The sequence below is a fragment of the Pannonibacter anstelovis genome (assembly GCF_036881715.1).
GTDB lineage: Bacteria > Pseudomonadota > Alphaproteobacteria > Rhizobiales > Stappiaceae > Pannonibacter > Pannonibacter anstelovis.
Genome location: NZ_JBAKBF010000003.1, coordinates 343,489 through 400,048, shown reverse-complemented (window position 1 = coordinate 400,048; position 56,560 = coordinate 343,489). Strand labels below are relative to the sequence as shown.

At 61.6% G+C, this 56,560-nt stretch carries 54 protein-coding genes (2 of these 54 running past the window's edge); 27 read left to right on the top strand and 27 right to left on the bottom strand.

The genetic code is table 11. The features are described 5' to 3' along the window. Positions 1–590 carry the 3' portion of an urease accessory protein UreF gene (locus tag V6L75_RS07125; RefSeq protein ID WP_334250813.1) on the top strand. It extends 124 nt beyond the left edge of the window, so only the last 590 of its 714 coding nucleotides appear in the window; the start codon falls outside the window, past its left edge; the stop codon is at positions 588–590. After that, positions 587–1,207, top strand: a complete 621-nt coding sequence (gene ureG / locus V6L75_RS07120) for an urease accessory protein UreG (RefSeq protein WP_334250812.1) — start codon at positions 587–589, stop codon at positions 1,205–1,207. The genes V6L75_RS07125 and ureG overlap by 4 nt, the downstream gene beginning before the upstream one ends. Before the next feature lie 21 nt (positions 1,208–1,228). On the opposite strand, the gene V6L75_RS07115 is transcribed toward ureG, so the two are convergent. Both V6L75_RS07115 and V6L75_RS07110 read right to left on the bottom strand, forming a co-directional pair. Further along, the gene (locus tag V6L75_RS07115) at positions 1,229–2,671 is read right to left on the bottom strand and encodes a TrkH family potassium uptake protein (protein WP_334250811.1); all 1,443 of its coding nucleotides are present in this window, start codon (positions 2,669–2,671) and stop codon (positions 1,229–1,231) included. Between the two features lie 186 nt (positions 2,672–2,857). Next, positions 2,858–3,241, bottom strand: coding sequence for a VOC family protein (locus V6L75_RS07110; RefSeq protein WP_334250810.1), 384 nt, complete (start codon positions 3,239–3,241; stop codon positions 2,858–2,860). Between the two features lie 366 nt (positions 3,242–3,607). On the opposite strand from V6L75_RS07110, the gene ffh reads away from it, so the two are divergent. The 4 genes from ffh to rimM are packed head-to-tail and all read left to right on the top strand — an operon-like array spanning position 3,608 to position 6,541. Then, complete coding sequence (gene ffh / locus V6L75_RS07105) at positions 3,608–5,200, top strand: signal recognition particle protein (protein WP_334250809.1); 1,593 nt, start codon at positions 3,608–3,610, stop codon at positions 5,198–5,200. A 50-nt stretch (positions 5,201–5,250) separates the two neighbouring features. Beyond that, positions 5,251–5,535: a chorismate mutase gene (locus V6L75_RS07100; protein WP_094462857.1), complete on the top strand. Its 285-nt coding sequence runs from the start codon at positions 5,251–5,253 to the stop codon at positions 5,533–5,535. An 18-nt stretch (positions 5,536–5,553) separates the two neighbouring features. Then, the gene (rpsP, locus tag V6L75_RS07095) at positions 5,554–5,925 is read left to right on the top strand and encodes a 30S ribosomal protein S16 (RefSeq protein WP_334250808.1); all 372 of its coding nucleotides are present in this window, start codon (positions 5,554–5,556) and stop codon (positions 5,923–5,925) included. Positions 5,926–5,983: 58 nt separating this feature from the next. Then, positions 5,984–6,541 (top strand): ribosome maturation factor RimM, encoded by a 558-nt coding sequence (rimM, locus tag V6L75_RS07090; protein ID WP_050474046.1) that lies wholly within the window; start codon positions 5,984–5,986, stop codon positions 6,539–6,541. Here the strand turns inward: rimM and V6L75_RS07085 are convergent. After that, positions 6,487–6,981 carry a VanZ family protein gene (locus V6L75_RS07085; RefSeq protein ID WP_334250807.1) on the bottom strand — a complete coding sequence of 165 codons (495 nt, stop codon included), beginning with the start codon at positions 6,979–6,981 and terminating at the stop codon, positions 6,487–6,489. The two genes, rimM and V6L75_RS07085, sit on opposite strands and share 55 nt — an antisense overlap. Before the next feature lie 243 nt (positions 6,982–7,224). Between V6L75_RS07085 and trmD the strand changes: the two genes are divergently transcribed. From trmD to V6L75_RS07060, 5 genes are all read left to right on the top strand, one after another. Continuing rightward, positions 7,225–7,923, top strand: a complete 699-nt coding sequence (gene trmD / locus V6L75_RS07080; RefSeq protein WP_334250806.1) for a tRNA (guanosine(37)-N1)-methyltransferase TrmD — start codon at positions 7,225–7,227, stop codon at positions 7,921–7,923. Positions 7,924–8,148: 225 nt separating this feature from the next. Continuing rightward, positions 8,149–8,631, top strand: coding sequence for a 50S ribosomal protein L19 (rplS, locus tag V6L75_RS07075; protein ID WP_334250805.1), 483 nt, complete (start codon positions 8,149–8,151; stop codon positions 8,629–8,631). A gap of 261 nt (positions 8,632–8,892) precedes the next feature. After that, complete coding sequence (gene leuC / locus V6L75_RS07070; RefSeq protein ID WP_334250804.1) at positions 8,893–10,305, top strand: 3-isopropylmalate dehydratase large subunit; 1,413 nt, start codon at positions 8,893–8,895, stop codon at positions 10,303–10,305. Between the two features lie 284 nt (positions 10,306–10,589). Next, on the top strand, positions 10,590–11,147 hold the full coding sequence (locus tag V6L75_RS07065) for an HNH endonuclease (protein ID WP_050474041.1): 558 nt from the start codon (positions 10,590–10,592) through the stop codon (positions 11,145–11,147). Between the two features lie 177 nt (positions 11,148–11,324). Beyond that, positions 11,325–12,731 carry a TadE/TadG family type IV pilus assembly protein gene (locus V6L75_RS07060; protein ID WP_334250803.1) on the top strand — a complete coding sequence of 469 codons (1,407 nt, stop codon included), beginning with the start codon at positions 11,325–11,327 and terminating at the stop codon, positions 12,729–12,731. Positions 12,732–12,827: 96 nt separating this feature from the next. Here V6L75_RS07060 and acs read toward each other — a convergent pair whose 3' ends face one another. Both acs and V6L75_RS07050 read right to left on the bottom strand, forming a co-directional pair. After that, positions 12,828–14,765 (bottom strand): acetate--CoA ligase, encoded by a 1,938-nt coding sequence (acs, locus tag V6L75_RS07055; protein WP_334250802.1) that lies wholly within the window; start codon positions 14,763–14,765, stop codon positions 12,828–12,830. 181 nt (positions 14,766–14,946) lie between these two features. After that, a complete protein-coding gene (locus V6L75_RS07050) occupies positions 14,947–15,615 on the bottom strand; it encodes a YggS family pyridoxal phosphate-dependent enzyme (RefSeq protein ID WP_334250801.1) in 669 nt (222 codons plus the stop codon). 300 nt (positions 15,616–15,915) lie between these two features. Between V6L75_RS07050 and leuS the strand changes: the two genes are divergently transcribed. Genes leuS through holA form a run of 3 tightly spaced genes read left to right on the top strand, consistent with a single transcriptional unit; the run spans position 15,916 to position 20,128 of the window. Beyond that, positions 15,916–18,522, top strand: a complete 2,607-nt coding sequence (gene leuS / locus V6L75_RS07045) for a leucine--tRNA ligase (protein ID WP_334250800.1) — start codon at positions 15,916–15,918, stop codon at positions 18,520–18,522. Then, positions 18,509–19,072, top strand: a complete 564-nt coding sequence (gene lptE, locus V6L75_RS07040; protein WP_334250799.1) for an LPS assembly lipoprotein LptE — start codon at positions 18,509–18,511, stop codon at positions 19,070–19,072. Before leuS ends, lptE begins: the two co-directional genes overlap by 14 nt. A gap of 12 nt (positions 19,073–19,084) precedes the next feature. Beyond that, positions 19,085–20,128: a DNA polymerase III subunit delta gene (gene holA / locus V6L75_RS07035; protein ID WP_334250798.1), complete on the top strand. Its 1,044-nt coding sequence runs from the start codon at positions 19,085–19,087 to the stop codon at positions 20,126–20,128. A gap of 70 nt (positions 20,129–20,198) precedes the next feature. On the opposite strand, the gene V6L75_RS07030 is transcribed toward holA, so the two are convergent. The 9 genes from V6L75_RS07030 to hemE form a co-directional block, all read right to left on the bottom strand. Next, positions 20,199–21,122, bottom strand: a complete 924-nt coding sequence (locus V6L75_RS07030) for a ParB/RepB/Spo0J family partition protein (RefSeq protein ID WP_334250797.1) — start codon at positions 21,120–21,122, stop codon at positions 20,199–20,201. A 110-nt stretch (positions 21,123–21,232) separates the two neighbouring features. Then, positions 21,233–22,057 (bottom strand): ParA family protein, encoded by an 825-nt coding sequence (locus tag V6L75_RS07025; protein ID WP_334250796.1) that lies wholly within the window; start codon positions 22,055–22,057, stop codon positions 21,233–21,235. After that, positions 22,054–22,740 carry a 16S rRNA (guanine(527)-N(7))-methyltransferase RsmG gene (gene rsmG / locus V6L75_RS07020; RefSeq protein WP_334250795.1) on the bottom strand — a complete coding sequence of 229 codons (687 nt, stop codon included), beginning with the start codon at positions 22,738–22,740 and terminating at the stop codon, positions 22,054–22,056. The genes V6L75_RS07025 and rsmG overlap by 4 nt, the downstream gene beginning before the upstream one ends. A gap of 13 nt (positions 22,741–22,753) precedes the next feature. Next, a complete protein-coding gene (mnmG, locus tag V6L75_RS07015; RefSeq protein WP_334250794.1) occupies positions 22,754–24,634 on the bottom strand; it encodes a tRNA uridine-5-carboxymethylaminomethyl(34) synthesis enzyme MnmG in 1,881 nt (626 codons plus the stop codon). A gap of 343 nt (positions 24,635–24,977) precedes the next feature. Further along, a complete protein-coding gene (gene mnmE / locus V6L75_RS07010) occupies positions 24,978–26,330 on the bottom strand; it encodes a tRNA uridine-5-carboxymethylaminomethyl(34) synthesis GTPase MnmE (protein ID WP_334250793.1) in 1,353 nt (450 codons plus the stop codon). Between the two features lie 332 nt (positions 26,331–26,662). Continuing rightward, positions 26,663–27,238, bottom strand: a complete 576-nt coding sequence (locus V6L75_RS07005) for a GNAT family N-acetyltransferase (protein ID WP_334250792.1) — start codon at positions 27,236–27,238, stop codon at positions 26,663–26,665. A 109-nt stretch (positions 27,239–27,347) separates the two neighbouring features. Next, the gene (gene rho, locus V6L75_RS07000) at positions 27,348–28,613 is read right to left on the bottom strand and encodes a transcription termination factor Rho (protein WP_026355666.1); all 1,266 of its coding nucleotides are present in this window, start codon (positions 28,611–28,613) and stop codon (positions 27,348–27,350) included. A gap of 280 nt (positions 28,614–28,893) precedes the next feature. Next, positions 28,894–29,322, bottom strand: coding sequence for a protoporphyrinogen oxidase HemJ (hemJ, locus tag V6L75_RS06995; protein ID WP_334250791.1), 429 nt, complete (start codon positions 29,320–29,322; stop codon positions 28,894–28,896). A 10-nt stretch (positions 29,323–29,332) separates the two neighbouring features. Then, positions 29,333–30,361, bottom strand: coding sequence for a uroporphyrinogen decarboxylase (gene hemE / locus V6L75_RS06990; RefSeq protein WP_334250790.1), 1,029 nt, complete (start codon positions 30,359–30,361; stop codon positions 29,333–29,335). A gap of 433 nt (positions 30,362–30,794) precedes the next feature. On the opposite strand from hemE, the gene V6L75_RS06985 reads away from it, so the two are divergent. The 5 genes from V6L75_RS06985 to dnaQ all read left to right on the top strand — a co-directional run bounded on the left by V6L75_RS06985 (position 30,795) and on the right by dnaQ (position 34,533). Further along, the gene (locus V6L75_RS06985) at positions 30,795–31,643 is read left to right on the top strand and encodes a pyruvate, water dikinase regulatory protein (RefSeq protein ID WP_334250789.1); all 849 of its coding nucleotides are present in this window, start codon (positions 30,795–30,797) and stop codon (positions 31,641–31,643) included. A gap of 33 nt (positions 31,644–31,676) precedes the next feature. Next, positions 31,677–32,270, top strand: a complete 594-nt coding sequence (locus V6L75_RS06980; protein ID WP_334250788.1) for a Maf family protein — start codon at positions 31,677–31,679, stop codon at positions 32,268–32,270. Further along, positions 32,267–33,109: a shikimate dehydrogenase gene (locus V6L75_RS06975; protein WP_334250787.1), complete on the top strand. Its 843-nt coding sequence runs from the start codon at positions 32,267–32,269 to the stop codon at positions 33,107–33,109. The genes V6L75_RS06980 and V6L75_RS06975 overlap by 4 nt, the downstream gene beginning before the upstream one ends. Continuing rightward, the gene (gene coaE / locus V6L75_RS06970) at positions 33,106–33,693 is read left to right on the top strand and encodes a dephospho-CoA kinase (protein WP_334250786.1); all 588 of its coding nucleotides are present in this window, start codon (positions 33,106–33,108) and stop codon (positions 33,691–33,693) included. The genes V6L75_RS06975 and coaE overlap by 4 nt, the downstream gene beginning before the upstream one ends. 117 nt (positions 33,694–33,810) lie before the next feature. After that, positions 33,811–34,533, top strand: a complete 723-nt coding sequence (gene dnaQ, locus V6L75_RS06965) for a DNA polymerase III subunit epsilon (RefSeq protein WP_334250785.1) — start codon at positions 33,811–33,813, stop codon at positions 34,531–34,533. Between the two features lie 125 nt (positions 34,534–34,658). Here the strand turns inward: dnaQ and V6L75_RS06960 are convergent, their stop codons facing one another. Continuing rightward, the gene (locus V6L75_RS06960; protein WP_050474026.1) at positions 34,659–35,645 is read right to left on the bottom strand and encodes a 2-hydroxyacid dehydrogenase; all 987 of its coding nucleotides are present in this window, start codon (positions 35,643–35,645) and stop codon (positions 34,659–34,661) included. Between the two features lie 268 nt (positions 35,646–35,913). Between V6L75_RS06960 and V6L75_RS06955 the strand changes: the two genes are divergently transcribed. Then, a complete protein-coding gene (locus V6L75_RS06955; protein WP_334250784.1) occupies positions 35,914–36,468 on the top strand; it encodes an SH3 domain-containing protein in 555 nt (184 codons plus the stop codon). 99 nt (positions 36,469–36,567) lie between these two features. On the opposite strand, the gene fabI is transcribed toward V6L75_RS06955, so the two are convergent. The 3 genes from fabI to fabA form a co-directional block, all read right to left on the bottom strand. Next, complete coding sequence (gene fabI / locus V6L75_RS06950; protein ID WP_334250783.1) at positions 36,568–37,380, bottom strand: enoyl-ACP reductase FabI; 813 nt, start codon at positions 37,378–37,380, stop codon at positions 36,568–36,570. A 77-nt stretch (positions 37,381–37,457) separates the two neighbouring features. Next, positions 37,458–38,672 carry a beta-ketoacyl-ACP synthase I gene (fabB, locus tag V6L75_RS06945; RefSeq protein WP_334250782.1) on the bottom strand — a complete coding sequence of 405 codons (1,215 nt, stop codon included), beginning with the start codon at positions 38,670–38,672 and terminating at the stop codon, positions 37,458–37,460. A 110-nt stretch (positions 38,673–38,782) separates the two neighbouring features. Beyond that, positions 38,783–39,289, bottom strand: a complete 507-nt coding sequence (fabA, locus tag V6L75_RS06940; RefSeq protein ID WP_026355663.1) for a 3-hydroxyacyl-[acyl-carrier-protein] dehydratase FabA — start codon at positions 39,287–39,289, stop codon at positions 38,783–38,785. Between the two features lie 498 nt (positions 39,290–39,787). Between fabA and irrA the strand changes: the two genes are divergently transcribed. Continuing rightward, complete coding sequence (gene irrA, locus V6L75_RS06935; protein WP_050474023.1) at positions 39,788–40,228, top strand: iron response transcriptional regulator IrrA; 441 nt, start codon at positions 39,788–39,790, stop codon at positions 40,226–40,228. Between the two features lie 4 nt (positions 40,229–40,232). Here the strand turns inward: irrA and V6L75_RS06930 are convergent, their stop codons facing one another. After that, positions 40,233–40,769, bottom strand: a complete 537-nt coding sequence (locus V6L75_RS06930) for a GNAT family N-acetyltransferase (protein WP_334250781.1) — start codon at positions 40,767–40,769, stop codon at positions 40,233–40,235. Beyond that, on the bottom strand, positions 40,766–41,578 hold the full coding sequence (nth, locus tag V6L75_RS06925) for an endonuclease III (RefSeq protein WP_334250780.1): 813 nt from the start codon (positions 41,576–41,578) through the stop codon (positions 40,766–40,768). The genes V6L75_RS06930 and nth overlap by 4 nt, the downstream gene beginning before the upstream one ends. A gap of 22 nt (positions 41,579–41,600) precedes the next feature. Between nth and V6L75_RS06920 the strand changes: the two genes are divergently transcribed. Next, positions 41,601–42,140: a DUF2244 domain-containing protein gene (locus V6L75_RS06920; RefSeq protein WP_334250779.1), complete on the top strand. Its 540-nt coding sequence runs from the start codon at positions 41,601–41,603 to the stop codon at positions 42,138–42,140. A gap of 90 nt (positions 42,141–42,230) precedes the next feature. Beyond that, complete coding sequence (locus V6L75_RS06915; protein ID WP_334250778.1) at positions 42,231–42,875, top strand: DUF2799 domain-containing protein; 645 nt, start codon at positions 42,231–42,233, stop codon at positions 42,873–42,875. A 15-nt stretch (positions 42,876–42,890) separates the two neighbouring features. Here V6L75_RS06915 and V6L75_RS06910 read toward each other — a convergent pair whose 3' ends face one another. The 6 genes from V6L75_RS06910 to V6L75_RS06885 form a co-directional block, all read right to left on the bottom strand. Then, entirely contained in the window at positions 42,891–44,063 is a 1,173-nt protein-coding gene (locus V6L75_RS06910; protein ID WP_334250777.1) for an MFS transporter, read from the bottom strand. Between the two features lie 309 nt (positions 44,064–44,372). After that, the gene (locus V6L75_RS06905) at positions 44,373–45,656 is read right to left on the bottom strand and encodes a TRAP transporter large permease (protein ID WP_334250776.1); all 1,284 of its coding nucleotides are present in this window, start codon (positions 45,654–45,656) and stop codon (positions 44,373–44,375) included. After that, positions 45,653–46,183, bottom strand: coding sequence for a TRAP transporter small permease (locus V6L75_RS06900; protein ID WP_334250775.1), 531 nt, complete (start codon positions 46,181–46,183; stop codon positions 45,653–45,655). Before V6L75_RS06900 ends, V6L75_RS06905 begins: the two co-directional genes overlap by 4 nt. A gap of 5 nt (positions 46,184–46,188) precedes the next feature. Next, entirely contained in the window at positions 46,189–47,175 is a 987-nt protein-coding gene (gene dctP, locus V6L75_RS06895) for a TRAP transporter substrate-binding protein DctP (RefSeq protein WP_334250774.1), read from the bottom strand. Between the two features lie 39 nt (positions 47,176–47,214). After that, positions 47,215–48,177: a hydroxymethylglutaryl-CoA lyase gene (locus V6L75_RS06890; protein WP_334250773.1), complete on the bottom strand. Its 963-nt coding sequence runs from the start codon at positions 48,175–48,177 to the stop codon at positions 47,215–47,217. Beyond that, a complete protein-coding gene (locus tag V6L75_RS06885) occupies positions 48,174–49,361 on the bottom strand; it encodes a CaiB/BaiF CoA transferase family protein (protein WP_334250772.1) in 1,188 nt (395 codons plus the stop codon). Before V6L75_RS06885 ends, V6L75_RS06890 begins: the two co-directional genes overlap by 4 nt. A 107-nt stretch (positions 49,362–49,468) precedes the next feature. On the opposite strand from V6L75_RS06885, the gene V6L75_RS06880 reads away from it, so the two are divergent. Next, the gene (locus tag V6L75_RS06880; RefSeq protein ID WP_334250771.1) at positions 49,469–50,401 is read left to right on the top strand and encodes a LysR family transcriptional regulator; all 933 of its coding nucleotides are present in this window, start codon (positions 49,469–49,471) and stop codon (positions 50,399–50,401) included. A 12-nt stretch (positions 50,402–50,413) separates the two neighbouring features. On the opposite strand, the gene mutS is transcribed toward V6L75_RS06880, so the two are convergent. Beyond that, a complete protein-coding gene (gene mutS / locus V6L75_RS06875) occupies positions 50,414–53,152 on the bottom strand; it encodes a DNA mismatch repair protein MutS (RefSeq protein WP_425498698.1) in 2,739 nt (912 codons plus the stop codon). A 144-nt stretch (positions 53,153–53,296) separates the two neighbouring features. Here mutS and V6L75_RS06870 point away from each other — a divergent pair, with 144 nt between their 5' ends. From V6L75_RS06870 to trpB, 3 genes are all read left to right on the top strand, one after another. Beyond that, positions 53,297–55,579, top strand: a complete 2,283-nt coding sequence (locus tag V6L75_RS06870; protein ID WP_334250770.1) for an NADP-dependent malic enzyme — start codon at positions 53,297–53,299, stop codon at positions 55,577–55,579. An 87-nt stretch (positions 55,580–55,666) separates the two neighbouring features. Next, positions 55,667–56,326 carry a phosphoribosylanthranilate isomerase gene (locus tag V6L75_RS06865; protein WP_334250769.1) on the top strand — a complete coding sequence of 220 codons (660 nt, stop codon included), beginning with the start codon at positions 55,667–55,669 and terminating at the stop codon, positions 56,324–56,326. A gap of 15 nt (positions 56,327–56,341) precedes the next feature. Beyond that, on the top strand, positions 56,342–56,560 hold the beginning of the coding sequence (trpB, locus tag V6L75_RS06860) for a tryptophan synthase subunit beta (protein WP_334250768.1). Its footprint extends 987 nt past the window's final position; 219 of the gene's 1,206 nt are visible here — the first part of the coding sequence; its start codon is at positions 56,342–56,344; its stop codon lies off the right edge, out of view.

Sequence of the window (56,560 nt, the reverse complement as noted above, 5' to 3'; positions counted from 1 at the left end):
CAACGCTGCGCCTCTGGGTTCAGGATATCCTGCGCCACGGCTCGGGACGGACGGATGGCATCCTGCTGGCAGAAAGCTGGCGGGCAGCGATGGCCGGAGATACACAGGCCGTGAAGGAACTGGCCGGGCTTGGCCTTGCCCTGTGCCCTTCGCGCGAACGGCATACGGAAACCGGGGGCCAGGGAACCGCCTTCCTGTCAACCATCCGCAACGCATGGGGAACCGGCGCGGAAGCGTCTGCCGCTGCGCGTGCCTTCCATGAACTGGCGGATGACGCTGATGCGGTAGAGACATGGCCTTATCCGGTTGCGGCGGGGCTTTGCCTTGCAGCCTCCGGCATCGGGCTAGATGCGAGCCTTTCCGCCTATCTCCATGCTTTTGCCGCCAACCTCATTTCGGCAGCGGTACGCGCCGTGCCCATTGGCCAGACGGATGGCCAGCGGGTGCTGGCCTCGCTGATGCCGCAAGTGATGGAAACGGCGCAGACTGCCGCCGCCAGCGGCCTTGACGGTCTCGGCAGCTGCACCTTCCTCGCGGACATCGCGTCCATGCGTCACGAAACCCAATACACAAGGCTGTTCCGCACATGACCTCTCCCAACGGACCCTTGCGCGTCGGCATCGGCGGCCCGGTTGGTGCCGGCAAGACGACGATCACCGGCCAGCTCTGCAAGGCCCTGCGCGACCGCTATTCCATCGCCGTCATCACCAACGACATCTATACCAGCGAGGATGCCGAGGCCTTGATGCGGGCGCAGGCGCTACCGAGTGAGCGTATCCGGGGCGTTGAAACCGGCGGATGCCCGCACACCGCCATCCGGGAAGATGCCTCCATCAACCTTGCCGCCGTGCAGGATCTCACCCGCGCCTTTCCGGATCTCGACCTGATCCTGATCGAGTCCGGCGGCGACAATCTGGCTGCGACTTTTTCGCCCGAACTGGCCGACCTGACGCTCTACGTGATCGATGTGGCTGCCGGTGAGGACATTCCCCGCAAGGGCGGACCAGGCATCACCCGCTCGGACCTGCTTATCATCAACAAGACCGAGCTTGCGCCTCATGTGGAGGTGAGCCTTGAAGTGCTGGAGCGGGATGCCGCCCGCATGCGCAAGACCCGGCCCTTCGTTTTTGCCAATGCCAAGACCGGCAAGGGCATAGCGGAGGTGGCGGAATTCATCATCCGCGCCGGCGGCTTGCCGCAGGACTGAAGTTCCTCTGCTGGCGCGGGATCAGGTCTCGCGCCAGAAATCCGGGCTGAACACCAGCAGCCCGCCGATGAGTTCCAGCCGGCCCAGGATCATCTGGAAACCGAGCAGCCATTTGGCGCTGTCGGGCAGCTGGCTGAAGGTTCCTGCCGGGCCGATCAGCGGCCCGATGCCGGGCCCCACATTCGCCTGTGCCGTAATCGACGCGCTGATGGCGGTTTCGAGGTCGAGGCCGATCATGGCGTAGATGACCGCAAACACTCCAAATGTTCCAGCATAGAGAATGGAAAAGACGAAAACGCCTTCCATGACGCTGGGAGTGACCGGAGCGCCGGAAAACCGGGGCTCGATGATGCGGTGGGGATGGACCGCGCGCTTCAGAAGTGCACGGATCGAGCTGAGCAGAATCTGGATCCGGAAGATCTTGAAGCCGCCTGCTGTGGAGCCCGAACAGCCGCCGACAAATGTCAGCAGGAAGAACAGCACGATGGCGAAATTGCCCCACAGAAGATAGTCGGTGCTGGCATAGCCTGTGGTGGTGACCACCGAGACAACATTGAACATCGCATGGGTGAAGAGCGTGAAGGGCTCGGTATCGACCCGGTCCCGAACGCCGACAAAGACCACGAAGCTGACCACCAGGATCAGCAGAAGAAAGAAACGCACCTGCTGCGGATGGGGTGACTCGCGCCGCTCCGCGAGCTTGATGAGATAGAGAAACGGCAGGCTCGACAAGGTCATGAAGACAATGGCGATCCAGAGAATGGCCATGCTGTTGAACTGGGCAATCGAGCTGTCGGAGGTCGAAAAACCACCGGTAGACACCGTTGTCAGCGCATGTGTCAGCGCGTTGAAGGCAGACATGCCTGCAAGATAATAGAGCAGCCCGCAAAAGACGGTCAGCAGCAGATAAAGCGACAGAAGCCGGAGAATGAAGGGCTCGATCCGGCCATAAGGCTTGCTGGTTTTTTCTGATGATTCGATGGCGAAAAGCTGCGATCCACCAACCCTGAGGCCCGGCAGCAGCCAGATGCCGATCACGACGATGCCGATGCCGCCGATCCATTGCAGCAGGCTGCGCCAGAGCAGGATCCCCGGCGGCATGTTGTCGAGACCGGTGATGACCGTGGAACCGGTTGTCGTCAGGCCCGAAGCCGCTTCAAAGAAAGCCTCTGCCATGGTCAGGCCAATACCGCTTGCATAAAGCGGAATGGCTCCGGCGGCGCTGAAGGCAAGCCAGGCCGCATTGACGAAAATGAAGGTTTCGCGCGGCCGGAACTTGAATTCCTGCCGGTCCAGCGCCGCCGAGATCAATGCGCCGACGCACACCAGAATGGTGGCGGAGGTCGCAAAAACGATCCAGTCCGGATTGCCTTCGATCAGATCGGCAATCGCAGGCGGGATCATGAACAGGGCGACAATGATCAGCAGTCGGCCAATCGGCAGGATTACAGCGCGAAAATCCATCGTGTCTCTTTCGCCGGGAGTCATCACGGGCGATGACAGGCCCTGATGACTGGCCGGACAGGCCAGCGGACTGGCAGGGGAAGCCATGACCTTCCCCATGCCTGACGCGCATGTTCCCTGTTCCGGCCGCGATTTCAAGCCTTGCCAGCTTCAAGACCTGTGCGGAGACTGGCGGACCCTGTTGCCTCAGCCGTTGAAGACCGCCGCAATCTTGTTGCCGGAAGGATCGCGCAGATAGGCAGCATACCAATCCGGTCCATAATGCGGGCGCGGCCCCGCAGCCCCCTCATCCGTGCCGCCATGCGCCATGGCAGCAGCATGAAAGGCGTCGACTTCCTGCGGCGAGGCGGCGGGGAAAGCAGCCATTGTGCCATTGCCGGCAGAAGCCGGTTCACCGTTGAAAGGCTCGCAGATCCAGACGGTGACACCTTCGCCCTTGCCATCCTTCGAATATCCCTGCCAGCCGGGAAACTGCGCATGGGAAGCCCAGCCAACCGTTGCCAGAACCGCATCATAAAAGGCGATGGATGCCGCCAGATCACGTGTGCCGAGGGTGATGTAGAAATTCATGAGTGCCTCCCGTTGGAACCGTCCCGACTTTACCCTCTAGAATGGAACAAATAAAGAACATCATATCCAGAGCGCGCGGAAATTTGCGCCGGTGCCCGGCATTCCTTGACTCCTTTGCCGTTTCCGCTGTATGTCCGGCGCACTTCACGAAAGTGACGCCAGACATGATCAGCCGACCGGGACCCGCAAAGGTATAAAGAGCGCCCGGAGGTCAACACCCGGCAGCGCGATGCGCCCCCGGGTGTCAAACTGCTTTGCGCAAGGTTTCCTTGGCTCAAGGCTGGAGATCAGAACAGCGGCACCTTAGATGGAGGGGCACCGGCACGAGCGCCGGGGGCCGGACCGCAACACGAAAGGACGAGCGCCATGTTTGAAAGTCTGTCGGAGCGCCTCAGTGGCATTCTCGACAAGCTCACCGGCCGTGGTGCGCTGTCGGAAGCCGATGTCAACGAGGCCATGCGTGAGGTCCGCCGCGCGCTGATCGAGGCCGACGTTGCCCTTCCCGTGGTCCGCTCCTTCACCGACAAGGTGCGCAGCCGCGCCGTTGGCGCCGATGTGGTCAAGTCGATCACGCCGGGCCAGATGGTCATCAAGATCGTCCACGACCAGCTCGTGGAGATGCTTGGCTCCGACGCAGATCCGATCGACATCAACGCCCCTGCCCCTGTCGCCATCATGATGGTCGGCCTGCAGGGCTCGGGCAAGACGACCACGACTGCCAAGATTGCCCGCCGTCTGACCATGCGCGACAAGCGCAAGGTGCTGATGGCCTCGCTCGACACCCGCCGCCCGGCAGCGCAGGAGCAGCTGAAGGTTCTTGGCGAGCAGAACAGCGTCGACACGCTGCCGATCGTTGCAGGCCAGGGCCCGGTCGAGATTGCCCGCCGCGCCATTCAGGCCGCGCGCCTCGGCGGCTACGATGTGGTCATGCTCGACACCGCCGGCCGCATTCACATCGATGAATCGCTGATGCTGGAGATGGCCGAGGTCAAGGCCGCCACCAATCCTCACGAGATCCTGCTGGTCGCAGACTCCCTCACCGGCCAGGACGCCGTGAACCTTGCCACCAGCTTTGACGAGCGCGTCGGCATCACCGGCATCGTGCTGACCCGTATGGATGGTGACGGCCGCGGCGGTGCGGCCCTGTCCATGCGCGCTGTCACCGGCAAGCCGGTCAAGCTGATCGGTACGGGCGAAAAGTCCGATGCGCTGGAGGATTTCCATCCCCGCCGCATTGCCGACCGCATTCTCGGCATGGGCGACATTGTCTCGCTGGTGGAGAAGGCTGCCGAAGCCATCGACGCGGAAAAGGCCGCGAAGATGGCGGCCAAGCTCCAGAAGGGCAATTTCGATCTGGAAGATCTGGCCGACCAGCTGAAGCAGATGGAAAAGCTTGGCGGCATGTCGGGCATGATGAGCATGCTGCCTGGCATTTCCAAGTTCAAGAAACAGATGGATGCGGCGAATATCGACGAGCGCATGTTCAAGCGCCAGATCGCCATCATCCAGTCCATGACCCCGGTGGAACGGCGCAAGCCCGACATCCTCAAGGCCAGCCGCAAGAAGCGCATCGCGTCCGGGTCCGGCGTGGATGTGGCCGAGGTCAACAAACTGCTGAAAATGCACCGCCAGATGGCCGACGTCATGAAAATGATGGGAAAGAATAAGGGCATGCTCGGCAAGATGATGGGCGCCCTCGGTGGCAGTATGGCCGGCGGCATGCCCAATATCGATCCCAAGCAGCTGGAAGAACTGGCCAAAAGGGGCAAGATCCCCGGTGCCGGCGACCTGCTGAAGGGCCTGCCTGATGGCGGCGCAGGCGGCATGCCGGGCGGTGTTCCTGGCGGCCTGCCTCCGGGTCTTGGCGGCATGGGCGGCCTCGGCGGTCTGCCGAAGCTTCCCGGCCTTGGTGGCATGGGCGGTTTCCCCGGCCTTGGAGGAAAGGGCAAGAAGCGATGAACGATCTGCACAAGACCGCCGCCGGCGCCCTGCTCGGCGAAAGCCCCGCCATGACCGAGCTGCGTGCCCTGCGCGCCTCGATCGACAACATCGACGCCGCGCTGATCCACATGCTGGCAGAGCGCTTCAAGTGCACCCAGAAGGTAGGCCACCTCAAGGCCACTCATGCGCTGCCGGCAGCTGACCCGGCGCGCGAACAGATTCAGATCGAGCGGCTGCGGCGCCTTGCTGCAGATGCCAATCTCGATCCTGACTTTGCCGAAAAATTCCTGGCGTTCATCGTCAAGGAAGTCATCCGGCATCACGAAGCCATTGCCGCCTCGAACGGCAACTGAACAACTGGAGAAACTCAAATGGCTACGAAAATCCGTCTCGCCCGTGGTGGCGCCAAGAAGCGTCCTTACTACCGCATCGTCGTTGCTGACGTCCGCGCTCCGCGTGACGGCCGCTTCATCGAGAAGGTCGGCTCCTACAACCCGATGGTTGCCAAGGATTCCGCAGAGCGCGTCGTTCTCGACATCGACCGCGTCAAGCACTGGCTCGCCAACGGCGCAACGCCGACCGACCGCGTTGCCCGCTTCCTGGACGAAGCCGGCCTCATGAAGCGTGAAGCCCGCAACAACCCGAAGAAGGCCGAGATGGGCAAGAAGGCTGCCGAGAAGGTTGCCGCTGCCAAGAAGAAGGCCGAAGAAGCTGCTGCTGCCGCAGCTGAAGCTTCCGAGTAATGCAAACTGCGGGCAGCGCCATGCGTGACATCAGCCTTGGGACACAGGAAGCCCGGCAATGACGAAAGCTCCTGAAAACAAGGTCCTGATGGCCGTCATTGGCGCCGCCCACGGCATTCGCGGGGAAGTGCGGGTCAAGCCCTTTGGCGATGACCCGCTCTCCTTCACGGATTATGGCGTTCTGGAAACCGCCGACGGCTCACGCCGCTTCACCGTTTCCAAAGCCCGCGTGCAGAAGACCGTCGTCGTCACCAAATTCAAGGAGATTGGCGACCGCAACGCGGCCGAAGCCCTCAACGGGCTGGAACTCTACATCCCGCGCGACCGTCTGCCCGAGACGGAAGAAGACGAGTTCTACCATTCGGATCTGATCGGCATGGATGCCGTGGATGCGGACGGAAACCCCGTCGGCAAGGTGGTGATGGTGCAGAATTTCGGCGCCGGTGACCTTCTGGAGCTGCGTCCTGCCAGAGGCCGTTCCTTCTACATTCCCTTTACACGGGATTTCGTGCCCGAAGTCAGCATGGCCGACCGCCGTGTCGTCACCGCCATTCCGGACGGTTACCTGTCCGAAACACCGCGCGACGACGGGGATGATGACAACCGGATGGGCTGAAGCTCTCCGAAGTCTGCCGTTTCATCCACTTGCGTGTCAGCGTCGATCTTTCGCGTCTCCATGCGCCACAGGGCAATGGCGGCCACGACAATGACAACCCCGATGCCATTGGCAACCCCGTCCATGAGCGACGCTTCGCGGCCGGGAATGAACATCTGCACCCCCTCACCGGCAAAGCCCAGCGCCACGGCTGCCACAGCCGAAATACGCAGACGGCAGCAGAAGAACGCATGGATCGAAAGCGTCAGTAGACCGTAGAAACCAAGGTGAAGTGCCTTGTCGTAGGGATGTTGCAGGCCATGATTGAAAATCACCCCGGTCAGCAGCCCGAACAGGCACAAAGCGGCCAGCGGCATGATGCGGCTGAGCGAAATGTCGATGTAATCCCGGTCCACATAGTAGGCAATGATATGCGGCAGGGCAAAACGGATGCGGGGCAAGGATCAACTCCGGTCTTGAGGTCCTCAATCTCAGGCGGCAGGTGTTAAGAGGGGCTTGCCCGCTCAGACAAAGCTGCAGGCATGGTTGATGCTTCCTTCCCTGGTTCAGACAATTTGATATTTTTTCAGCTCGCCATGTTCGGCCCCCTGCAGAAGAACTCCAATGACCGTCTGCATTGCAAAGCCCGGCATTTCATCGCATAGCAGCCGCAGGAATTACGCCCCGCAGAACAGGAAACCGCGATGAGCTTTGCTGCGACCGTGCTGACCCTTTACCCGGAGATGTTTCCCGGCCCGCTCGGCATCAGCCTGTCGGGACGGGCGCTGAAGGAAGGCACCTGGTCGCTGGAGGCGAGGCAAATCCGTGATCACGCCACCGACAAGCATCGCTCGGTCGATGACACGCCGGCCGGCGGTGGGGCCGGCATGGTGCTGCGGGCAGACATTCTGGCCGCAGCCATCGATGCTGCCACCCTGCCCGGCGACACGCGCCCGCGCCTGCTGATGAGCCCGCGCGGCAAACCGCTGACGCAGGCGCGGGTGCGCGAGCTGGCAAGCGGCCCCGGCGCCATCATCATCTGCGGGCGCTTCGAGGGCATCGACCAGCGGGTCATCGATGCGCGCCAGCTCGAAGAGGTCTCCATCGGCGACTACATCCTCTCCGGCGGCGAGATTGCCGCCATGACCATGCTGGATGCCATCGTGCGGCTTTTGCCGGGCGTGATGGGCAATCAGGAGAGCGGTGAAACCGAAAGCTTCGAGACCGGCCTGCTGGAACACCCCCACTACACAAGGCCGGCCGAATTCGAAGGCATGACCATTCCGGAAGTTCTGACCTCCGGCAACCACCGCAAGATCAACGAGTGGCGCAAGGCAGAAGCCGAGCGGCTGACGCAGGAGCGGCGGCCGGATCTCTGGGCAGCCTATCAGGCCAAGGACTGACGCACCTTTTAGGCCGGTTTTTCCAGATTCCGCATGACAAGGCGGCGGTCTTCCTGTAAGGAGCCAGCCGTTGTGGCCGGTTCTGTGCGCCGCGCATTGCTTTTGCGCGATCCTGCGGACAGCCGGGTATCTCCAACATGGCCCGAAGACGGTGAACCCGTCCTTTCCACTTAACGTGGGCTGGACGCTCTGGCTGTCTTTGAAAACTGACAAGGGAAATATGCCATGAACCTGATCGAACAGCTGAACGCGGAAGAAAAGGCAAAGATCGAAGCCGTCCGCAAGCTCCCCGAATTTTCGCCGGGCGACACCATCAAGGTCAACGTCAAGGTGACCGAGGGCAACCGCACCCGTACCCAGGCTTACGAAGGTGTCTGCATCGCCCGTTCCGGCGGCGGCATCAACGAGAGCTTCACCGTGCGCAAGATCTCCTACGGTGAAGGCGTGGAGCGCGTGTTCCCGGCCTGCTCGCCGATGATCGAAGGCGTTGAAGTTGTCCGCCGCGGCAAGGTCCGCCGCGCCAAGCTCTACTACCTGCGCGACCGCCGCGGCAAGTCGGCCCGTATCGTCGAGGCCACCAACGTCCGCGCCAAGCGCCTCAACGAAGAAGCCCGCGCTGAAGTCGTTGCTGCCAAGGCTGCTGCTGCTGCCGAGAAGGCCGCTGCTGCTGAGGCTGCTGCGGCAGCCGCTGCTGCTTCCGCCGAATAAGAACGGCGCTGCATCGCAGATTTCTGAAAGGCGGTCTTCGGGCCGCCTTTCTTTTTGCCAGATTTCAAGCTCCCAGCACGGCGCCACTTGAACAAAGCTCAAGAGTGGCGGACTGCGAAGCATATTGACCCCCATGATGCTTCGGGGCATTGAAGAGGCAAGACCGGAACAGGCTGGAAACGGCCAATCCGTGCAAGGGACAAGGGGCAGAACCGCCACGGCGGATGATCAAGGCCCCGCCCGGTTTCAGGAGACACCCCGATGACCAAGCCGAGAACGCTCTACGACAAGATCTGGGATGACCATGTGGTCGACACCCAGGAAGACGGCACCTGCCTGCTCTACATCGACCGCCACCTCGTCCACGAAGTGACGAGCCCGCAGGCGTTCGAAGGCCTGCGCATGACGGGCCGCAAGGTGCGCCGTCCGGAGAAGACGCTAGCCGTCGTCGACCACAACGTGCCGACCACCGACCGCAGCCAGGGCATCGATGATCCGGAATCCGCGCTTCAGGTACAGACCCTGGCCGACAACGCCGCTGAATTCGGCATCGAATATTACAGTGAGCTGGATCACCGGCAGGGCGTGGTGCACATCGTCGGCCCGGAGCAGGGTTTCACCCTGCCCGGCATGACCATCGTCTGCGGTGACAGCCACACCTCCACCCACGGCGCCTTTGGTGCGCTGGCGCATGGCATCGGCACTTCCGAAGTGGAACACGTTCTGGCCACCCAGACGCTGATCCAGAAGAAGGCCAAGAACATGCTCGTCCAGGTGGACGGCAAGCTGCCGGAAGGCGTCACCGCCAAGGACATCATTCTGGCCATCATCGGCGAGATCGGTACCGCCGGCGGCACCGGCTACGTCATGGAATATGCGGGCGAAGCCATCCGCTCGCTGTCCATGGAAGGCCGCATGACCATCTGCAACATGTCGATCGAAGGCGGCGCCCGCGCCGGCCTCATCGCGCCGGATGAAACCACCTTCGCCTATATCCAGGGCCGCCAGAAGGCTCCCAAGGGCGAAGCGCTGGAGCGTGCGATTTCCTACTGGAAGACGCTGCATACCGACGAAGGCGCGCATTTCGACAAGGTGGTGAAGCTGGATGCAGCCAACCTGCCGCCCATCGTCACCTGGGGCTCCTCCCCCGAAGACGTGATCTCCGTAACAGGCGTCGTGCCGAACCCGGATGACATCGCCGACGAGAACACCCGCAAGTCCAAGTGGCGTGCGCTGGAATACATGGGCCTGACGCCGGGCACGAAGATGACCGACATTCCGGTCGATGTCGTCTTCATCGGCTCATGCACCAACGGCCGCATCGAGGATCTGCGCGCTGCCGCTGCCATGATCGGCAACGGCAAGGTGAAGGACGGCGTCAAGGCCATGGTGGTTCCGGGCTCCGGCCTTGTGAAGGAACAGGCAGAGGCTGAAGGCCTGGACAAGGTGTTCAAGGCAGCTGGCTTCGAATGGCGCGAGCCGGGCTGCTCCATGTGCCTTGCCATGAACGCCGACAAGCTGCAGCCGGGCGAGCGCTGCGCATCGACCTCGAACCGCAACTTCGAAGGCCGGCAGGGCTTCAAGGGCCGCACCCATCTGGTCTCCCCGGCCATGGCAGCAGCGGCAGCCATTGCGGGCCATTTCGTCGACATCCGCGAGTGGCAGAAGCCCTGATTCGCTTCACCTTGAAACATGTGGACGGGCGCCCCCTGCGGCGCCCGTTTCTTTTTGGGCAAAATTCTTATCCGGCTTTACCCTTGAAGCTCGAAGCCTTTTTGATTTCAGAGAGTTGATGCCCAGATAGAGTCCAGTAGGACAGCTTCTCCATCTTCGGCACTGCGGCGCTTTTACAGGCTTCACAAGAGTGTCACACCGGCACTACTATATGTCTCGCATGTAGAGGTAGAACCCGGCATCGGGTCTGCGGTGCCGGCACCTTGAGAGACAAGGAGCCGAAGGTGACGATAGCCGTACCATCGGGCGCCCATCCGGCCTTGGTGCTGAATGCGGACTACAGGCCCTTAAGTTATTATCCCCTGTCACTGTGGTCGTGGCAGGACACCATCAAGGCTGTGTTCCTCGACCGGGTGAACATCGTGTCGGAATACGAGACCACGGTTCGAAGTCCGAGTTTCGAGTTCCGATTACCCAGCGTGGTCTCCCTCAAGACCTTCGTCAAACCGTCGCGCCACCCGGCCTTCACCCGCTTCAACGTTTTCCTGCGCGACAGATTCCAGTGTCAGTATTGCGGCTCCCGCGAGGATCTGACCTTCGATCACCTGATCCCACGCTGCCGCGGCGGCCAGACCACCTGGGAAAACGTGATCACCGCCTGCTCCCCCTGCAATCTGCGCAAGTCGAACAAGTCCTGCGAGCAGCTGGACATGTGGCCGATGCACATGCCATTCCGGCCCTCCATCCAGGATCTGCATAACAACGGCCGGGGCTTCCCGCCAAACTATCTGCACGAAAGCTGGCTCGACTTCCTGTACTGGGATACGGAACTGGAACCGTAAACAAACGATAACCACCCCTGCGCAAACTGCTTAAACGCTCGTAAACCAAGGTTCGATTTTCGATCTGAATTGACTATAATTTTAGTGTTGCGCAACAGTTTCTGATGAATATGAGCTCCAGAAAAGCTTTGGAGTTCACTCATGTGCAGATCCAGGATACGTCAGCTTCTGCGGAAGATGCGCGAGTTTGGCCGGAAGAAGGACGGCTCCATCCTGCCTCTGGCGGCCTTTCTGATCGTCATCATGATCGTGATTGCTGGCTCCGGCGTCGACTATGGCCGCGCCATCATTGTCCGCAGCGCAGTCACCAATGCGCTGGATGCGGCGGTTTTGAGCGTTGCCCGTCAGCTATCAACCACGGTTCTCACCGACAGCCAGATCAGATCTGCACTCGAATCTGCATTCAACGCCAACCTGACGTCGACAGGGGTGGACAATGTCCAGCTGGCAAATCTCACCTACACGCTTAATTCGTCAGAGGGGATCATCACCGCCAATGTCACCGGAACGATCGGCACGTATTTCGTCTCGATTGGCGGCATTGGTCCCAAGACAATACCGGTAAGCTCCTCGTCGCAATCCACCTACTCCAGATTTGACGTGGAACTGGCACTGATCCTGGACGTCACCGGCTCTATGTCAAACGACATGGATGCCCTGAAATCAGCAGCCAATAGTGTTGTGAAGATTCTTCTTGCGGAACAAAGCGGCAATTCCCGGTCAAAGGTCCGCATTTCGCTTGTTCCCTATAGCCAGGGTGTAAATCTCGGCAACAAGGCCAAAACCGTCACAAATGGGGCTTCCCTTGGAGCGAATTGTGTGACGGAGCGCATGGGCCCGAAACAATTTACCGATGCAGCCTATAACTATAACGACAAAAACTCGGAGTTTTTCGGCGGCGGTTCCAACGCCTGCTCCTACGGCTCGCCACTTCTGCCCCTGACAAGCTCCGCTGACAGCCTGGAGACAGCCATAAAAAATCTGGTTGCCAGTGGCGGTACTGCAGGCCAGACCGGAATTGCATGGGGCTGGTACACATTGTCGCCAAGCTGGTCAAACCTCTGGCCATCCGCCAGTGCCCCGAGCGCCTATGGCGATAACAAAGTCAAGAAGATCGCACTCATCATGACTGATGGTGATTTCAACGACTTCTATGACAAGGTTTCGCTAACCCGAAATCAGTGTCAATACAGGTCAGGTTACAACCGTTATGGCGGTTATCAAGGCTGGAATTATCATGACACAAGGCCCGGATATTATTGGCTGTATGAAACGATAGAGAGTGGATGCAGCTGGTCGTCCAAGAAATACTGGCTCGGGCAGTATTATCAGGACGCAAATTATGATGACCAGCCAGCCGTTCGTGCGAGAAAATTTTGCGACGCGATGAAGGAAAAGAAGATCACGATCTATACGGTTCTTTTCCAGAACAGTGCAGGGTCATTACCATCATCCGAAAAACTGATGAAATACTGCGCCACCAGCGAAGCAACGACCTATTTCAAGGCAACCGACGGAGAGACCTTGATCAAGGCTTTCTCAAACATCGCGAGACAGATCCAGTCGATTTTCCTGTCGAAATGATCTTAGGGCAGAGGAAGACGAAACGTCCAAAACAAAGGGCCCGCAGCTGCGGGCCCTTGATGCTTTGCGGATTGAGACCGGACGTGCCTGACAGGATCAGGCCCGGTTCTGGCGGTTCTCGATCAGGTCATCAACCACCGCCGGATCAGCCAGGGTCGAGGTATCGCCCAGGTTCTCGAAGCTGTCCTCCGCGATCTTGCGCAGGATACGGCGCATGATCTTGCCGGAACGGGTCTTCGGCAGGCCGGGGGCAAACTGGATGAGATCGGGCGAGGCAATCGGGCCGATTTCCTTGCGCACATGCGCCACCAGTTCCTTGCGCAGCGCCTCGCTGGGCTCCTCGCCCGCCATCAGCGTGACATAGGCATAGATGCCCTGCCCCTTGATGTCGTGCGGATAGCCAACGACAGCCGCCTCAGAGACCTTGGGATGGGCCACCAGCGCGCTTTCCACCTCCGCCGTACCCATCCGGTGGCCGGAGACGTTGATCACGTCATCAACGCGCCCTGTGATCCAGTAATAGCCATCCGCATCGCGGCGGCAGCCATCGCCGGTGAAATACATGCCCTTGTAAGTGGAGAAATAGGTCTGCACGAAGCGGTCATGATCGCCATAGACCGTGCGCATCTGGCCGGGCCAGCTGTCGAGGATGACAAGGTTGCCCTCCGTCGCCCCATCCAGAATGTTGCCTTCCGCATCGACCACCGCCGGCTGCACGCCAAAGAAGGGCCGTGTGGCCGACCCCGGCTTCAGCGGGGTTGCGCCCGGCAGCGGCGTGATCAGGATGCCACCGGTCTCCGTCTGCCACCAGGTATCAACGATCGGGCAGCGCTTGTCTCCGACCACGTTGTAATACCACATCCATGCTTCCGGATTGATCGGCTCACCCACAGACCCCAGCAGGCGCAGGCTTTCGCGTGAGGTTCGGGTGACATGCTCGTCCCCTGCCCCCATGAGCGAGCGGATCGCCGTCGGCGCGGTGTAGAAGATGTTGACCTTGTGCTTGTCCACCACGTCCCAGAAGCGGCCTGCATTCGGATAGGTCGGAATGCCCTCGAACATCAGCGTCGTGGCGCCATTGGCCAGCGGGCCATAGACAATGTAGCTGTGGCCGGTGACCCAGCCCACATCCGCCGTGCACCAGTAGATGTCCCCTTCGTGATAGTCGAAGACATACTGGTGTGTCATCGAAGCATAGACGAGATAGCCGCCGCTGGTGTGCAGCACACCCTTGGGGCTGCCGGTGGAGCCGGACGTGTAGAGGATGAACAGCGGATCTTCCGCGCTCATCTCAGCCGGGGTGTTTTCGGCAGAAACCTTGGCCGCCTCCTCGTGGTACCAGACATCGCGGCCGCCGGTCATGGCAACGGCGCCACCCGTGCGCTTCACCACGATCATGGTATCTACCGGGGCCTTTTCGGCGGCACGGTCGGCATTGAGCTTCAGCGGCACGGTGCGTCCGCCACGCAGGCCTTCGTCGGCCGTGATCAGGCAGGTGGACTTGCAGTCGGCAATGCGCTGCGCCAGGCTGTCCGGCGAGAAGCCGCCGAAGACGATGGAATGGACCGCGCCAATGCGGGCGCAGGCGAGCATCGCATAGGCCGCTTCCGGGATCATCGGCAGATAGATGGTCACCCGGTCGCCCTTCTTCACCCCATGGGCCAGCAGAACATTGGCGAAGGTGCAGACCTCGCGGTGCAGGTCCTTGTAGGTGATGACCTTGTGATCTGCCGGATCATCGCCTTCCCAAATGATCGCCGGCTGATCGCCGCGCGTCTCCAGATGCCGGTCGATGCAGTTGGCCGAGACGTTCAGCGTGCCGTCCTCGAACCATTTGATCGAAACATTGTGCGGGTCGTAAGAGGTGTTCTTGACCTTGCTGAAGGGCTTGATCCAGTCGATGCGCTTGCCGTGCTCCCCCCAGAAGCCTGCAGGGTCATCAACCGATTTCCGGTACATTTCCAGATATTTGGCGTTATCGGCGAGCGCACGTGATGCGACTTCGGCCGGAACCGGAAAAACGTTATCCGACATGCCTTCCTCCCAGGATGAAACAGGCGGGCATGCTCTTGGCGGCAGCCCGCATTCCGGGCGCATTATGCTGCCGGGATGCAGGCAGGTCTATACGGGATCGCTCGAACTTTCGTAGAGCCTGCCGTCACTTGCAGCAGAATTGATACAAGATGCCGCGTTTTCCGGGGCAGGCACGGGCAAATCAGGCCCTTCCGCCAAAGATGGCCGAGCCAACACGCACATGCGTCGCGCCGAAGGAGACCGCAATCTCGAAGTCGGACGACATGCCCATGGAAAGCTGCGTCAGCCCATTGCGGCGGGCGATCTTTTCCAGAAGCGCAAAATGCGGGCCCGGTGCCTCATCGACAGGAGGGATACACATCAGACCGGTGACATTAAGACCAATTTCTTCCCGGCACAGGCGGATAAACTCATCCGTCTCTTTCGGCGCAATACCGGCCTTCTGCGGCTCTTCTCCGGTGTTGACCTGAACGAAACACGGCAGGTCCCTGCCCTGCGCCGTCATTTCGCCCTTCAGCGCCCGGGCAATCTTCTCCCGGTCGATGGTGTGGATCACGTCGAAGGTGGCAACTGCCTCCTTTGCCTTGTTGGACTGCAGCGGGCCGATGAGATGCAGCTCAATGCCGGCGTATTCCGTCCGCAGCTGCGGCCACTTGCCCATGGCCTCCTGCACACGGTTCTCACCGAAAACGCGCTGGCCGGCGTCCAGAACCGGACGGATATGCTCCGCCTCGAAGGTCTTCGACACGGCAACCAGACAGACGCTGCCCTTTTCCCGGCCATGCGCGGCTTCTGCCTCGCGGATTCCGGAGACAACATCGTTGAGCTGGGTGACGGCGTCTTGGGCCATGTCGTGATCCTGACTATAAGGGAAACGGGCCGAAGAGATGCCAGCCCGGCCTTGGTATAGGGCGCAGGCAGGGCCGGTTTCAAGAGTTGAGCCGGGCCCGGACCTGACGCGCCAGCGAAATAAGCCGCTTTTGCTGCCAACCGTGTTGACCCATGAGGGAATTTCTGGTGACAGTCCCGCAGACATGTTTTTGGTTTGTGCGCCGCCTCCCGGCGCGCAGACATCTGGTTTGCGCGCTCTCAGGTGTGCGGGTCTCTGGTTTTGTGTGCCCTGCGGGCCACGGTTGAAACGGCGGAATTGATGGCAACGGAACGCTATAATGCGCGCGAAGTGGAAGCGCGCTGGCAGAAGCTCTGGGATGAGAAGGACGTATTCAAGACGTCCAACGATGATCCGCGCGAAAAATACTACGTGCTGGAAATGTTCCCCTATCCGTCTGGCCGCATTCACATGGGCCACGTGCGCAACTATGCGATGGGCGATGTGGTTGCCCGCTACAAGCGCGCCAGAGGCTTCAACGTTCTGCATCCAATGGGCTGGGATGCCTTCGGCATGCCGGCCGAAAACGCAGCGATGCAGAACAACGTCCATCCCAAGGACTGGACCTACGAGAACATCGCCTTCATGCGCGGCCAGCTCAAGATCATGGGCCTGTCGCTGGACTGGAGCCGCGAGTTCGCCACCTGCGACGTGGAATATTACACCCAGCAGCAGCGCCTCTTCCTCAAGTTCCTCGAGGCTGGCCTCGTCTACCGCAAGAAGTCCAAGGTCAACTGGGACCCGGTCGACATGACCGTGCTGGCCAACGAGCAGGTGATCGACGGCCGCGGCTGGCGCTCGGGCGCCCTGGTCGAACAGCGCGAACTGACCCAGTGGTTCTTCAAGATCACCGATTATTCGGAGGATCTTCTGGAAGCGATCGACACACTCGACCGCTGGCCGGAAAAGGTGCGGCTGATGCAGAAGAACTGGATCGGCAAGTCGGAAGGCCTGCGCGTCCGCTTCGAATTCACCACCCCTGCCCCGACAGGCGACAAGACCCTCGAGATCTTCACCACACGTCCGGACACCCTGTTCGGTGCGTCTTTCATGGGCCTGTCACCGGATCATCCGGTTTCGGCAAAGCTGGCTGAAACCAATCCGCAGATTGCAGCCTTCATCGAGGAATGCCGCCGCATCGGCACCTCGGCAGAAGCCATCGAGACGGCGGAGAAGAAGGGCATCGACACGGGCCTGCGCGTGAAGCATCCGCTGGATGCTTCCATCGAGCTGCCGGTCTATATCGCCAACTTCATCCTGATGGACTACGGCACCGGCGCCATCTTCGCCTGCCCGGCCCATGACCAGCGCGATCTCGACTTTGCCCGCAAGTATGGCCTGCCGGTGCGTCCCGTGGTGCTGCCGAAGGATGCAGATGCGGCCAGCTTCACCGTCGCCGATGTGGCCTACACGGATGACGGCACCATCTTCAACTCCGGTTTCCTGGACGGCCTCAGCATTGCGGACGCCAAGGATACGGTTGCGAAGAAGCTGGAAGCCATCGAGATCGATGGCGCGCCTCAGGCCGCCCGTCAGGTGAACTACCGCCTGCGCGACTGGGGCATCTCGCGTCAGCGCTACTGGGGATGCCCGATCCCGGTCATCCATTGCGATGACTGCGGCGTGGTGCCGGAGAATGATGCAAACCTGCCGGTCAAGCTGCCGGATGACATCAACTTCGACAAGCCGGGCAATCCGCTGGACCGCCACCCCACCTGGCGTGACTGCAGCTGCCCGAAATGCGGCAAGCCGGCCCGGCGCGAAACCGACACCATGGACACCTTCGTGGACAGCTCCTGGTATTTCGCCCGCTTCACCGCCCCGCAGTGCGATCAGCCGACCGATCCGGCTGCCGCGAATGGCTGGCTGCCGGTGGACCAGTATATCGGCGGCATCGAGCATGCGATCCTGCACCTGCTCTACTCGCGCTTCTTCACCCGCGCGATGCAGAAGGTGGGTGCGCTGGATCTGAAGGAGCCGTTCAAGGGCCTCTTCACGCAGGGCATGGTGACGCACGAAACCTACAAGAGCGCGGAAGGCAAGTGGCTGAGCCCGGCCGAGATCCGCTTTGTGGAAGGCAGCGAGCGCAGCGCCGTGGAAATTGCCACCGGCGCGCCGGTGACCATCGGCTCCATCGAAAAGATGTCCAAGTCGAAGAAGAACACGGTGGACCCGACCGACATCATCGAGACCTATGGTGCCGATACGGCCCGCTGGTTCATGCTGTCGGATTCGCCCCCCGAGCGTGACGTGATCTGGACCGAGGAAGGCGTTCAGGGTGCCTGGCGTTTCGTTCAGCGCGTCTGGCGCCTCGTGGGCGAAATCGCCGCCACCCCTGCCCGCAGCAGCACGGCACCCGAGTTCAGCGATACCGCACTGGAGCTGCGCCGCGCCACGCACAAGACGCTGGCAGCGGTTTCGAAGGATATCGAGACCCTGTCCTTCAACCGCGCCGTTGCCCGCATCTATGAGCTGGTCAACCAGATCGGCAAGACAGTACATGGCGGCCTGACCTTCGAGGACGTGTCCTGGGCCGCCCGCGAAGCTGCCGAATGCCTCGTGATGATGATGGCACCGATGATGCCGCATCTGGCCGAGGAATGCTGGAAGGAACTGGGCCATACCGGCCTCGTTGCTGAAGCCAGCTGGCCGGCCGTGGACGAAAGCCTGCTCGTCGAAGACAGCATCGTCCTGCCGATCCAGATCAACGGCAAGAAGAAGGGTGAAATCACCGTTGCACGAGACGCTTCCAACGAGGCGGTCGAAGCAGCTACTCTGGCGTTGGACTTTGTCCAGAAGGCGCTCGAAGGGCGCCCGCCCCGCAAGATCATCGTGGTGCCGCAAAGGATCGTGAATGTCGTTGCCTAACGCCTCTGGCCGCACTCGCGGCACCAAACTGACCCTTGCCCTGCTCGTTGCCGGCGCCGCCCTCCTGGGCGGCTGCCAGGTGCGCCCGCTCTATGGCAGCCTCACTCCCGGTGATGCCTCAACAGCATCTTCCGTCCAGAACGAACTGGCCGCCATCGAGATCAAACCGATCGACACTCTGACGGAAACAACCCGCCGTGTTCTGCTGACGGAACTGATGTTCAATTTCGAGCGCGGCAATCCCTCTTCAACCAAGTCCTACCGTCTTGAAATGGTCGGTAACGCGTCCACATCGACGGTTGGTATTGAGCAGCTGGCGGATGTCCCGGCCGCGCTGTCCATGACCATGAGTGTCACTTTCGTGCTTTATGACAAGGCGACAGACCGCACTCTGATGACGGGTAAGTCCTTTGCCACCGCGTCCTACGACTTCTCCAATCAGCGCTTCGCCAACATCCGTGCGCAGCGCGATGCAGAAGAGCGCGCCGCAAAGGAAGTGGCTCAGGACATGACCGCCCGCATCGCCGGCTACTTCGCCACGCGCAAGTAAGGACAGGTTTACGTGGTCGCGCTCAAAGCCGGTGACATTGACAGGTTTGTCGCCAAGCCTCCGGCCAGCGTCCACGCGATCCTTGTCTACGGCCCTGACATGGGCCTGGTGTCCGAACGGGCCCAGGCCCTTGTGGCCGCCGTCAGCGGCGGCAACAACGATCCCTTCAGCCTCGCCAAGATCGATGCCGGCGACATCGTTTCAGACCCGAATCGTCTGATCGACGAGGCGCTGACCATTCCCCTCTTCGGCGGAAAACGCACCATCTGGGTCAAGGACGGTGGTGGCAAGAACCTGTCTCCGGCCGTCACGCCGGTTCTTGCCCTCACGGATTGCCCGGCTGTCGTCGTCATCGAAGCCGGAGACCTGAAGAAGGGAACGGGCCTGCGCAAGCTTTTCGAGGCCGACAAGCGCGCAGTCGCCATTCCCTGCTATGCTGACACCGCCCGCGACCTGGAAGCTCTCATAGACGAGGAAACGCGCCTTGCCGGGCTGACCATCAGCCGGGAAGCCCGCCAGAGCCTGCACGGCCTGCTGGGCGGTGACCGGATGGCCAGCCGGGGCGAATTGCGCAAGCTCTGCCTCTATGCGCTCGGCAAGGGCCGCATCGAGACGGACGACATCGAAGCCATCATTGGTGATGCTTCTTCCTTCGAACTTTCCGAATTGATCGACGCTGCTGCTGGCGGCGACCTCGCTGCGCTGGATCACGGTCTGGAACGGCTGGAGGCAGCCGGGAGCAATGCCTCCGTCATAGCCGGTCAGGTGCTCGGCCATTTCCAGTGGCTGCACCGGCTGCGGGCTGACGTGGATGCAGGCGGACAGGCCGCCAGTATCATCGAGAACGTCAAGCCGCCGGTGTTCTTCAAGCGCAAGGCCGCCCTCACCCGCCAACTGTCCATCTGGGCTGCAGCCGATCTGGAGCGGGCCATGACACGGCTTGCCGAAACCATGCGCACCGCCCGTCTCAACGACCGGATCGGCATGCCGGTCCTATCCGAAACGCTGCTGACCCTCGCCCGCGTCGCCCGCGCCCGCAGCGCTTCCCGCCGCTAGATCATCTCCGAAACAAAAAAGGTCCGGACTTACATCCGGACCGCTTCCGATTCGATTTTGTTAACGCCTGTTAACGCGTCTCGATGCCCAGCTTGCGGCACAGCTCATCCAGCTGTTCCAGCGAGGCATATTTGATCTTCAATTCGCCCGCATCCTTGCCCGGCTTGTGGCCAATGGCGACCTTGAGCCCCAGCGTATCGGTCAGACGTTTCTCAAGGGCGCGGGTATCTGCATCCTTTTCGGCCCGGGTCACCGGGTCCTTCGGGCCGGAGAGCTTGGAGAGAATTTCCGGGTCCTGAGCCAGCTTCTCCGCTTCGCGCACAGACAGGCCCTTCTCCACGATGAGTTCCGCCAGAGCCGACGGATCTTCCAGCGTGATCAGGGCGCGGGCGTGACCAGCGGTGATCAGGCCTTCAGAAAGGTAATCCTTCACCGCATTGGGAAGCTTCAGCAGACGCAGGGTATTGGCGACATGGCTGCGGCTCTTGCCGATCAGCTTGGCAAGCTCGCCCTGGCTGTAGTTGAATTCGGCCGTCAGCTGCTCGTAACCAAGCGCTTCTTCGATGGGGTTGAGATCCGCGCGCTGCACGTTCTCGATGATCGCCAGTTCGAGCGCTTCCTGATCAGTGATGTCACGGATGATCACCGGCACTTCATGCAGGCCGGCACGCTGGGCGGCCCGCCAGCGGCGTTCACCGGCGATGATCTCGAAATGGTTTGGCTTGCCGGCAGCCGGGCGCACGAGGATCGGCTGGATGATGCCCTTCTCCCGGATGGAGTCGGTCAGCTCGGTCAGGTCTTTCTCGGCAAAGGTCTTGCGCGGGTTGCGCGGGTTCGGCTCCAGAAATTCGACCGGCACCTTGCGCGAGTCCCGCGGCGGCGCCTTGTCTGCGCTCTGCGCCGCCGGTTCTGCAGCCGTGGTAATGCCTGCATCACCGATCAGGGCTGCCAGCCCGCGTCCCAGCCGCTTGTTGCGTCCGCCTTCTTCCGCCATTGGTCTTCTCCGCTTGCGCGTCACATCATACGAATGAAAGAACGCGGGCCCTGCCCTCACAGGGGCTTTGCTCCGCGTTCCATGAAACTTTCAAGCCTGCGCCGTCAGTCTCAGGCTGCCACTTTCCGCAGCTCCCGCTCGCGCTGGATGATCTCCGACGCCAGCCGCAGATAGGCCTGGCTGCCTGCGCATTTTAGATCATACAGCAGGGCCGGCTTGCCATAGGACGGGGCTTCCGAGATACGCACGTTGCGCGGGATAATGGTCTCGTAGACCGCATCGCCCATCGTCTCGCGCACATCCGCCACCACCTGACTGGAGAGGTTGTTGCGGCTGTCATACATGGTCAGAACGATGCCATGGATGGTCAGCTCGTTGTTCAGCGCATTGCGCACCTGCTCCACCGTAGAGAGCAGCTGCGACAGACCTTCCAGCGCGAAGAATTCGCACTGCAGCGGCACCAGGATGGAATGCGACGCTGACAGAGCGTTGATCGTCAGCAGGTTCAGCGACGGCGGGCAGTCCACCAGCACATAGGTGAACTTCAACTCTGCAAACAGCGCCGATGCGGCAAAGCGCTCGATGGCCTTGCGCAGCCTGTAGGCGCGGTCAGCGCTGGAGGCGATTTCCAGCTCAAGGCCGAGAAGATCCATCGTGGACGGCGCGACCCAAAGACGCGGCACGGCGGTTTCCTTCACCGCCTCTTCCAGCGAGCAATCGCCGCAGAGCACGTCATAGGTCGAGAGATTACGGTCGCGGCGGTCAATGCCAAGACCGGTCGAGGCGTTACCTTGCGGGTCAAGGTCGATCACCAGAACACGTTCGCCAATGGCGGCCAGCGCTGTGCCGAGATTGATGGCAGTCGTGGTCTTGCCCACACCGCCCTTCTGATTGGCCAAAGCCAGCACGCGCGGCAATTCAGGAAGCCTGCTCATCCGTGGGATCCTTCCTTGATGGAACCGGCCTCGTTGGATCGGGGCGACACGCTGGAGAGGGTCAGCATGCGGCTCTCGGGATCAATGAGACTGGTCCGTTCTACCAGATCAAAACTCCAGGCGTGAGACGCTTCATCAATCTCCCGCTGAAAATCGCGCCCTTTGTGGAAAACAGCCACAGCTCCCTCCGCGAGGAAGGGATGGGAATAGTCCAGAAGCTCGGCCAGAGAAGCCAGCGCCCGGGCGGACACTGCATCCACCTTGCCATGGGGCCATTGTTGCGCCACCGATTCGATCCGCTCCGGCATCACCGTGCCCTTCGAGCCGGTCTCGCGCAGGGCCGTGCGCAGGAATGCTGCCTTACGCTGATTGCTCTCGACGAAATAGACATGGGCCTCCGGCACATCGGCCAGAAGGATGGCCGTGACGATACCGGGGAAGCCTGCCCCGCTGCCGAGGTCCACCCAGCGCTTCGCCTGCGGACGGCAGAGATGCGGCTGCAGACTGTCCGCCACATGCCGCCGCCAGATTTCCGGAATGGTCGAAGGCGCAATCAGGTTCTGGGCCGGCTGCCAGCGCAGCACAAGATCCACATAGATCTTCAGCCGTTCCTCAGTTTCACGTGAAACAGACAGAAACTCTTGCAGGATCTGGGGGCCATCCCTCAGGTTCTTCACAGCCATATCCACAGGTCCTTCAGGCGGCGCCACGGCGTTCGTGCCGCTTCACTTGAGAGAGAAGCAGGGTCAGGGCGGCAGGCGTCATACCATCCATGCGCGCCGCCTGCCCCAATGTACCGGGGCGGACAAGTTCCAGCTTTTGCCGGATCTCATTCGACAGACCGGCAAGCACGGAGAAATCAAAGTCCTCCGGAATGGCGAGTGCCTCATCCCGCCGCAGGGCGGCGATGTCAGCAGCCTGCCGGTCCAGATAAACCGAATAGAGCGCATCAGTCGCCACCTGCTCGGCGATGCCAGGTTCAACATCTGCCAGCTCCGGCCACACGCTGAAGAGCCTGTCAACGGTCATGTCCGGATAGGCCAGCAGGTCAAAGGCACTGCGCCGCACCCCGTCCTGATTGACCGGCAAACCATGTTTTACCGCCTGCGACGGGGTTACGGTCAGCCCCTGCATCAGCACACGGGCAGCTTCCAGCTTGGCAAGCTTTGCATCAAAAGCCTCACGCCGCTCGCTACCGATACAGCCAAGTTCAAGACCCGCAGGTGTCAGCCGCTGGTCCGCATTGTCGGCGCGCAGCGACAGACGGTACTCCGCCCGCGAGGTAAACATGCGATAGGGCTCGGTGATGCCACGGGTGACGAGGTCATCGACCATCACGCCAATATAGCCCCGCCCCCGGTCCACCACGAAATCACGCGAGCCGCCCGACGCCACGAGCGCGGCATTAAGGCCGGCCAGCAAGCCTTGCGCGCCTGCCTCTTCATAGCCGGTGGTGCCATTGATCTGACCGGCCAGGAACAGACCCTTGCAGCGCTTGGCCTCCAGCGTCGTCTTCAGCTCACGCGGATCGACGTGATCATATTCGATGGCATAGCCGATCTGCAGCACCTCGACCTTTTCCAGACCGGGTATCGTCCGCAGGAAGGCATGCTGTGCATCTTCCGGCAGCGAGGTGGAAATACCGTTCGGATAGATCGTGTGATCATCCAGCCCTTCCGGCTCCAGGAAAATCTGATGCCCGTCACGGTCACCGAAGCGGACGATCTTGTCCTCGATGGACGGGCAGTAACGCGGCCCCCTGCCCTTGATCTCGCCCGAGTACATAGCGGAGCGGTGCAGATTCTCGCGAATGATGCGATGCGTTTCTTCCGTCGTGCGGGTGATATGGCACGGCACCTGCGGCGTGGTGATTGCTGCTGTCAGCGTCGAGAATGGCACCGGCTTGTCATCGCCGGGCTGTTCTTCCAGCCGGGACCAGTCAATGGTGCGGCCATCAAGCCGTGCGGGCGTCCCCGTCTTCAGGCGGCCAAGCGCAAAGCCGATAGCTTCCAGCGAAGCGGAAAGACCCATGGCCGGCTGCTCCCCCACCCGGCCGGCCGGGATCTTGCGGTCGCCGATATGAATGAGCCCGCGCAGGAAGGTGCCGGTTGTCAGAACCACAGCACCACAAACGATCCGGCGGCCATCAGCCAGGGTCACCGCCGAGACGCGGCCTTCCAGCGTCTCAAGGTCATGCGCCTCGCCTTCCACCACCGTCAGGTTCGCAATAGCACTGATCTCTTCCTGCATGGCTGCCCGGTAGAGCTTCCGGTCAGCCTGCGCGCGGGGGCCGCGCACAGCAGGCCCCTTGCGCAGATTGAGCATCCGGAACTGGATCCCTGCCCTGTCGGCGACCCGGCCCATCAGACCATCCAGTGCATCAATCTCCCGGACGAGATGCCCCTTGCCGAGCCCGCCAATCGCCGGATTACAGGACATGACACCGATGGTCTCGAACTTGTGAGTCACAAGGGCAGTGCGGGCACCCATGCGCGCTGCGGCAGCCGCGGCCTCACAGCCCGCGTGACCGCCGCCAATCACCACAACATCAAAGGTCAGAGACTGATCCATAACCATTCAAATCCCGATCGCGGACAGGCACATGATTGCACCCGCCTGCGGCGATCACCAGACAGAAGAAAAATAAGACCGGAACCAGAGACCCCTACAGAGCCATAAGGAAACAAACCGGCCAACCGGCTTCCTTATAGGGAAATCACCCCCGAGGGGTCAAAGCTATTTCACGTGAATCAGGCCAAAGACGCCTGAACGGATTCACGTGAAACATCCATCACGCTTCAGATATGATTCACGTGAAACACCCTGAAGGCATATTCCGGCACAGAGATGATTCACGTGAAACAGGCCGATCCACTCATCGAAACCGGAGCCGAACCGGATTCACGTGAAACAGTCCTCCTCATTTTCCGATGCAGAATTCCCGGAAAATCACATCCAGCAGATCTTCTACATCGATCCGGCCGGTGATCCGCCCCAGCGCATCAGCGGCCCGGCGCAGGTCCTCAGCCCGGAGCTCAGCCGGCAGATGATCCCGGCTCACCGCATCCTGCAGGGCATCCAGGCAATCAGTGAGATAATGCCGGTGCCGTTCACGGGTGGCGAGGGCTGCTTCCCCACTCCCAAACGTATCAGAAGCAAAACGTCCAAGGGCCCTGAACAGGTCATCAAGGCCAGTACCATGGGTGACAGATACAGGAAACTCCTGCATCGTTCCGGAAGAGTCTCGTTTCGCAGGAGTCTCAAGATCAGCCTTGGTCGAGACGATCCAGACCGGAACCGATTCAGTGCGGATGGCCTCCGGCAAACCATGACCTTCATCCTCAGGCAATGGGCCACCCGGCTCCACCGCCCAGAGGATCAGGTCTGCTGCCCGGCCCTTTTCGGTTGCCCGGCGGATACCTTCCTGCTCAACCCGCCCTGCCCCGCTGCGCAGGCCGGCCGTATCGGCAAGCGTCACAGGATAACCGCCAAGGTCGAGATGCACCTCGATAATGTCCCGCGTGGTGCCCGCCTCTTCGGTGACGATCGCCACGTCCCGTCCGGCAATGGCATTCAGCAGGCTCGACTTGCCGGCATTGGGTGCCCCCATCAGCACGACCAGCAGCCCATCACGCAGCCGCTCACCGGAACGGGACCGATTCAAATGATCAGCCACTTCGCTCTTCAGGACTGCGGCCTCACCCCAGACCGTCTCCGCCACACTGCCCGGGACATCTTCTTCATCGGCAAAGTCGAAGTCTGCCTCGATCATCGCCCGCATGTGAACCAGACGCTTGCGCCAACCCTCATAGAGCCGCCCCAGCGCACCATCCATCTGCCGGAACGCCTGCCGCCGCTGCGCCTCAGTCTCAGCCGCAATGAGATCGGCCAGGCCTTCCACTTCGGTCAGGTCCAGCCTGCCCTTCTCGAAGGCGCGGCGGGTGAACTCGCCGGGTTCGGCAGGCCGCATGCGGGGCAGGTCTGCCAATGCCTTCAGGACAGCAGCCACCACCGCACGGCCACCATGGCACTGAAGCTCGACGACGTCTTCCCCGGTGAAGCTCGCCGGACCTGGAAAAGTCAGCACCAGAGCCTGATCCAGCGGCTCCTGTGTCTGCGGATCACGCAGCACCCTCAGCGCTGCCTGGCGGGGTTGCGGCATGGAGCTGCACAGAGAGCCAAGAGCATCAAAGGCTGCCGGCCCGCTCAACCGGATCACGGCAACGCCGGAAGGAAGCGCACCGCTGGAAAGGGCAAAGATGGTGTCCTGCATGGGAGAAGCCTTGGCAGATGAAAATCCATGCCAAGGCCCATATCTGCTTCGCCCCTCTCTGCAAAGGGGGAACCACCCAACCAATCCGCATCCGATTCAAATGAGCAGCATCAAATGCACTTCATCCCCCTCCATCGTCATCCCGGCCTTGAGCCGGGACCGGTGAGCCGGGGTACCTGTTGGCTAGCTGTGAATATTCGCTGATGGGCCTTGGCTCACCGGTCCCGGATCTTCGCTTCGCTCTCGTCCGGGACGACGACGATAGGGCTGATGGCCTTCAATACGGACCCGATTCATTTCCTCCCTGCATTCACCGGGGTGTTTCACGTGAATCAACGTGAAACATGTTCCGCTCTGCCGGCCTTCCAGTTCTCCCGTGAAAGCCGGTAGAGCACGTGCCGCAGAAGCCGATGGTCCTCCGGCACGGAGGGATGATCGAAATCATCTGCGGGATCATGACTCATGCCCAGCCGTTGCATGACCTTTTGCGACGGCACATTCAGTTCAGCAGTGAAAGCCACAATCTCATCCAGCAGAAGCGTTTCAAAACCGAATCGAAGCCATGCCTGCGCCGCCTCACTGGCATAGCCCCGCCCCCACGCGGAACGAACGAAACGCCAGCCGATCTCCACGCAAGGAGCAAAAGGCACCGGCGCTGGAAACTGCGGCCGCGATAGCCCGGCCATGCCGATGAAGGCGCCGTCAGCCTTGCGCACCACTGGACGGAAGCAGAACCCGTCTGCCTCCTCCTTTTCTCTGAGGCGGGTAATCAGAGCCTGTGTTTCGTCAATGCTCAGAGGCTTTACGAAATAGCGCATGACTTCTGGGTCGCCGCATAGCGCGGCAAAGGGTTCAAGATCCTCATCCCGCCAGGGCCGCAACACAAGCCGTTCCGTTTCGATGATCATGGCATTCTCCTTCCCGCAGCTGATTGATACGAAACCGAATCCATAGGCTCAAACAGAAACCCCCGGCCGTTGCCAGCCGGGGGTTTGAATGATCCGTATCCGAATCGGATCAGGTGTTCATACTGTCGAAGAAATCGTCGTTGGACTTGGTCTGCTTGAGCTTGTCGAGCAGGAACTCGACCGCATCGACCGTACCCATCGGGTTGAGAATACGGCGCAGGACGAAGGTCTTTTTGAGACGCTCCGGCGGCACCAGCAGCTCTTCCTTGCGGGTGCCCGACCGCTGGATGTCGATGGCCGGGTAAACACGCTTGTCGGAGATCTTCCGGTCCAGAATGATTTCGGAGTTACCCGTGCCCTTGAACTCTTCGAAGATCACTTCGTCCATGCGGCTGCCAGTGTCGATCAGCGCGGTGGCGATGATGGTGAGCGAACCACCCTCTTCGATGTTACGCGCCGCACCGAAGAAACGCTTCGGGCGCTGCAGGGCGTTGGCGTCCACACCACCGGTCAGTACCTTGCCGGAGGACGGCACGACGGTGTTGTAGGCGCGGCCAAGGCGGGTGATGGAGTCGAGCAGAATGACCACGTCGCGGCCATGTTCCACCAGGCGCTTGGCCTTCTCAATGACCATTTCCGCCACCTGCACGTGGCGGACAGCCGGTTCGTCGAAGGTGGAGGAAACCACTTCACCCTTCACGGTGCGCTGCATGTCCGTCACTTCTTCGGGACGCTCATCGATCAGGAGAACGATGAGATAGCACTCGGGGTGGTTCGTGGTGATGGACTTGGCGATGTTCTGCAGGAACACCGTCTTACCGGTGCGCGGCGGCGCGGTGATCAGAGCGCGCTGGCCCTTGCCGAGCGGTGCCACCAGATCGATGATGCGGGAAGAAAGATCCTTGGTGGCAGCGTCGGCGACTTCCATCTTGAAGCGCTCATCGGGATAGAGCGGCGTCAGATTGTCGAAATGCACCTTGTGGCGGGTCTTTTCCGGATCTTCAAAATTGATCGTGTTGACCTTGAGAAGCGCGAAATAGCGCTCGCCCTCTTTGGGGCTGCGGATCTGGCCTTCAACCGTATCGCCGGTGCGAAGCGAGAAGCGCCGGATCTGCGAGGGGGAAACATAAATATCGTCAGGGCCGGGGAGATAATTTGCGTCTGGCGAACGGAGAAAACCGAAGCCGTCCTGGAGTACTTCTACGACACCTTCGCCGATGATCTCTACATCCTGGGCTGCAAGCCGCTTGAGGATGGCGAACATCAGCTCCTGCTTGCGCATTGTGCTGGCGTTCTCGACTTCGAGCTCTTCGGCGAAGGCCAGCAGCTCGGTTGGTGTCTTCTCTTTGAGGTCTTTGAGTTTCATTTCCCGCATCAATAGGGATCAATCTCTGTTGGAGGGTGGGTATGTGAAAAGACGCTTCTGGTTCTGGAATGAAAAAACGGAAACAGAAGTGGAAGCTGTCACGGAAGACCGGTCGAGGGGATAACCGGCTTTGCTTCGGCAGTGGTGCATCCGGGATGAGAGCCTCGGCGCACCTTACGTGAAGTTGACGCGGACCATAACTCTTAAAACGAAACCCCGCAAGAGGCTTCTGTTCTCGCGGGGCCTGTCAAATCGATTGTATCCGCTGCGTCAGAACGGCGCGGACATGTCAGAATGGCTTACCAATCACAAGAATGACGATAAGGATCATCAGAACCGTCGGCACTTCATTGAGGATCCGGTAGAACTTCGCAGGCTTTGTGTTCTCGTCGCGCGCGAATACCTTCACCCGTCCTGCCAGATATCCATGAGCCCCGCTCATCAGCAGAACCAGCGTCAGCTTGGCGTGGAACCAGCCATCGCTGAAAGCATTGATTTCATAGGCAACCCACAGGCCGAAGATCCAGGACGAGATCATAGCCGGATTGATGATCGCCTTGAGCAGGCGGCGCTCCATCACCTTGAAGGTTTCCGACTGGGCAGAGCCCGGTGTAGCATCGCAGTGATAGACGAAGAGCCGCGGCAGATAGAGCATCCCGGCCATCCAGGCGATGATCGAGATGACATGCAGCGACTTGAGCCAAAGATAGAGATCCATTTTATCCTCCTCAGCCCTGACGGACGCGTTCGACCATCCGCGCCACATGGGCCGGATCGGTTTCAGGTGTTACGCCATGGCCGAGGTTGAAGATCAGCGGCCCCTGCCCCAGCGCCTTCAGCACATGAGCGATACCCTCATCAAGCGCGGCCCCGCCGGCCACCAGCCGCATTGGATCAAGATTGCCCTGCACCGGGACCTTTTTCTGGATCGCCTGTGCCACATGATCGGGTGCGGTCCAGTCCAAGCCTACCGCATCCACGCCCGTGCCGGCCACATATGCCTCCAGACGGGCCGAGGAGGCCTTCGGGAAGCCGATGATGCGGGCGCCGGGGCGGGCACCCTTCACACCCTCGACAATCGCTCTGGTGGGCTCGATAGACCACCTGCGGAAGCCTTCCTCATCCAGCACCCCGGCCCAGGTGTCAAAAATCTGGACCGCATCGGCGCCTGCATCGAGCTGACGGATGAGATAGCGGATCGAAGCGGTCACCAGCTGATCGATGAAGCGCTGCATCAGGGCAGGATTGCGATAGGCGCCCACGCGGGCTGCCGTCTGGTCCTGCGTCGTATGTCCGGCGACAGAATAGCAGGCAACGGTCCATGGGGCACCGCAGAAACCGAGGAGCGTTGTCTCCTCAGGGAGCTCGCGGCGCAGCCGCGTTACGGTCTCAATCACCGGATCGAGGTGCCTGTCTGCCCGTGACTGGTCCAGCGTATCAAGGATCGCTTCGCTCAAGGGCTCAAGTACAGGACCACGTCCCTCTTCAAAGCGAACCGGATAGCCGATGGCATCCGGAACGACGAAGATGTCCGAGAACAGGATGGATGCATCAAAGCCATAGCGGCGGATCGGCTGAAGTGTGACTTCGGTTGCCAGATCCGGGTTGTAGCAGAAGTCGAGGAAGTTCTTCGCTTTCGCTCTGACCTCCCGGTACTCCGGCAGATAGCGTCCAGCCTGCCGCATCATCCAGATGGGAGGCGGCCACAGGCGTTCGCCTGCGAGCACCCTCATGACGGCACGGTCGGATGACTTCATGGCTTTTTCCTTTATCCCGGGCAGGTCCCTATAAAGGGAGTCTCTGATTGATTTGAATCTGTTTCTTATTCTTGTGAGTGGATTACCGGGATCATTCGTTGTCCACAATCGGTTCAGGTCATTTTCGCGCCGGGAGAAAACGCCGCAGTTTCTGGACAACAGATTTTATTAAAATTGTACGGAACCTGTTACCTGAATGAAATCAGTAGGATGTTCGTTTTTTAAGGATCCATTAAGGAATTGGGCATGAGTGGATAACCTGTCGGCAACGAGTCAGGCCCATGTTAATCCACATGTGCGGGAAACCGTTTCGGCGCCGGTTGCCGGAAATTTACGCTCTGTTAAGAAGATAGAGCCAGCGGGCATAAGTTTTGGCCCCAAAGGGCGGGAGGGCTGACTTGTCCCCTTCCGTCAACAGAGGCGAGGTTTTGTTGTGGGAAAGTCGACACACTACTTTCACCTCCATCTTGTGTCCGATTCGACTGGCGAAACGCTCATGACGGTGGCCCGGGCGGCGACGGTTCAGTATGACGATGTGCAGTCCATCGAGCATCTCTATCCGCTGGTGCGCAGCCACAAGCAGCTGGACCGGGTGACGGCTCAGATCGAGTCTGCACCGGGGATTGTGCTCTATACCCTTGTCGATCCGGAGATTTCCGGCCGTCTCGAACGGTTCTGCCGCGAAATCGGCGTGCCCTTCGTCAACATCCTCGACCCGGTCTTTGCCGTGTTTCAGGCCTATCTCAACGTACCGCTGACCCGCCGCATTGGTGGCCAGCACGCGCTCGATGCAGAGTACTTCAAGCGGATCGACGCGCTGAACTACACCATGATGCATGATGACGGGCAGATCGCCGGAAAGCTGGAAGAAGCCGATATCGTTCTGGTGGGCATTTCCCGAACCTCCAAGACGCCGACCTGCATTTACCTCGCCAACCGCGGAATCAAATGTGCCAACGTGCCGATTGTTCCTGGGATTCCATTGCCTGACCAGCTCCTGGGCCTCCGCTATCCGCTGGTGGTAGGCCTCATTGCCTCGCCGGAGCGTGTCCAGCAGATCCGCCAGAACCGCGTTTTGTCTTTGAATGCAGATGGTTACGGCGATACGTATGTGGACCGGCGGGAGATCGCCCGCGAGATTGCCGCCACCCGCCGCCTTTGTGTCGAACAGGGATGGCCCTTGATCGACGTGACGCGCCGCTCCATTGAAGAGACCGCAGCCGAGATCATGGAGCTGTTCCGGGGCCATCGTCAGACTGCCCGGGAAGCCGGCGGGATTTAGGCGCAAGACGAAAAATCTGGAGGAATCCCCCATATGACCCTTGTTCTGGCCAGCGGCAGCAGCATCCGCGCGACGCTTCTGCGCAATGCAGGGCTTGATTTTGCCGTCGATCCGGCAGGCGTGGACGAGCGCGAAATCGAGCGCCCGCTGCTGGAAGCAGGTGCCGGGCCCCAGGAAATCGCCCATGTTCTGGGGAAGGCCAAGGCGCTGGATGTGGCGCTGCGCCGTCCCGGTGATCTGGTGATCGGCGCTGATCAGGTGCTGGGGCTCGGCTCCACCCGCTTCACCAAACCCGCAGATCTTGCCGCGGCACGCGCCCAGCTGGCCCTTTTGGCCGGCAAGGCCCACGATCTGCATTCGTCTGTGGTCGTCGCGCAAGGCGGCCAAGTGCTCTGGAGCCATGTTTCCACTGCCCGTCTGCACATGCGCGCCTTGAGCGATGCGGAGCTTGATGCCTATCTCGCCGCTGCAGGGGCAGCGGCCCTGTCGAGTGTCGGGTGCTACCAGCTGGAAGGCCTCGGCATCCGCCTGTTCGAGCGGATCGAGGGCGATTACTTCACCATTCTGGGGCTGCCGCTTCTGCCCCTGCTTGGATTCCTGCGGGAGAAGGGAGAAATCCATCCATGACTGCCATCCGCCGCGCCGCCATCACCGGCTGGCCCGTCACCCATTCCCGCTCGCCCCTCGTGCATGGCTACTGGCTGAAAAAGCATGGGCTTGAGGGAGAATACATCCGCATGGGCGTCGAGCCGGAGGGGGCCGAAGCCTTTTACCGGAACCTTTCAGCCGCTGGCCTCACCGGTGCCAATGTCACCGTTCCGCACAAGGAATTGGTGGCCGGGCTTTGCGACTGGCTGGACCCGGCTGCCAAGGCCATGGGCGCGGTCAACACGCTCTGGCTGGAAGAGGGCCGGCTGATGGGCGCCAACACCGACGGGCTCGGCTTCCTGGGCAATCTCGACCAGTGGGCACCAGGCTGGGACAAGGCCGGCGGCACCGCCGTGGTTCTGGGCGCGGGCGGCGCAGCGCGTGCAGTCATCTGGGCGCTGCTGTCGCGTGGCTTCTCCAAAATTCACGTTGTTAACCGCACCGAAGAAAAAGCCAGCCTTCTGGCGGATCATTTCGGTGCCGCTGTTGTGGCTCATGGATGGGACAAGCTGGGGACAATCCTTGGACAAGCATCCGTTCTGGTCAACACCACATCGCTTGGCATGACAGGCAAACCGCCGCTGGAAATCGATCTTGATCCCCTGCCCCGCACGGCGCTGGTCACCGACGCGGTCTATTCGCCGCTGCAGACGGATCTGCTGAAGGCTGCGGCGGCACGCGGCAATCCTACGGTGGATGGTCTCGGCATGCTGCTGCATCAGGCGGTCTACGGCTTCGAGCGCTGGTTCGGCATCCGGCCGGAGGTAGATGCGGAGCTGCGCAGCCTCATCCTCAAGGATCTGGGTGTCACGGAATGATCCGCCTCGGCCTCACCGGGTCCATCGCCATGGGCAAATCGGCCACCGCGAAGATGTTCGCCGAGGCCGGCGTGCCGGTGCATGACGCCGATGCCGCTGTGCATGCGCTCTACGCCGGGCGCGCCGTACCGCTGATCGAGGCCGCCTTTCCCGGCACCACGGCGGACGGCAAAGTGGACCGCACGCGTCTTGGCGAGGCGGTACTGGGCAAGCCGGAGGCCATCGCAAGGCTCGAAGCCATCATCCATCCGCTGGTGCATGAGGAGGAAGCGAACTTTCTTTCCAGGGCACGGGCGGAAGGCCGCCGCATGGTGGTGCTGGATATTCCGCTGCTGTTCGAGACCGGCGGCGAAAGGCGGATGGATGCGGTGGTTGTCGTGTCTGCTCCGGCAGAGGTTCAGCGCGAGCGGGCCCTCGCCCGTCCGGGCATGACGGTGCAGCGGTTCGAGGCCATCCTGGCCCGCCAGATGCCGGATGCGGACAAGCGCCGCCGGGCGCATTTCATCATTGAGACCAATTCCGGTCTGGCACCAGCCCGCCGGGCGGTCCATTCGATTATTCGTGCGCTCTCCGGAAAAGCCTGAGCGGAAACGTCATGCGGCCGGGGAAAAGCCAAGGAAAGCCTTGCGCCCTGCCCCGCCCGTTCCCACACTCGCCCCGGAATACTGGCGGATGCCGGTGCATCAGGATGACAGACTGCCATGCGCGAAATTGCCTTCGATACCGAAACCACGGGCCTTGACCCGCGCAGCGGCGACCGGCTGGTGGAAATCGGCGGTGTGGAACTGATCAATCATGTCGCCACGGGCCGCACCTTCCACGTCTACATCAATCCGGAGCGGGATGTGCCGGAGGGCGCCTTCGCCGTTCACGGCCTTTCTACCGAGTTCCTGTCGGACAAGCCGAAATTTGCGGAAGTTGCGGATGATTTTCTCGCCTTCGTTGGTGACGCCACGCTGGTGATCCACAACGCTTCGTTCGACATGGGCTTCATCAACATGGAGCTGGGGCGGCTCGGCCGTCCGCCGATCCCGCAGAGCCAGGTGCTTGATACGCTGGCCATGGCGCGGCGGAAATTCTCCTCAGGCCCCTACTCGCTCGACGCTCTCTGCTCGCGCTTTGGCATTGATAATTCCCGCCGTACCAAGCACGGCGCGCTTCTCGACAGTGAGCTGCTGGCGGAGGTCTATCTGGAGCTGCTCGGCGGCCGCCAGACAGCGCTGGGGCTTATGGATGAGGCGGAACGCAAGTCCAGCAGTGCTGACGATGTCTCGGGCGGCCCACTTGTTGCAGCCCCCGCCCGCCCCCGGCCCCAGCCACTGGCACCACGGCTGACAGAGCAAGAAAAGGCCGCCCACGCGGCTTTCATCGCCAAGATGGGTGACAGCGCCCTCTGGAAAAAATACGAGCCTGCGGCGGAGTAAGGGGCTGGAGAGCTGTGCCTTGTGGAGGCGTCTCCACTCAGCACTCCGGAATCAGGCAACAAACCACCCAACAAAAAGGCCGGAGAGCATCCCCTCCGGCGTCATTTCGTATCCTGTACCGCTCCTCAGAGCATCGACGGCAGCACGCGGTCCGGCGGGCGGTGGCCGTCCATGAAGGTCTTGATGTTGATGATGACCTTCTCGCCCATTTCGATACGGCCCTCGATGGTGGCCGAGCCCATATGCGGCAGCAGCAGAACGTTCGGCATCTGCGCCAGCTTCGGGTTCACCGCAGGCTCGTGCTCGAATACGTCGAGGCCGGCGCCGGCCAGATCGCCGGACTCCAGCTGGCGGATCAGCGCGGTTTCGTCGATCACTTCGCCACGGGCCGTGTTCACCACATAGGCGTCCTTCTTCATCAGCTTCAGGCGGCGGGCCGAAAGCAGATGGAAGGTGCCGGGTGTGTGCGGGCAGTGGACGGACACGACATCCATGCGGGCCAGCATCTGGTCGAGGCTGTCCCAGTAGGTCGCTTCCAGCGCATCCTCGATATCCGAATGCAGGCGGCGGCGGTTGTGATAGTGGATCGACATGCCGAAGGCCTTGGCGCGGCGGGCAACGGCCTGGCCGATCCGGCCCATGCCGATGATGCCGAGGCGCTTGCCCCAGATGCGGCGGCCCATCATCCATGTGGGCGACCAGCCGGTCCACTCACCCTTTTCCATCACCTTCATGCCTTCCGCGATCCGGCGCGGCACGGCGAGGATCAGCGCCATGGTCATGTCGGCGGTGTCTTCGGTCAGCACCCCCGGCGTGTTGGTGACGTTGATGCCGCGGTTGTTGGCGCTGACCACGTCGATATTGTCGACGCCATTGCCGAAGTTGGCGATGAGCTTGAGGTTTGGCCCGGCCTGGGACAGAACGGCTGCATCAATCCGGTCCGTGACGGTGGGAACCAGCACGTCTGCCGTCCGCACGGCCTCCACCAGCTCGGCCTGCGTCATCGGCCGGTCGCTTTCGTTGAGGCGGGTTTCGAACAGCTCTCGCATCCGCGTCTCGACCACATCGGGAAGCTTGCGCGTCACGACAACCAAAGGCTTCTTTTTGCCCATGCCACTAGCCTTCTGCGTTGCGTTGAGGGTGCTTTAACCCTCACGGACCTAGGTTCTCACCATGCAGTATTCCCGCATGGCGGTTCGCTCCTGTTTTCCTTATCAGATGGCCTGCGAGAAACAAGGGGACCAGCCCTTCGGTCAGTATCGACCTTGGTCGGGTGCCGCAGGATTCAGGCGGCATTAGAGGGACAAAACCGCGCTGCTGATCTGGCCACAGGGGATGGCTTTCGCTAAAGGGAATGCTGAAGTGGTGAATGAGGACGGTATGACCCGGTTTGATCAGACCTTGTCTGGCACGATAGCCCGCAAACTCCAGCTGTTTGTTATGGCCGCCGCAGCTCTGATGCTCGTTGCGCCGCAGGTTCTGGCGCAGACTGCTCAGACCGGCTCAACTGGATTGCCGCTTCCCCGTTTCGTCAGCATCAAGTCTGACCGGGCAAACGTGCGTATGGGCCCCTCGCGCGAGCATGAAGTGTCCTGGACCTATGTTCAGGGCGGCCTGCCGGTGGAAATCACGCAGGAATTCGAGAACTGGCGCCGTGTGCGCGACTGGGAAGGCAAGGAAGGCTGGCTGTTTCACACCCTGCTCTCGTCGCGCCGGACGGCGCTCGTGACGCCCTGGGAGCAGAGTGAGAACACTCCCCTTCATTCCGAGCCCGCGGCCGAGGCTGCGATCAAGGCCTATCTTGCCCCCAAGGTGCTGACGGACATCAAGTCCTGCAACGGCACATGGTGCCGCGTTCAGGGCAAGGGCTATGACGGCTGGGTGGAGCAGGTGCGGCTGTTCGGCGTCTATCCGAATGAGAAGATCAGCAACTGACAGGATGCCGTTCTTTCAGCAGCAGACATGACAAAGGGGCCGCGCGGGCCCCTTTGTTGTTTCACGAGACTGTTTCACGTGAATCCTGTGGCAGGACGATCAGTCGTCGCTGCGGTCCTGACGCTTCAGCTCGTCGAGACGCGGCATGGACACGATGTTGTAGCCGCTGTCGACGAAATGAATCTCACCGGTCACGCCGCCCGAAAGTTCAGACAGGAGATAGAGGCCGGAGCCGCCGATCTCGTCCAGCGTCACGGTGCGGGCCAGCGGCGAGTGGCGCTTCTGGAAATTGTACATCAGGCGCGAATCCGAGATGACCGAACCGGCGAGCGTGCGCACGGGGCCGGCGGAAATCGCGTTGATGCGAATGCCCTGCTCGCCGTAGTCCATCGCCAGGTAGCGCACGGAGGATTCCAGTGCCGCCTTGGCAACGCCCATGACGTTGTAGTTCGGCATGACGCGGGTGGAGCCGCCATAGGTCAGCGTCACCACGGAGCCGCCGTCCGGCATGATGGCCGCTGCGCGCTTCACGATCTCGGTGAAGGAGAAGCAGGAAATCAGCAGCGCCTTGTTGAAGTTTTCCCTGCTGGTGTCCGCATAGCGGCCGCGCAGCTCGGTCTTGTCCGCATAGGCAATGGCATGAACGAGGAAATCGATCTTGCCCCACTTTTCCTTCAGCACATCAAAGACGTTGTCGACGGAAGCAATGTCTTCCACGTCGCAGGGCAGCAGGATGCTGGAACCGATGGACTCCGCCAGCGGCTTGATGCGCTTCCCAAAGGCCTCGCCCTGGTAGGTGAAGGCCATTTCAGCGCCATGTGCCGCAAGGGTCTTGGCAATGCCCCATGCAATGGAGTGATCATTGGCGACACCCATGACAAGCCCGCGCTTGCCCTTCATCAGCCCTTCCATAAAAAACTCCTGTCGGACTGCTCATGAGGCGGCCGGAAGGCTTCTCGAAAGCCCCGGCGCGCCGGCAATCAATCTGTTTAAGCGTATCGTTTGAAAACCACGGAGGCGTTGGTGCCGCCAAAGCCGAAGCCATTGGACAGAACGCAATCAAGCTTGGCGTTGTCGACGCGCTCACGCACGATCGGCATATCCGCAAAGGCTGGGTCAATGGTTTCGATATGGGCCGAGGCAGCAATGAAATTGTGCTGCATCATCAGGATCGAATAAATCGCTTCATGCACGCCTGCGGCTCCCAGCGAGTGGCCGGAGAGAGCCTTGGTCGCGGAAATCTGCGGGATCTTGTCGCCGAATACGGCACGAATTGCCTCGATTTCCTTGACGTCACCGACCGGCGTGGAGGTGGCATGCGGATTGAGGTAATCCACCGGCAGATCGACCGTGGACAGCGCAAGGCGCATGCAGCGTTCGGCGCCCTCGCCGGACGGAGCCACCATGTCGTAACCGTCAGAGGTTGCGCCATAACCCACGATCTCGGCATAGATCTTGGCGCCGCGGGCCTTGGCGTGCTCCAGCTCTTCGAGAACCAGCACACCGGCACCGCCGGCGATGACGAAACCGTCGCGGTTGGCGTCATAGGGGCGCGAGGCGGTGGATGGTGTCTCGTTGTACTTCGAGGACATGGCGCCCATGGCGTCGAACAGGGAGGAGAGCGTCCAGTCCAGTTCCTCGCCGCCGCCGGCAAAGACGATGTCCTGCTTGCCCCACTGGATCAGCTCGGCTGCATTGCCGATGCAGATGTTGGTGGTGGCACAGGCTGCGGAGATGGAGTAGTTCACGCCGCGGATCTTGAACGGGGTGGCCAGCGTCGCCGAGTTGGTCGAGGACATGGCTTTCGGCACGGCCGTCGGCCCGATGCGCTTCGGGCCTTTTGTGCGGGTGATGTCCGCCGCTTCCACGATGGCGGGGGTGGACGGGCCGCCAGAGCCCATGATGATGCCGGTGCGCTCGTTGGAGACGTCGCCATCCTCAAGGCCTGCATCGGCAATCGCCTGCTGCATGGCGATGTAGTTCCAGGCGGCGCCCTGACCCATGAAACGGGTGGTGCGGCGGTCCAGCGCCTCGAACGGGTTGAGCTTCGGAGCACCGTGCACCTGGCAGCGGAAGCCGAGATCGGCGTATTCCTGCGCCCTCACGATGCCGGAACGGCCCGCCTGCAGGCTCTCCAGAACCTCCTGAGCCGTGTCGCCAATCGAGGACACGATACCCATGCCGGTAACAACCACCCGCCTCATCGCGGTCTCCTGTCTTTCCAGGCTGCCTTTGGCCTTACGGCGCGGCAGCGAACTCATTCGTCAGATGTTGGATGGGCGCGGGCAAGCCGCACCCATGGGCTGATATGGTATCAGGTCTTGGCGAGGCCAACCCGCAGGTCGGTCGCCTTGTAGATCTGCTCGCCATCGGCCTTCAGCCAGCCATCCGCGATACCGAGCACGAGCTTGCCCTTCATGATGCGCTTGAAATCGACGCCATACTCGACTTTCTTGACCGACGGCGTGACCATGCCCTTGAACTTCACCTCACCGGTAGACAGGGCCATGCCCTTGCCCTCAAGGCCGAGCCAGCCAAGGTAGAAACCGGTCAGCTGCCACAGGGCATCAAGGCCGAGGCAGCCCGGCATCACCGGATTGCCCTGGAAATGGCAGGGGAAGAACCACAGGTCCGGATTGATGTCGAACTCGGCGCGCGCAAAGCCCTTGTCAAACTCGCCGCCGGTCTCGGAAAGCTCCGTGATCCGGTCAAACATCAGCATAGGCGGCAGCGGCAGCTGCGCGTTGCCGGGTCCGAACAATTCCCCGCGTGCACAGGCAAGGAGGTCTTCATATTCGTAGCTCGAGCGCCGTTCGGTCATTCCGTTCCCGTTTATCTTCTTGTTTGCCCGCCCGGTGAGGCTTGCATTCTCTGCCGCAGGGCAGGCGGTTCTTAAGTCATGTGTTCGAGGCCTTCCTAACACAGCAGGTGCAGCTTCGAAAGATCACCAAACGCCAAAGAAAGGCGAAAGCGCGGCCTGAAGGCAAGGATATCGCTGCGTCATTTGCTGGCGGGGTCTTTCCTGGGGCCCAGTTGCGCCTCCCACCCGGCCTGACCGTGATGTGCAAGGCTCTCCCTGCGGCCCGCCCCGGCCGTTTCATCGTACCGGCGTGAGGTCTTGTGACCGGCAATCCAAGGAAAAACTTGCATTCCCGGTCCAAGAAATGGCAAAATTGGATTGTTGATATGAAAAAGTCCCCTACAAAGGGCCATAGAGACCATCAAGACAGGCCTTCAAAGCACGCGCTGCGAATGCCTACGAATAGCACTAGGTTCCGCCGCTGAGGCTGGCCGACGAGACAGAGATCCAAAGTCAGACATGACCGCGCCCGATCACGCCGACCACCACCACAGCCATGATGTGACTGAAATGCTGCGCGATTCCGGGCTGCGCCCGACGCGTCAGCGTGTCGCTCTTGCTGAATTGCTCTATTCCAAGGGCCACCGCCACATCTCAGCGGAAATCCTGCATGAGGAGGCGGTCCGCGCCTCCGTGCCGGTATCGCTGGCCACGGTCTACAACACCCTGCACCAGTTCACCGAAGCAGGCCTGCTGCGTGAAGTCGCCATCGACGGCACCAAGACCTATTTCGACACCAACGTCCACGATCATCATCACTTCTTCATTGAAGGCGAGAACCGGGTCGTCGACATTCCGCACGACGGTATCGGCATTGGCCGCGTCCCGCAGGCTCCTGAGGGCATGGAGATCGTGCGTATCGATGTGGTGGTGCGGGTGCGTCCTAAGGGCGCAGCCTGAACTTTCAGGCCTCGCGCTCCCATCTTTCCCTCTCGAGGCAATGCAGCAATTGCGGCCGTCCCGGTGCATTCGGCAGACGGTAATCCTGCACGGCCACATCAAAGCCAAGCCGGGCCAGCAGGCTGTTTGAAGCCCCGTTCCCCGGACTGGTGATGGCGAGAATGCGTGGCAGGGCCAGCGCTCCAAAGCCATAGGCGAGCACGGCCCGGGAGGCCGCCATGGCATGGCCCTGTCCGCGCGCTTCCGGCAGCAGCGCATAGCCCAGATCCGGCAGATCCAGATTGTCACGCTTGGCCAGCCCCGCCATGCCCAGCGCCTCGCCACCTGGCTTGTCCGAAATCACCCAGAAGCCATAGTTGCCCCGCCGGTATGCTGGCCGGATGGCACTGCGGATGTAGTTGCGGGCATCTTCGATCCGCTTCACGCCGCGGTCACCGATATGTTCGATGAACGCATCATCATTCATGAGCCGCATGAGGAAGTCAGCGTCTGACAGTTCGAACTTGCGGAAGGAAAGCTGCGGACAGTCCGGAAGCATCATGATGCAGGCAGTGCCTCTGCCTGCCGTGCGGCAATCTCCGCCGCCGTGCGCAGCGCGATGTCCGGCACCGCATCCATCGGCACCTTCTCATGGCTCTTGCACAGATCGTAGATCAGGCAGCGTGCGCATTCCGGCTTGCGGGCCTTGCAGATATAACGGCCATGCAGGATCAGCCAGTGATGGGCGTGCAGCCCATATTCGGCCGGCACGATCTTCTCCATCGCCAGTTCCACAGCCAGCGGCGTTTTGCCGGGAGCGATGCCGATGCGGTTGCCCAGGCGGAAGAGGTGGGTATCGACGGCGATGGTGGGATGCCCGAAGGCCATGTTGAGCACCACATTCGCCGTCTTGCGGCCAACGCCTGGGAGAGCCTCCAGCGCCTCCCGGCTTTCCGGAACCTCGCCGCCATGATCGCGCAGCAGCTGTTCGCACAGGGCGATGACATTCTTCGCCTTGGTCTTGAACAGGCCGATGGTGCGGATTTCCTCGCGCACCCGGTCTTCACCCAGTGCCAGCATCTTCTCCGGCGTGTCGGCGATGCGGAACAGTGTCTTCGTGGCGCGGTTCACGCCCACATCCGTCGCCTGGGCCGACAGGACCACGGCGACCAGCAGTGTGAAGGCGTTTACATGGTCCAGTTCGCCCTTGGGCTCCGGATTGTCCGTGTGGAACCGGTCGAAGATCGCGTGGATCTCGGCCTTCGTGTAGCGGGGCGCGGCCTTCTTGCGCCGCGCCGGAGCGGGCGTTTTCGCCACCGCAGCAGCGGTCTTGCCCTTCTTTGGCGCTTTTGTGATCTTTGCTTGCGTCATATCTCCTCTATAAAGCTTTCTCATGAGCGGCACCAAGAGCAATCCTGAAGGTCCTGATGACGCGGCGCCCGCGCCGGGTGAGCGGCCGATCTTTGCTGCGGTGCTGACCCCGCACCGCTCGCTGGGGCCGAAGGGCTTTCTGGTACTGATGCTGGCCACGGGTGCCGTCTGTTTCGTCTCGGGGCTGCTTTTCCTCTCCATTGGCGCCTGGCCGGTCTTCGGATTTTTCGGGCTGGATGTGCTGCTGGTCTGGGTCGCTTTCCGGCTGAACTATGCGGCGGCCAACCGCTGTGAAGAGGTGACGGTCAGCGCGCATGAGATTATCGTCCGCAAGAGCGGGCCGGGCCGCCAGCATCAGGAGTACCGGTTCAATCCCTTCTGGGCGCGCCTGTCGGTGACGCGGCTTGAAGATGAAGGCGTCACGCAGATCACCCTGAGCGCTCGCGGCGACACCATAGGTATCGGTGACTTCCTCAACCCGCCGGACCGGACAACCTTCGCCATTGCCTTTGCTGCGGCCATCGCTGATGCCAAGGCGGGGCGGGTTCCGGCCGTTTCCTGATATTGGACCCATAATTTGCCGTAAATCTGCCTTCCGGTTCCCCTCCGCACGGCTTATCACTCTTGTCTGGGCATCTTGGGGAGATTTTGCATGAAATTCTGGCTGGGGGCCGCTGCGGCCATGGGCATCGCGCTGCTTTTGAGCGGTTGCGACACGGTTTCCAAGGAACAGTGTCAGGCCGGGGACTGGCGTGCGCTGGGCCGGGCGGATGCTGCTTCGGGTCATGCAGCAAACCGCATCTCCAAGGTCGCGGAAGATTGCGGCCAATATGGCATTTCCCCGGACCCGGCGGCCTATCAGTCCGGCTGGCAGGAGGGTGTGCAGATCTATTGCACCCCGCTCAACGGCTTCAACATTGGACGGCAGGGCGACAGCAAGGGGGATATCTGCCCGCCGGCCCTGGCTGGTCAGTTTGAATATGCCTATCAGCTCGGCAGCCGCATCTATTCCGCCCGCCGCGAGGTTGAAAATGTCGAGTCCCGGCTGCGATATCTGGAATCCTCCACCGACAATGCCCGTTTCGAGCTGTCGCGGCTTGATTGCAGCTCCGGCAGCGCCGATGAGCGCAATGCCTGCCGCCAGAAGGCAGACCGCATCCGCGACCGGATCAGCGATGGCCGGTTCGAGATCCAGGATCTGCGCTTCCGCCTGATGCAGCGTCAGGGCGAATATGCGGCTACGGAAGCGGCCGTCAACGCCGAGGCCCGGCGCGTCATTTCCGGTTACGGCGGCTGAGGCAGCACTGGCACCTCAGCTTGAACCCCGCGGCGGGCGAAGCTGGCTGAGGGCCACCAGTACGGCAAGGCCGCTGCCGGCCGCCACGAAGACAACGGTGCGGAAATCGAAGGCGCTGGCAATCAGGCCCATGGAAACAGAGCCGATGAAAGAGCCGAGAAAAAGCCCGTTCATGTAAAGCGCTGTCGCCCGGCCTGGCTTGTCCGGGGCATAGCTCTGCACGAAGGAAATCGCGACCCCGGCGAAAAGGCCGTAGTAGAGCCCCTCTATGGCCGAGAGGATCACCACATGCAGCACGCTGCTGATCTGGGTGAACAGCAGGAAGGTGACCACCGCCAGGAGCGAAGCACCGTAGAGCACCGTCCTTGAGCCGAACCGCGCAGCAATGCGTGCAGCAAGGAAGATTGCGATCACCTCGACGATGCACTTGAAGGACAGCGACAGACCAGGCGTATAGCCGGGCAGGCCCACTTCCTTGACATAATAGAGAGGCATCGCGGCCGTGAAGAGCACATTGCCAACGGCAAAGAGCGTACAGGTGAAAGCCGCCAGCAGAATGGGCCAGTCAATCCCCTCAAGAGCAGCCGTGCCACGCTGGCGCTGCGGCGCGCGGAAGTCTCCCGGCACGCCCAGATGCCACAGCACAAGCCAGATCACCGCTAGGCCCGCCGAAATCAGATAGGCCACGCGGAAACCTGCGAGATCAAACAGAATGAAAGTCATGGACGGTCCGATGACCCAGGCCAGCGATACCACCATGCGCAGCCAGGCGTTATACTCCGTGACCTCGATGCCGGTGCGTTCGGCGTAAAGGCGGCCATAGGTGAACTCGGTCGCGGTGGCTCCGTTCGCCACCGCCATGATGGGGGCACCGGCAAGTACCAGCACCGGGAAATCCGGAATCGTTGCCAGCAGCAGAGCCATGGCCAGATAGGCCAGGATCGAGATCAGCAGCAGCGGCTTCACCGCCACCGCGCCATCCAGCTTTTCGCCAAAGGTCCGGTTCACCACCATGGTCAGCGGGGCCACAAGGCCGGTATAGAGCCCGATCTGCCAGGGCTCCTGCTTCAACCCTTCGACAATGAAGTAGCCCATCGCCGGTATGAGCGATGAAGTGCACAGCGTGCCAAAGAAGACGAGCAGCAGAATGAGAACCGCCTGCCGTGGCAGGTTCAGAAGGAAAGACATGGGGCGATCCGGGCCGGGCATACCGGCAAGGGGCAAGACGCAGCAAAACGGTCTGTGCCTTGAATGGAGAGACCGTCATCATAAGGTGATTTGGCAGCCCGGTGCCAGTCCTTATGACAGCTCTCGATGAGCTCGACTCATCGAGAGCTGATTAAGCCCGTGCGGCGCCTGAGCATTTTCAAGGCGTGATGCGTCAGCATCGAAAGCATTGGTATTAGTGGTGAAAGCAAAGCCCCCGGATGGTGCCCGGTCTGGGGCACCCCGGGGGCGCAGTTTCGCGATTTTTCCCGTGATCAGGAAGTTTCCGTTCTAGCGGCCAAATCCGGCCTGTTGCGGCAGCCAGAGGGCCAGCTGCGGAAACAGCCAGACGACGAAGAGGCCGAAAATCAGGATGCCAACGTAAGGCGCTGCGCCGCGCATGATCTCGATCAGCGGCGCACCGGTGATCCCCTTCAGAACGAAGAGGTTCATGCCGACGGGTGGCGTGATCAGGGCGAGCTCAAGGTTGATCATCAGCATGATGCCGTACCAGATCGGATCAATGCCGAGGGCCATCATCGCAGGCAGGATGATCGGCGTCGTGATCAGGATGATGGCAATCGTCTCGAGGAACATGCCCAGAATGAAGATCGCGATCATGACGGCCAGAATGAAGCCGGTCTGAGACAGTTCGAGCGCAGCCACAGTCTCCATCACCTCGGCCGGAAGCCGGATGATGGTGATGGCATGGCCGAACATGCCTGCAGCCGCGATGATCATGAACAGCATGGCGCAGGTGCGCATGGTCTCCCACAGACACTCGCCAAGGTCGCGCAGCGAGACATTCCGGTAAACGAGAACAGCGACCAGCAACGCATAGGCAGCGCCCACGGCTGCCGCTTCTGCGGCCGTGAAGATGCCGAAATAGATGCCGCCAAGAATGACCGGGGGCATCATGACGGCCCAGATCGACTTCCAGAAGGCTGTCAGCACCGCGCGCGCGCCCGGCCAGTCCTGCGCCTGTGTTTCGCCATGGGCGTTCGCTTGCACCCAGGAGAAGACGGCAAAGAAAAGCGCGATCAGCAGACCGGGCAGGATACCGGCAAGGAACAGGCCGCCGATCGAGGCATTTGTGACGACGGCATAGAGGATCATCGGTCCTGACGGCGGGATGAGGATGCCAAGGGTGCCACCTGCTGCGATGATGCCGTATGTATCGCGCGGACGGTATCCGAACCGCTGCATCTGCGGAATGGCGGTGGTGCCGATGGTGAGGGCGGTTGCCATGGACGAGCCGGAGATCGTGGCAAAGATCGTGCAGCAGAGGATCGTGGCAAAGCCCAGCCCGCCCTTGACGTGACCGACGAGCTTGTTCGACATCTCGTAGAGATCATCGACGACCTTCGCCTTGATCATCACATGCGCCATGAAGGCGAACATCGGGATGGTGGCAAGCAGCGGATTGTTGAGAGAGGCGAAAACCGTATCGGCCATCGCCCAGACCTTGACCTCGAACGCCCACAGAATGGCAAGGGACGTGAGGCCAAGAGCGGCAAAGATCGGCATGCCGGTCAGAAGCAGGACGATCAGCGATCCCAGGATGACAAGGGTCATGCGCGGCCTCCACGCAAGAAAAGCAAGAGGCGCGCGAGGCACACCAGTATGATCAGGACGCCGCCAGCGATTAGGGCTGATTGCGGAATCCACATGGGCAACTCGAGATAACCCGGCGAATAGGCGCCGAAACGGCGGGAGAAGGTCACTGTGTGCCAGCCGGTCACCAGCAGGGCGGCCGCAAAGACCAGCACCGAAAGTTCTGCCCAGACATCGAGCCAGCGGCGCAGCCATGGTGGTGCCTTGTCGAGAATGATGTCGATACGGATATGGTCGCCCCGCCGCGATGCCTCGGCAGCACCGAACATGACGATGGCCACGACGAAAAAGCCGGTTGCCTCTTCGACACCGGCGATGGGCTGGCCAACCACGTATCTCATCCAGACGCCGGTGCCGGTGATGACCAGCACCAGCAGGATCAGGACAGAACTCACGACACCTCCGGCGCCGGCAACCACGGCGGCGAAACGGTCGATGGGCGAGGAAGAGGCGCGTGCCTCCTCCTCCTTTTCAGCAGGACCTTTCATGGGCGCTACTTGATCTTCGCAATCAGCGCCAGAAGCTCGCGGCCTTCCTCGCCGGTCTCGGACGCAAAGCCCTCTTCAAAGGCCGGCTGCATCGCTGCACGGAAAGCCTCGTTCTCTTCGCTGGTGGCGATGTGAACGGTCACGCCCTTTTCCTCCAGCTGCTTCGGGGCATCTGCGGAGGCTTTCTCCGAGGCTTCGATGGCCCAGCCCGCAGCCTTCTTGCCCGCTTCGTCAAGCGCTGCCTTCTGGGTGTCAGACAGTCCATCATACCAGGACGGTGTCACATAGCCGTGGAGATAGGCCGCAAGGACGGGCACCACGGTCATGTGGTCCTGCACCTCGTAGTAGCGGCGCGAATAGGCGGCTGCCACATCGGTCACGGCAGCATCAATCACGCCGGTTGCCAGCGCCTGATAAACCTCACTGCCCGGAAGCGACACGGTCGAGGCACCCATGGCCGTCAGGCCACGGTCGAATGCAGGCCCAAGGCCACGCATCTTGATGCCCTTGAAGTCATCCGGCTTGGTCAGGGCCTTGCCCTTGGACGTGAAGACGCTGACGTTGGTCTGGAACATCCATGCGATGTTCTTCACGCCCTTGTCGAGCAGCTTGCCTTCGAGATAGGCCGCAGCTTCCGAGTCCGGCCACTTCTTCCAGGCCTCGATGGAGGACATGGTGTAGGGGCCAATCGTGACGTTCATCAGTGGCAGCGTCTTGCCCCACTGGAAGTTCAGCGAGAAGGCGCATTCAATCTCGCCCCGCGCAACGGCAAGAATGTTGTCATTGGCCTTCACGAGGCTGTCTGCGCCGAAAACCTGCACGTCGATCTCGCCGTTGGACAGGGTTTCGACTTCTGCCGCCCATCTGTCGACGACCTCGGCGATGTGATGGCCGGGCGGCAGCTGATGGCTGCAGCGCATGAGTTCCGCCGCACTGGCTGCGCCTGTCATGGCTGTTGCTGCGAGCAGCGTGGCAAGGAATGTCTTCGTCATCATGGTTTCCTCCCGGTTTTGACCTTTTTTATCTCAGGCTCATATTGTCCCTGCTCCGGCGGCCCCTGCTCCGGTGGCATGAGGCAGCCCTGCACGGGCCAGCTGGCCGTACAGCGTTTCTGAAGGCATTTCGCGTTTCAGAATCTCTCGAATCCCGATCAGTTTACCGAGGTCGATGCCGGTGGCAAAGCCCTTGGTTTCACACAGGAAAACGAGATCTTCAAAAACGGCGTTGCCGGTTGCGCCGGGCGCAAAGGGGCAGCCTCCCAGCCCTCCAAGCGATCCGTCGAGAATACGGCAGCCCGCATCGAGGGCAGCCGATGCATTGGCCATCGCCATGCCCCGGGTGTCGTGCAGATGAATGGCGGCGGCCCGGTCCCCTGCGATGGCACGCGTGCGCTTGATGAGCGCGGCAACCTGGTCCGGCCCGGCAAAGCCGACCGTATCGGCCAGTCCGACGATATCGGCACCTGCCTCAAACAGCGCCTCCGCAAGGGACAGCACCTCGTCCGGATCAACTGCACCCGAGATCGAACAGCCGAAGGCCATGGCGATACCGGCATTCACCAGCGGGCGGTGATCGCTGGCATCGCGCAGGGCGCAAAGCCGCTTCACATGCGCAATTGCCTCGGCGCGGGAGCGGCGGGTGTTGGCCTGTGAATGCGCCTCTGTCGCCGAGACAACGCACATGATTTCGTCCACACCAGCCGCCAGCGCATCATCCGCGCCACGGTCATTGAGGACAAGACCGACAGCATGGGCGCCGGGCAGAGCCTTCACTGCAGCCAGCACCTCGCGCACATCGGCAAACTGCGGAAAGCGCGAGGCCGGCAGGAAGGAGCCAATCTCGAAATTGCGCACGCCGGCGGCGTACTCAGAGTTGATCCACTCGATCTTGGCTGCCGTCGAGGGAAAGGACTTCACGAGCTGTAGGCCATCACGCAGCCCGACTTCGCGCAGCACCACCCTGTCCGCAGGATAGACATCGTGAAGCCGGGTCATGCCGCCCGCTCCTTTGCCTTGCCCCGTGCGGCGGCAATCTCCGCCGCATCAAAGCCAAGCCCGGCCAGTACCGTCTCCGTGTCCTGTCCGACCTGTTGCAGGTCACCGCCGCCCGTCAGCATCTCGCCATCCACTTCGAACGGCAGGGAAGGAGCGCGGAAGGTGGAGCCGTCCGGCATGTGGGACGTTGCAAGCCCGCCGGGGCGCATCACATGGGGATCGTCATACATGTCTGCGGGCTTTGCGATCGGCGAATAGGGAATGCCGAGGGCTTCGAATTGCCTGCCGAGGCTTTTAGCATCATGGGTGGCAATAGCGCTGGCAACGATAGGTATGGTCCAGCTGCGGGCGGTGATCTGGTCCATGCGGGTCTGGAGGCGGGGGTCGTCCAGAAGCTCCTGCAGACCCAGAAAGGTACAAAGCGTGGTCCACTGGCCTTCGGTCACGGCACCGACGAAAACCTGTTTTCCGTCCGACGTGTCGAAGATGTCGTAAACCGGCCAGGAGAAATCCCGTTCCGGCATCGGCGGCGGGGATGTGCCTTCGAGTTCGAACTGCACCATGTGCTGTGCAACGAGCAGCAGGCAGTTTTCGAACAGGCCAATGCGCAGGTTGCGGCCCTTGCCGGTTTCCTTGCGCTCCAGCAGTGCAGCGAGAACCGAGAAGGCACCAAACAGCCCGCCCATGATGTCATTCGCCGACGATCCGACCCGCAGCGGGCGGCCAGACGGCCCTGTCATATAGGCAAGGCCCGTCATCATCTGGACAACCTCGTCCAGCGCGGTGCGGTCCTGATAGGGGCCGCGCAGGAAGCCCTTGTGCGAGGCAACGATCAGCCCGGGAAATTCGCGGCGCAGCGTCTCGCCGTCAGCGCCCATCTTTGCCAGCGACTGATCGCGGAAATTTTCAATGAAGACGTCGGCGGTGGCCAGAAGCTTGCGGAGCGCGGCCTGGCCGCTTTCGCTGGACAGATCAAGCTGGACAGATTTCTTGCCGCGATTGAAAAGCGGGAACATCGGCCGGCCCATACCGGACAGGTAGCGGGTCTTGTCGCCCTCCGGCGGCTCGACCTTGATCACTTCGGCGCCGAGAAAGCCCAGGAACATGCCGCAGGACGGCCCCATGATCATGTGGCTCATCTCGACGATGCGGATGCCTTCGAGCGGCTTGAACGGTTCCGTCACCTGCTATTCCTCCCAGTGCCTGGCGGCAGCACGCAAGCAAGTTAGCGCTCGACTCGGAGTAGAAAAATTATAAACTTTATAAGGCTTCATTCTAAAAATGAGAAATCATGGACACGCGCCAGCTCCGCTACTTCGAGGCGATCTTTGAAAGACGCAGCCTCACGACTGCTGCTGGCGAGCTGCGCATCGCCGTCTCGGCGCTGAGCCATCACCTCGCCAATCTCGAGAGCGAACTCGGCCAGAAGCTCTTCCATCGCAGGCCACGCGGGCTTGAGCCGACGGCTGCTGGCGAGCGGCTTTACACGCACGCAAAGGCCATCCTGCGCGCCATGCAGGCCGCCGAAAGGGACATCAAGGCTTCAGGCGGCGAGGTCGCCGGTGACGTGACCATCGGCATGGCCTATTCGGCGGTCAAGGCTATTGGCGTGCCACTTCTGCGGCGGATTCTCAGCGGCTATCCGAAGCTCAACCTTTCGCTTTCCGAAAGCCTGTCCGGCACGACGCTCGCGCATCTGCTTGCAGCCGATGTGGACATGGCTCTGGTCTACAATCCCCCCGCAGACCCGAGGCTGAAATCGGTCCCCGTGCTGGAGGAAAGCATGGTGCTGATCGGGCAGGAGTCCATCATCGGGGAAACAGGCCGACCGATTGCTTTCCATGACACGCTCGGCCTGCCGATGATCATCCTGCGTCAGGGCATTTCGGCGCGGGCGCTGGTCGATGACGCAACGCTGCTGAAGAAGCTTGAAAGCAGTGCGCGCTTCCAGCTCAACTCGGTACATGTGATCGGTGGCGCGCTGATTGCGGGGCTTGGCTGTGCCATCGGCACGCGGCTGTTCCTGCAGGAGCACATCGAGACCGGTGCCCTGGCAGTCCGGCCCATCATCATGCCCGAACTGTCACGCACGCTGCATCTGTGCCAGATGGCAGACCGCCCGTCTTCCTATGCACTGGAAGCGGTGCAGCGGCTCGTCATCGAACTGGTGCATGAGGCCATCGATAGTGGATTATGGCAGGCCCGCAAGGTTGAGCAGGCCTGACCTTTTTGGGCCTCACCCCTTTGCCTTGAGGGCCTTCAGCCGGTAAAGCGCTTCCAGCGCCTCACGCGGGGTGAGGTCATCGGGATTGATCTCACCGAGCGCCTCCAGCACCGGATCGGCCTTGGCCACGGCAACGGCGGTCTTGGTGGTCTGGACCACGGCAGCAAACAGCGGCAGCTCGTCGATCAGGGTTTCCGCCGGGGAGCGGCGGTCCTTTTCCTCCAGCTGGGAGAGAACGGACTTTGCCCGCTCCACCACCGCCGCCGGAAGGCCTGCAAGCTTGGCCACCTGAATGCCATAGGACCGGTCTGCCGCGCCGGGGATGATCTCGTGCAGGAAGACCACGTCGCCGTTCCACTCCTTCACGGAGACGGTGGCATTGGTCAGCCTCGGCAGGCGCTGGGCCAGCGCGGTCAGCTCGTGATAGTGGGTGGCAAAGAGCGCGCGGGAGCGGTTCACCTCGTGCAGGTGCTCGATGGCCGCCCAGGCAATGGACAGGCCGTCGAAAGTGGCTGTGCCGCGCCCGATCTCGTCCAGAATGACCAGCGCCCGCTCGCCCGCCTGATTGAGGATGGCTGCCGTTTCCACCATCTCCACCATGAAGGTGGAGCGGCCGCGCGCCAGATCATCCGCCGCACCGACGCGGGAGAACAGCCGGTCCACCACGCCCAGATGAGCGCTGGCGGCAGGCACAAAGCTGCCCATTTGCGCCAGAACCGCAATCAGCGCATTCTGCCGCAGGAACGTGGACTTACCGGCCATGTTGGGACCGGTGATCAGCCAGATCTGGCCCGACGCTTCCTTGCCCTGCGGCCCCAGGTTACTGTCATTGGCCACGAAGGTGTCACCACCGCCGCGCCTGAGCGCCTGTTCCACCACCGGATGGCGGCCGCCTTCGATGGCAAAGGCAAGGCTCATGTCCACCTGGGGGCGGCAATAGTTTTCGTCCTGCGCCAGTTTCGACAGGGCAGCGGCCACATCGATCACGGCCAGCGCCCGGGCAGCAGCCTTCACCGGCTCGCTATCCGCCACAAGCTGCGCGGCAAGCCGGTCGAAGATCTCCAGCTCGATGGCCAGCGCCCGCTCGCCCGCGCTGGCAATGCGCGATTCCAGATCCGCCAGCTCCGTGGTGGTGAAGCGCATGGCGCCTGCCATGGTCTGGCGGTGAATGAACCGCGCCGGGTCTGCCGATAGCTTGTCCGCCTGTCCGGCCGGCACTTCGATGAACCACCCCAGCACGTTGTTGTGCTTGATCTTGAGCGAGCGCAGGCCCAGCTCCTCGGAATAGTCAGCCTGAAGCCGGGCAATCACCTTGCGCGACGCATCGCGCAGGTCACGCAGCTCATCAAGATTGGCATCGTAACCGGCCGCAACGAACCCGCCGTCGCGCTTGAGCAGCGGCGGTTCGGGATCAAGCGCACGGTTCAGCTCGGCGCCCAGATCATGGGGTGCGGCGGCAAGATCCCGCCAGGCACCGGCGAGTTCGGGCGGCAGATCCTCAGCGCTCTTCATCTGCGTCAGAATACGCGCCGTTGCCTCAAGCCCTTGTGCGATGGCCAGAAGATCACGCGGGCCGCCGCGCTGCATGGCAATGCGCGAGAGGGCACGAGCCAGATCGGGCGCGGCCTTCAGCTCGGCCCTCAGGCTGTCGCGCAGGATCTCGTTGTCGAGGAAGAAACCGATGGAGTCCTGCCGCGTGGCAATTTCCGCCGGATCGGTGAGCGGTCCCGCCAGACGGCTGGCCAGCAGGCGTGCGCCAGCGCCCGTAACCGTGCGGTCGATGGACGACAGAAGGCTGCCCTGCCGCTCGCCCGAAAGAGTGCGTGTCAGTTCAAGGTTGGCGCGGGTCGCCGGATCGATCAGCATCCGCCCGCGTGCAGCCTCCCGGGTGGGCGGGTCCAGCGGCGGGCGCTCGCCCAGCTGGGTCTTCTCCACATAGGCGAGAATGCCGGCCGCTGCGGTCAGCTCGGCGCGGGAGAAATTGCCGAAGCCATCCAGCGTCTTCACCCGGAAGTAACTCGCCAGCCGGTCTGCCGCCGTTGCCCCGTCGAAGAAGGCGCGCGGCACGGGCGAAATGGCCGAACCTTGTTCTTCCACCAGATGGCGGATTTCGTGTTCCTGCAGGAGATTGTCCGGCAGCACGATTTCACGCGGATCGATCTGCGCCAGATCCGCCGAAAGCCGCTGCAGATCCGTCTCGGCCACCTGGAAGCTGCCGGTGGACATGTCGATCCACGCCAGCCCAAAGACGCCATCGGCAGTGTCCGCGCCGGCGCGCAGCCTTGTCAGCGCCAGCAGGAAATTGTTGCTGCCCGCATTCAGCAGCCGCTCTTCGGTGAGGGTGCCGGGTGTGACAAGGCGGATCACGTCGCGCCGCACGACAGATTTCGAGCCGCGTTTCTTCGCCTCTGCCGGATCTTCCATCTGCTCGCAGACGGCCACCCGGTGGCCAAGGCCTATCAGCTTCTGCAGATAGTCATCCGCCGCATGCACCGGCACGCCGCACATCGGGATATCCTCGCCCAGATGCTTGCCGCGCTTGGTCAGCGTGATGCCCAGCGCCTGCGAGGCGATTTCCGCGTCCTCGAAGAACAGCTCGTAGAAATCGCCCATGCGGTAGAACAGCAGGCTGTCCGGATTGGCGGCCTTGATCTCGATGAACTGCGCCATCATCGGCGTTACGCGGGTATCGCCCGCGCCGGATGCGGCATCGTTCGGGGCAGGGGTATAGGGGCTCTGATCGGTCGGCATGTGCGGACCCTACCAAAGCCCTCCGCAGCTTTCACAGCTCCTGTGCCCAAAGGTGCCTTGAGGCGGTAATTTTCCGGGGATAAGGTCTTGGTCCAGATAAGAGAAGCGAAGGCTTCGCAGCACGAGGGAAGGACCGGCCAGACCATGTCGTCATCAGGCAAGAAGGGCAAGACAGGCGTCAGCTTTACAGACCAGGAGGCCCTGCTGTTCCATCAGGAAGGCAAGCCCGGCAAACTCGAAATCAACCCCACCAAGCCGATGGCGACGCAGCGCGACCTGTCGCTGGCCTATTCCCCCGGTGTGGCTGTGCCTGTGCGGGCCATCGCGGAAGACCCCTCGCGGGCCTATGACTACACGACCCGCGGCAATCTGGTTGCGGTCATCTCCAACGGCACGGCCATTCTCGGCCTGGGCAATCTCGGAGCGCTTGCCTCCAAGCCGGTGATGGAAGGCAAGGCGGTGCTGTTCAAGCGCTTTGCGGACGTCGATTCCATCGACCTTGAGGTCGATACGGAAGACGCGGACCAGTTCATCAACGCCGTGCGCTATCTCGGCCCCTCCTTCGGCGGCATCAACCTTGAGGACATCAAGGCACCGGAATGCTTCATCATCGAGCAGCGCCTGCGCGAGCTGATGGATATTCCCGTCTTCCACGACGACCAGCACGGCACCGCCATCATCGCCGCTGCCGGGCTCATCAATGCGCTGCATCTGACAGGCCGTGATCTCAAGTCGGTGCGGATCGTCTGCAATGGCGCAGGCGCGGCCGGTATTGCCTGTATCGAACTGGTCAAGGCGCTGGGCGTGCCGCATGACAATGTCATCCTGTGCGACACCAAGGGTGTCATCTATCAGGGCCGCACCGATGGCATGAACCAGTGGAAGTCCGCCCATGCGGTGAAGACCGACGCCCGTACGCTCTATGAAGCGCTGAAGGGCGCGGATGTGTTTCTCGGCGTATCGGTGAAGGGCGCGCTGACGGAAGACATGGTGCGCGCCATGGCCCCGAACCCAATCATCTTCGCCATGGCCAACCCGGATCCGGAAATCACGCCGGAAGAGGTCGCCGCCATCCGCGACGACGCCATCATTGCCACGGGCCGGTCGGATTATCCCAACCAGGTCAACAACGTGCTCGGCTTCCCCTATATTTTCCGCGGTGCGCTGGATGTGCGGGCGACGACGATCAACGATGCGATGAAGGTTGCCTGTGCGCAGGCGCTTGCAGCCCTTGCCCGCGAGGAAGTGCCGGATGAGGTAGCCGCCGCCTACCGGGGCAGCCGTCCGAAGTTCGGCCCCGACTACATCATCCCCGTGCCGTTTGATCCGCGTCTCATCTCCACCATTCCGCCCGCCGTGGCGCAGGCGGCGATGGACACGGGCGTTGCCCGCCGCCCGATCATCGACATGGACCAGTACAAGCACCAGCTTTCCGCCCGCCGCGATCCTGTGGCCGGAACGCTGCAGCGCATCTTCTCCAAGGTGCGTCAGGCGCCCAAGCGCGTGGTCTTTGCCGAAGGCGAAGAAGAACCGATGATCCGCGCCGCCGTCAGCTTCGTGAACCAGGGGCTGGGCGAGGCCATCCTGATCGGCCGCGAGGATGAAATCCGGGAAGCCGCTGCTGGCGCAGGTGTTGATCTTGCCCGTTCCGGCATCAGCATCCAGAACGCCCGCAACTCCACCCGCAACGCCGACTATGCGCAGTATCTTTACACCCGTCTGCAGCGGAAGGGCTATCTGCTGCGCGATTGCCAGCGCATGGTCAACAACGACCGCAATTACTGGGGCGCCATCATGGTGGCGCGGGGCGATGCGGATGCCATGGTCACCGGCATCACCCGCAATTATTCCGTTGCGCTCGACACCATGCGCCAGTGCATCGACACCAAACCCGGCCACCGGGTGATCGGCGTGTCCGTGGCACTGGCGCGCGGACGCACCGTGCTCATCGCCGACACAACGGTGCATGACATGCCCAACGCGGAGGAACTGGCCGATATTGCCGAAGAGGCCGCCCACGTGGCCCGCCGCCTTGGCTACGAGCCGCGTGTGGCCATGCTGGCCTATTCCACCTTCGGCCATCCGAAGGGCGAGCGTGCCGAGCGGGTTCAGGAAGCGGTGCGCATCCTCGACCGCCGCCGTGTCGATTTCGAGTATGATGGCGAAATGGCTGCGGACGTTGCGCTCAACATGGACAAGATGGCGGCCTATCCCTTTTGCCGCCTGACCGGCCCGGCCAACGTGCTCGTCATGCCGGCCTTTCACTCGGCCTCCATCGCCACCAAGATGCTGCAGGAACTGGGCGGCTCCACCGTCATCGGCCCGCTGCTCGTCGGCTTCGACAAGCCGGTGCAGATCGTCCCCATGGGTGCCAAGGACAGCGACATCGTCAACATGGCCGCGATTGCAGCCTACAACGTGACGTGATCTATCAGGGTGCCGCCTGCGTCCCGTCAGGGACAGCCGGGCGGTACCCATTGTCCGTCAAAGATACGAAAGCCGCAGGAATTCAGAATGCCCAAAACCATCATCAAGATCTGCGGTCTTTCGACCCCTGAAACCATGGAAGCGGCCGTTGAGGCGGGGGCGGATATGGTCGGGCTCGTGTTCTTTCCCAAGAGCCCGCGTCATGTGACGCTCTCCGATGCTTGCCGCCTGGCCGATATCGCCCGTGGCCGCAGCGAGATTGTCGCCCTGACGGTCGATATGGATCTGCATGGCCTTCAGCGTATCAACGAGCTGGTACAGCCGGATATTTTCCAGTTCCACGGTCAGGAAACGCCGGAGGCCTGCGCTGCTGCACGTGTGATGATGCGCCGGCGCATCATCAAGGCAATTGGTGTGAGCGAAAGGGCTGACCTTGAGGCCGCTCTGCCCTATGTCAATGTGGCTGAGCGGATCCTGTTTGACGCCAAGCCCCCGAAAGACTCCGATGTGCCCGGCGGCCACGGGGTGCCCTTTGACTGGACACTGCTGAAGTCGCTTGACCTGCCGTGCCCCTTCATGCTTTCCGGGGGGCTGGATCCGGACAACGTTGCGCAGGCGATTACGCTCAGCGGCGCCACTGCGGTCGATGTCTCTTCCGGCGTCGAGCGCAGCAAGGGCGTGAAGGACAGCGGGTTGATACGTGCTTTCGTGGCTGCAGTCCGGAGCGCGGAACATGCGAAGGAGTGACGAGAGTTGACCACAATGGCGAACACCCTGCGGTCCGGCCCGGACGAGCGGGGCCATTTCGGGATTTTCGGCGGCCGCTATGTGGCCGAAACCCTGATGCCGCTGATCCTGGATCTGGAAAAGGCCTATAGCGACGCCAAAGCTGATCCGGCCTTCAAGGCTGAGCTCGACAACCTCAATACCCATTACACCGGCCGTCCCTCGCCGCTCTACTTCGCCGAGCGGCTGACGGAA

Coding starts and splice junctions, on each gene's coding strand:
- V6L75_RS06905 (WP_334250776.1), bottom strand. CDS start 45,656: ATGACCCTTGTCATCCTGGGATCGCTGATCGTCCTGCTTCTGACCGGC.
- rplS (WP_334250805.1), top strand. CDS start 8,149: ATGAACCTGATCGAACAGCTGAACGCGGAAGAAAAGGCAAAGATCGAA.
- leuC (WP_334250804.1), top strand. CDS start 8,893: ATGACCAAGCCGAGAACGCTCTACGACAAGATCTGGGATGACCATGTG.
- V6L75_RS06890 (WP_334250773.1), bottom strand. CDS start 48,177: ATGACCCGGCTTCACGATGTCTATCCTGCGGACAGGGTGGTGCTGCGC.
- V6L75_RS06955 (WP_334250784.1), top strand. CDS start 35,914: ATGACCCGGTTTGATCAGACCTTGTCTGGCACGATAGCCCGCAAACTC.
- rpsP (WP_334250808.1), top strand. CDS start 5,554: ATGGCTACGAAAATCCGTCTCGCCCGTGGTGGCGCCAAGAAGCGTCCT.
- V6L75_RS06900 (WP_334250775.1), bottom strand. CDS start 46,183: ATGAAAGGTCCTGCTGAAAAGGAGGAGGAGGCACGCGCCTCTTCCTCG.
- hemJ (WP_334250791.1), bottom strand. CDS start 29,322: ATGGATCTCTATCTTTGGCTCAAGTCGCTGCATGTCATCTCGATCATC.
- rho (WP_026355666.1), bottom strand. CDS start 28,613: ATGCGGGAAATGAAACTCAAAGACCTCAAAGAGAAGACACCAACCGAG.
- nth (WP_334250780.1), bottom strand. CDS start 41,578: ATGACGCAAGCAAAGATCACAAAAGCGCCAAAGAAGGGCAAGACCGCT.
- V6L75_RS07060 (WP_334250803.1), top strand. CDS start 11,325: ATGCGCGAGTTTGGCCGGAAGAAGGACGGCTCCATCCTGCCTCTGGCG.
- V6L75_RS07050 (WP_334250801.1), bottom strand. CDS start 15,615: ATGGCCCAAGACGCCGTCACCCAGCTCAACGATGTTGTCTCCGGAATC.
- fabB (WP_334250782.1), bottom strand. CDS start 38,672: ATGAGGCGGGTGGTTGTTACCGGCATGGGTATCGTGTCCTCGATTGGC.
- trmD (WP_334250806.1), top strand. CDS start 7,225: ATGAGCTTTGCTGCGACCGTGCTGACCCTTTACCCGGAGATGTTTCCC.
- V6L75_RS06865 (WP_334250769.1), top strand. CDS start 55,667: ATGCCCAAAACCATCATCAAGATCTGCGGTCTTTCGACCCCTGAAACC.
- V6L75_RS06910 (WP_334250777.1), bottom strand. CDS start 44,063: ATGTCTTTCCTTCTGAACCTGCCACGGCAGGCGGTTCTCATTCTGCTG.
- dctP (WP_334250774.1), bottom strand. CDS start 47,175: ATGACGAAGACATTCCTTGCCACGCTGCTCGCAGCAACAGCCATGACA.
- fabA (WP_026355663.1), bottom strand. CDS start 39,289: ATGACCGAACGGCGCTCGAGCTACGAATATGAAGACCTCCTTGCCTGT.
- V6L75_RS06880 (WP_334250771.1), top strand. CDS start 49,469: ATGGACACGCGCCAGCTCCGCTACTTCGAGGCGATCTTTGAAAGACGC.
- dnaQ (WP_334250785.1), top strand. CDS start 33,811: ATGCGCGAAATTGCCTTCGATACCGAAACCACGGGCCTTGACCCGCGC.
- mnmE (WP_334250793.1), bottom strand. CDS start 26,330: ATGCAGGACACCATCTTTGCCCTTTCCAGCGGTGCGCTTCCTTCCGGC.
- V6L75_RS06920 (WP_334250779.1), top strand. CDS start 41,601: ATGAGCGGCACCAAGAGCAATCCTGAAGGTCCTGATGACGCGGCGCCC.
- ureG (WP_334250812.1), top strand. CDS start 587: ATGACCTCTCCCAACGGACCCTTGCGCGTCGGCATCGGCGGCCCGGTT.
- ffh (WP_334250809.1), top strand. CDS start 3,608: ATGTTTGAAAGTCTGTCGGAGCGCCTCAGTGGCATTCTCGACAAGCTC.
- V6L75_RS06960 (WP_050474026.1), bottom strand. CDS start 35,645: ATGGGCAAAAAGAAGCCTTTGGTTGTCGTGACGCGCAAGCTTCCCGAT.
- V6L75_RS06870 (WP_334250770.1), top strand. CDS start 53,297: ATGTCGTCATCAGGCAAGAAGGGCAAGACAGGCGTCAGCTTTACAGAC.
- rsmG (WP_334250795.1), bottom strand. CDS start 22,740: ATGGCTGTGAAGAACCTGAGGGATGGCCCCCAGATCCTGCAAGAGTTT.
- mutS (WP_425498698.1), bottom strand. CDS start 53,152: ATGCCGACCGATCAGAGCCCCTATACCCCTGCCCCGAACGATGCCGCA.
- V6L75_RS07115 (WP_334250811.1), bottom strand. CDS start 2,671: ATGGATTTTCGCGCTGTAATCCTGCCGATTGGCCGACTGCTGATCATT.
- V6L75_RS06915 (WP_334250778.1), top strand. CDS start 42,231: ATGAAATTCTGGCTGGGGGCCGCTGCGGCCATGGGCATCGCGCTGCTT.
- fabI (WP_334250783.1), bottom strand. CDS start 37,380: ATGGAAGGGCTGATGAAGGGCAAGCGCGGGCTTGTCATGGGTGTCGCC.
- V6L75_RS07110 (WP_334250810.1), bottom strand. CDS start 3,241: ATGAATTTCTACATCACCCTCGGCACACGTGATCTGGCGGCATCCATC.
- V6L75_RS07030 (WP_334250797.1), bottom strand. CDS start 21,122: ATGGCGGAAGAAGGCGGACGCAACAAGCGGCTGGGACGCGGGCTGGCA.
- V6L75_RS07025 (WP_334250796.1), bottom strand. CDS start 22,057: ATGAGCAGGCTTCCTGAATTGCCGCGCGTGCTGGCTTTGGCCAATCAG.
- rimM (WP_050474046.1), top strand. CDS start 5,984: ATGACGAAAGCTCCTGAAAACAAGGTCCTGATGGCCGTCATTGGCGCC.
- V6L75_RS06975 (WP_334250787.1), top strand. CDS start 32,267: ATGACTGCCATCCGCCGCGCCGCCATCACCGGCTGGCCCGTCACCCAT.
- leuS (WP_334250800.1), top strand. CDS start 15,916: ATGGCAACGGAACGCTATAATGCGCGCGAAGTGGAAGCGCGCTGGCAG.
- V6L75_RS06930 (WP_334250781.1), bottom strand. CDS start 40,769: ATGATGCTTCCGGACTGTCCGCAGCTTTCCTTCCGCAAGTTCGAACTG.
- mnmG (WP_334250794.1), bottom strand. CDS start 24,634: ATGGTTATGGATCAGTCTCTGACCTTTGATGTTGTGGTGATTGGCGGC.
- acs (WP_334250802.1), bottom strand. CDS start 14,765: ATGTCGGATAACGTTTTTCCGGTTCCGGCCGAAGTCGCATCACGTGCG.
- hemE (WP_334250790.1), bottom strand. CDS start 30,361: ATGAAGTCATCCGACCGTGCCGTCATGAGGGTGCTCGCAGGCGAACGC.
- lptE (WP_334250799.1), top strand. CDS start 18,509: ATGTCGTTGCCTAACGCCTCTGGCCGCACTCGCGGCACCAAACTGACC.
- V6L75_RS07005 (WP_334250792.1), bottom strand. CDS start 27,238: ATGATCATCGAAACGGAACGGCTTGTGTTGCGGCCCTGGCGGGATGAG.
- V6L75_RS06980 (WP_334250788.1), top strand. CDS start 31,677: ATGACCCTTGTTCTGGCCAGCGGCAGCAGCATCCGCGCGACGCTTCTG.
- V6L75_RS07100 (WP_094462857.1), top strand. CDS start 5,251: ATGACCGAGCTGCGTGCCCTGCGCGCCTCGATCGACAACATCGACGCC.
- coaE (WP_334250786.1), top strand. CDS start 33,106: ATGATCCGCCTCGGCCTCACCGGGTCCATCGCCATGGGCAAATCGGCC.
- irrA (WP_050474023.1), top strand. CDS start 39,788: ATGACCGCGCCCGATCACGCCGACCACCACCACAGCCATGATGTGACT.